This is a genomic window from Pseudomonas oryzihabitans (assembly GCF_032027545.1).
GTDB classification, from domain to species: Bacteria; Pseudomonadota; Gammaproteobacteria; order Pseudomonadales; family Pseudomonadaceae; genus Chryseomonas; species Chryseomonas oryzihabitans_F.
Genome location: NZ_JAVSJB010000007.1, coordinates 224,692 through 280,396, shown reverse-complemented (window position 1 = coordinate 280,396; position 55,705 = coordinate 224,692). Strand labels below are relative to the sequence as shown.

Sequence of the window (55,705 nt, the reverse complement as noted above, 5' to 3'; positions counted from 1 at the left end):
GCCCGGCCAGGGATAGCGTTGCAGCCGCGCCAGATCCATCGCTCGCAGGCGCCGGCCGGGGCGATTCAGGCGTTTGCCGATCTCGCTGATGAAATGCAGCGCCAGGGGCGCTATATCCATCGGCCGTTCCCGCAGTGCGGGTGAATGGATGGGGAAGACATTCAGGCGGAAATACAGGTCTTCGCGAAAGCGTTTGGCCTGGACCTCCTCGCGCAGGTTGCGATTGGTCGCCGCCACGATACGCACATCCACCTTGCGCGTACGCTCTTCGCCGACGCGCTCGAATTGGCCTTCCTGCAGGACGCGCAACAACTTGCTCTGCAGGTCGAGGGGGATCTCGCCGATCTCGTCGAGAAACAGGGTCCCGCCGTCCGCCAACTCGAAGCGCCCGACCCGGTCACGCACCGCCCCGGTGAAGGCCCCGCGGATATGGCCAAAGAATTCGCTCTCGAACAGCTCGGCCGGAATCGCCGCGCAATTGACCCTGATCAGCGGCTGGGCGCTGCGCCGGCTGGCCTGGTGGATGGCCCGGGCGATCAGCTCCTTGCCGGTGCCCGATTCACCATGGATCAGGACGCTGGCGTCGGTAGGCGCGACCACGTCGATCTGCTTGATGATCTTCAGGATCGGCTCGCTTTGCCCGACGAGCTCGCGGTAGCTGTGCTCGATGTGGATCTCTTCCTGGAGATAGGCGTTCTGTTCTTCGAGACGCTGCTTGAGTTGCTGCAACTCCTCCAAGGCATTCGTCAACTGCCGCTCCATGCTGCGACGCTCGGTGATATCCCGGAACACCACCACCGCCCCGACCAGCTTGCTGTCGGAGATCACCGGGGTACTGGTGAATTCCACCGGAAAACAACTGCCGTCCCGCCGCCAGAAAACTTCCTGGCGGCCTTCATGGACCACGCCATCGTGTACGGCGCGATAGATCGGGCACTCCTCGACCGGATAGTGCGAGCCGTCGGCATGGCTGTGGTGATGAATCAGGTGGATGTTCTTGCCGATCATGTCCTCCGGCTCCCAGCCGAGCATGCGCGCGCCCGCCGGATTGACGAAGGTGGCCAGCCCCTCGCAATTGATGCTGTAGATGCCGTCACCGACGGCACTGAGCAACAGCTGGTTGTCGCGCTCGGTCTCCTTGAACAGGTTGAGAATGGTGCGCCATTCGATCAATCCACCCCGCATGGTGCGCTCGGTTTCTGCTTGATCCAGCTGGAAACGCTGCCGCCGTTGCTCGCGCAGCACCAGGATGAGCTGCTGCCGCCCCTTGAGGTGCAGGCTGGTGGCGGTGATTTCCAGCGGCATGCGCTCGCCATTCTTGCAGGTGCAGCTCAGCTCGTCGGTCCAGCCGCGGCCCTTTTCGATCACGGCCTGGCTGAACACGATGAGATCGGCCAGCTGATGGCCGAACAGCTTGCTGACGGGCAGCGTCAGCAGGTTCTGCCGCGGATAACCCAGCAGCTGACACGCCGCGATGTTCAGGTCACCGAAGCGATCCGCATAGGGGTCGAGCAGGACGATGGCATCCGCACAATGCTCGAACACCATGTGGCGGGAGGAATACGCCAGATCGGCCCAGTCAGTGAGGCAATCGGTCTCGATCATCTACGGAATCTCGCAACGATCAGTACGAAAAATCGTAGTTCTACGCCTTTGCGTAGCGATCGAACAGAGGCAGAACACCCCGACAAAAACCGTATCAGATCGGAAACTCAAGCAGAATCAATGACCTGGCATTCTCCAGGAAATATCTATCCAGGCTGGCACGTCCTTCGCTCTTGCCTAGGCAGACCGAGTCGCCACTCCGGCGACCGCCCTCGTGACCCTAGCGGAGAGAACACCCATGCCAACCGTGGACATTGCCCAGTACCAAGATGGTGACTTCCTGGTCAACTACGAAGAGAAGGTCTTCGAAGACGTCAAGGCCGAACCGGGTGAAAAGGCGCTGCTGACCTTCCACACCATTGCCTTCGAAGGCTCCATCGGGCTGGTCAACCTGTTGCAGGCCAAGCGCCTGCTGCGCAAGGGCTTCGAAACCAAGATCCTGCTCTACGGACCAGGCGTGCAGCTCGGCGTACAGCGCGGCTTCCCTACCCTGGGCGCCGAAGCCTTCCCCGGTCACTTGGCCGTCAACAACCAGATCAAGGCCTTCATCGGCGAAGGCGGCGAGGTCTACGCCTGCCGTTTCGCCCTGCAAGCCCTGTACGGCCAGACTGAAAAGGCCCTGATCGAAGGCATTCGTCCGATCAATCCGCTGGACGTGATGGACCTGCGCCTGCTGATGCGCCGTGAAGGCGCGCTGATCATCGACACCTGGACCGCCTGAGGCGTCTGCGGACTCCCCGTCGCGGCGGCCAAAGGCGTCGTCGCGGGGTACCTCTCCTCGACCATCAGGACCTCAGCATGACCATCATCCGCGCCGCCGCCGTGCAGTTCAGTCCTCAGCTCTACTCGCGCCAGGGCACCGTCGACAAACTCTGCCAGCAACTCCTCGAACTCGGTCGCGACGGGGTGCAGTTCGCGGTTTTTCCGGAAACCGTGGTGCCCTATTACCCCTATTTCTCCTTCGTGCAGCCGCCTTTCACCATGGGCAAGCAGCACCTGCAACTGCTGGAGGAATCGGTGACCATTCCCAGCGACGTGACCCAGCAGCTGGCGGAAGCCTGCCGCGAGGCGCAGATCGTCGCCTGTATCGGCGTCAACGAGCGCGACGGTGGCACCCTTTACAACGCGCAATTGTTGTTCGATGCCGATGGCAGTCTGATCCAGCACCGGCGCAAGATTACCCCGACCTACCACGAACGTATGGTCTGGGGCCAAGGCGACGGCTCCGGACTGCGCGCCGTCGACAGTGCCGTGGGCCGCATCGGGGCACTCGCCTGTTGGGAGCACTACAACCCCTTGGCCCGCTATGCGCTGATGGCCGATGGCGAGCAGATCCACGCCGCCATGTTCCCGGGTTCCCTGGTCGGCCCCATCTTCGCCGAGCAGATGGAGGCTACCCTCCGCCACCACGCCTTGGAAAGCGGCTGCTTCGTCGTCAATGCCACCGCCTGGCTGGACGCCGAGCAACAGGCGCGGATCATGGCCGATACCGGCTGCCCGCTCGAACCGATTTCCGGCGGCTGCTTCAGCGCCATCGTCAGTCCCGAAGGCAAGGTGCTGGCGCAGAAGACCGCGGGCGAGGGCCCGATCATCGCCGACCTCGACTTCGCCTTGATCGACAAGCGCAAGCGGATGATGGATTCGGTCGGTCACTACAGCCGGCCCGAGCTGCTGAGCCTGATGATCGACCGGCGTCCCGCCCCCCATGTCCAGGAGCGCACCGGGGTAACCAGCCATGAATAGCCAGGTGATCGCCACCGATCTGCTGGCCGAGCTGCAATGCCACGGCGTGCGCTGGCAGGGTGCCGATGGCCTGGCCCGCAAGGGCGGCGCCGGCCCTTCCGACCACAAGGCACTCAGCCTGGGCGAGCACACGGCCATGGTACCGATGCTCAATACCGCCTCGCTGGACTCCCCCTACAGTGCCGTACCCGACGCCAGCGGCGCCCAGGCCCTGATCTTTCGCCAAGGCCGCGAGATCGGCCGGGTCGAGTTGCCGCGCGTGCCACGGTTCTATGGTTTGAGCACCGACGACGGCATTCCCTATTGGAAAATCGCCACCCTGCACAGCAAGGAGGTGCTGGCGACCACCCTGCTGCAACACTGCATCCGCAAGAACGATGCCGCCAGCGCCTGCCAGTTCTGCGCCATCGATCAGTCGCTCGCCGCCGGCAAGACCATCGCCCGCAAGCGTCCCGCCCAACTGGCGGCGGTGGCCAAGGCCGCGGTTGAGCTGGACGGCGTCAAGCACCTGGTGATGACCACCGGCACGCCGCAGACCCCGGATCGCGGCGCGGCGATCCTCTGCGAATCCGCCGCGGCCGTGAGCGCGGCGGTCGAGCTACCGATCCAGGCGCAATGCGAGCCACCCGACGACGACCGTTGGTTCACCCGCCTCAAGGACAGCGGCGTGGACTCCCTGGGCATGCACCTGGAAGCGGTCACCGACAGCGTCCGGCAGCGCATCATGCCCGGCAAGGCCGAGGTGCCCTTGTCGCGTTACTTCAGCGCCTTCGAAGCGGCGGTCAAGGTGTTCGGCCACGGCCAGGTCAGCACCTACATCCTGGCGGGCCTGGGCGACAGCGAGGACGCCATCGTCGCCATGAGCGAGCGGCTGGCCGCCCTGGGCGTCTACCCCTTCGTGGTGCCCTTCGTGCCCATCGACGGCACGCCGCTGGCAGGACACCCCAAGCCGGACAGCGCCTTCATGCAACGCCTGTATCCACGGGTGGGTGCCAGCCTGCGCCGCCATGGCCTGCACTCCGAGCAGATCAAGGCCGGCTGCGCCAAGTGTGGCGCCTGTTCGGCACTCAAGCGCCACGAATAAGAGGAGACGTCCATGGCCGAACATGCCTTTGCCTTGACCAACGATACCTTCAGCGACTTCCTCGCCGGCGACCTGCTGGTCAAGCCGGCGACCGAGGTCTGGGAGCGCGCCGTCTACTATGCCCTGCGGCGGGCGGTCTTCGCGGACGAGCAGCGCTTGCTGGAACAGGATCGCGACGCTAAAGATTTCGGCGCCATCCCCATCGTCGCCGTGACCCATCACTACGGGATGCCCGAGCAGATCGTCGGCGCCGTGCGCATTTACCAGGAGTCGCCAGGCGTCTGGTATGGCGGTCGCCTGTGCGTGGAACGGGCCTACCGCCGCCACAGCATGATCGGCAAGGCGCTGGTCAACGAGGCGGTCGCACGCGCCCTCGACCTGGGTTGCCAGACCTTCCTGGCCACGGTCCAACAAGCCAATGAAAGCTACTTCCACCAGCTGCACTGGGAAACCCTGGACACCCTGGAACTCCTGGGCCATCCCCATGTGTTGATGCAGGCGCGCCTGGACCGCTATCCCATCCTGCCGCGCCAGGTGGCGCTGGTCCCGCGGCGGAGTCGACGTCATGATGGTTGACCTGTCGGCGCTGCTCGACACCCTGAAGGATAGCGCGGCCATGCACGCCAAGCAGGCGATCCAGCGTCCCGCCCAGGCCCTGGCGCCTGCTGCAATGGACGGTGAAGACGAGGCTCGCTACGCCCTGCCCGGCGACGACACCGCGGCCCTGCGCTGCGGTGATCAGTATCTGTTGCTGGCCATCGAAGGCATGTTGCCGCATTTCGTCGCCCAGGCGCCCTGGTTCGCCGGCTGGTCGGCGGTGATGGCCAATGTCAGCGACATCACCGCCATGGGTGGTCGCGCCGCCGCCGTGGTCAACGCCTACTGGCATCACGACACGGCAGCGGCCGACCAACTGCTCGCCGGCATGCGTGCGGCCTGCCAGGCCTATGGCGTGCGCCTAGCCGGCGGCCATACCAGCCAGGGCCCCGAGCATCCGACCACCCTGGCGGTGGCCATCACCGGTTGGGCCCGTCGCCTGTTGTCGACCCTGCATGTACGCCCCGGCCAGTGCCTGGCCATGGTGGTCGATCTCGACGGCCGCTGGCATGGCGATGCCCCCTACTGGAAGGCCTTCGAAGAGGTCGCGCCGGCCCGCCTGCGCGCCAAGCTCGAGGTCATTCCGCAATTGGCCGAGGCCGGTCTGCTGCAAGCGGCCAAGGACATCAGCAATGCCGGCTTGCTGGGCACGCTGCTGATGCTGCTCGAGCCCACCGGTTGTGGCGCCCAGCTCGATCTGGCCAAGGTTCCACGCCCCGCCGACGCTCCCTTGGAACGCTGGCTGCGCGCCTTCCCGAGCTACGGCTTCCTGCTGACCCTCGCCGACCAGGATCTGGCCGCCGTCACCACCGCCTTCGCCCGGGAAGGCCTGCACTGTGCGGCCATCGGCCGGATCGACGCCAGCGCCCGGCTGACCGTCCAACTGGACCAGCAATGCGCCGAATTCTGGAATCTGCACGACCATTCTTTCACCGGCTTCAGCCAGGCCGAGGAGTTCTGATATGCCCGCCGTGATCATCCGCCTGCGCTGGCCCGATGGCCAGGAAAGCACCGCTTACTCTCCTTCGACCAGCATTGGCCGGCACCTGGAAAGCGGTCGGCGCTACCCCCTGAGCGAATTCCTGCAGCGTGCCGAAAGTGGTCTGCACGCCGCCTCCGAGCGGGTCAAGGAGGTCAAGGGCTTCTACTGCAGCTCCGCCATGGACAGCCTGGGCGAGTTGCGCCGGCAGGCACGCGCCTATACCGACGGCGATGACCTGCAGGTCGAGGTGCTCGAACTCCAGCAACAGGGCCAGACAACCGGCAACCCAGCTGCCTTCGGCGATATCTGAACGAGGAATTGCGCATGACCCATTACAGCGCCATTGTCGTCGGCGGTGGCCAGGCCGGGCTTTCCGCCAGCTACTACCTGCAGCAACAGGATATCGATCATCTGGTGCTGGAAAAGCACTCCCTGGCCCACACCTGGCGCAATCAGCGCTGGGACAATTTCTGCCTGGTGACGCCAAACTGGCAGTGCGCCTTGCCAGGTCATCCCTACGACGGCCCCGATCCCCATGGCTTCATGAAGAAAGCCGAAATCATCGCCTACCTCGAGGCTTTCATCGCCAAGGTCCAGGCGCCGGTGCGCGAGGGTGTCGCGGTCCAGCGCCTGGTGACGCGCCCAGAGGGTGGGTATCGGCTCGACACCAGCGCCGGGGAGTTCAGCGCCGATCAGGTGATCGTCGCCAGTGGCGGTTATCACATTCCGATCATCCCCCGGCTGGCCGAGCGCCTGCCGGCGCCTATCGTCCAGCTGCATTCCGAACAATACCGCAACGCCCAGGCCTTGCCGCCTGGTGCCGTGCTGGTGGTCGGCTCTGGCCAGTCGGGCGCGCAGATCGCCGAAGACCTGCATCTCGCCGGCCGCCAGGTGTACCTCGCTGTCGGTGATGCACCCCGCTGTGCCCGTCACTATCGCGGCAAGGACGTGGTCGACTGGCTGGCCGAGATGGGCTACTACGAGATCGGCGTCGACGCCCACCCGTTGCGCGAGGGCGTGCGCGACAACACCAATCATTACGTCACCGGACGCGATGGCGGACGCGACATCGATCTACGGCGCTTCGCCCTGGAGGGCATGCAGCTCTTCGGGCGTCTGAACGGCCTGGAAGGCGAGGTACTGACGTTCTCCGCGGATCTGGAGGCCAAGCTGGATGCGGCGGATGCCGTCTACAACCGCATCAATGCCAGCATCGACCAGTACATCGCCCAGCAGGGTATCGACGCACCGGCAGGCGGTCCCTACGAGCCCCTGTGGCGTCCCGAAGGTTTGCCCACTACCCTGGACCTGGGTAGTGCCGGCATCACCAGCGTCATCTGGTGCATCGGTTTCCAGCCCGACTTCAGCTGGGTCGACGTACCGGTGTTCAATGGGCGCAGCTACCCGGGCCACACGCGTGGCGTTACCGCGCAACCGGGCCTGTATTTCCTCGGACTGCCCTGGCTGCACACCTGGGGCTCCGGACGCTTCAGCGGCGTGGCCCGCGATGCGGAGTATCTGGTGGCTCAGCTGAGCCGATTACACGCCCTTAGGCAGGGCTCTCGGCGATCCTGACGGCGCCAGGGCGGACATGAATGACGTCCGTCCTGGCAGTTACACCGTCGCGGCGGGGGCGGTCTGTAGTCAAGACCGCCCCCGCCGATTCGCAGAGGCCTGGCGCCCAACGCGGAAGATGCCTGCGACCTCGCCGTCCGCCAGCGGTGATGTCTTGCCACGTCGATTGCCGCCTACGCCCGGCGTCGGCATAGTGAACCGGCTTGTCAGCGGTCGGAGCCGTTATCCTGCCCGACCTCGGCCCCCTGTGCTGCAATCCGGAGCCCTCATGACCCAACGCACCATGCTGCTCACCGGCGCCAGCCGCGGTATCGGCCACGCCACGGTCAAGCTGTTTAGCAACCTCGGGTGGCGCCTGCTCACCGTGTCCCGGCACCCCTTCTCCGAAGAATGCGGCTGGCCGCAAGCGCGTGACGCCCATATCCAGGCCGACCTGGCCGACCTCACCCAGATCGACCGTTTGGTCGCCACCGTTCGCGAACGCTTGCCCAGTGGCAAGCTGCACGCCCTCGTCAACAACGCCGGCATCTCGCCCAAGGGCGCCGACGGCAGCCGGCTGGGCGTGCTCGCCTCCGATGCCGAGACCTGGACCCATGTGCTCAACGTCAACCTGGTCTCCACCGCCCTGCTCGCCCGCGCCCTGCTGCCGGAACTGGAAGCGGCTCAGGGCAGCATCGTCAACGTCACCTCCATCGCCGGCTCGCGGGTCCATCCCTTCGCCGGCGTGGCCTATGCGGCATCCAAGGCAGGCCTGGCCGCTCTCACCCGCGAACTGGCCCACGAATTCGGCCCACGCGGCGTGCGCGCCAATGCCATCGCGCCCGGAGAGATCGCCACCTCCATCCTCTCGCCAGGTACCGACGGCCTGGTGGAAGCCGAAGTCCCCCTCAAACGCCTGGGTACCCCCGACGAAGTCGCCGAGACCATCTACTTCCTCTGCAGCGAACGCTCCTGCTACATCAATGGCGCCGAGATCCATATCAACGGCGGTCAGCACGTCTGACGGGGCGCTTCCACCGCCATAGGACTGAACGCCTGGGATCAGGCCCCTGGTCGCACCCAGCGTCCAGGCCTTCCAAGGGTGATCTCGCGAGGCCGTATTTATCGGCCTAAAATGTTATGTTATAACATATTTTAGCATTCTCCCTTATTCCTACTACCGGAATGCATTTCCTTCCATCGACCCTCAACCGTGATAGCCATGACCGCCCAAGCCGCCTTTCCCAGCAAGAAACTCCCCGTCACCGTGCTCTCCGGCTTTCTCGGCGCCGGCAAGACCACCCTGCTCAACCACATCCTCAACAACCGCGAGGGTCGCCGGGTGGCGGTCATCGTCAACGACATGTCCGAAGTCAATATCGACGCCGCCCTGGTCCGCGACGGTGGCGCCGAGCTGTCGCGCACCGAGGAAAAGCTGGTGGAGATGAGCAACGGCTGCATCTGCTGCACCCTGCGCGAAGACCTGCTGCTGGAAGTGGAACGCCTTGCCCGCGACGGTCGCTTCGATCAACTGGTGATCGAATCCACCGGCATCTCCGAGCCGCTACCCGTGGCCGAGACCTTCACCTTCGCCGGCGAAGATGGCCGCTGCCTGGGCGACGTCGCCCAGCTCGATACCCTGGTCACCGTGGTGGATGCCTTCAACTTCCTGCGCGACTACGCCTCCAGCGACTCCCTGCAATCGCGTGGCGAGTCCCTCGGCGAAGAAGACGAACGCACTGTGGTCGACCTGCTGATCGAGCAAATCGAATTCTGCGACGTCCTGGTGGTGAACAAGCTGGACCTGATCGAACCCGTGGACCGCGACCGCCTGCTGGCCATCCTGCGTAGCCTCAATCCCCGTGCCCGGTTGGAGTTGGCTAGCTTTGGCGCAGTCCCCTTGGAGCGCGTGCTGCAAACCGGCCTGTTCGACTTCGACGAAGCCGCTAAGGCCCCCGGCTGGCTACAGGAATTGCGTGGCGAACACACGCCCGAGACCGAGGAATACGGTATCTCCAGCTTCGTCTACCAGGCGCGCCGCCCCTTCCATCCCGAGCGCTTCTACGCCCTGGTCGAGCAGGAGTGGCCTGGCGTGGTGCGCTCCAAGGGCTATTTCTGGCTGGCCAGCCACCCGGCCCACGCCGGCACCTGGTCCCAGGCTGGCGCCGTCGCCCGTCACGGCGTGGCGGGTCGCTGGTGGGCCGCGGTGCCGCCCGAGCAATGGCCAGACGATGAAGAGACCGTCGCCATCATCAAGGAGAAATGGCACGAAGGCGTGGGCGATGCGCGCCAGGAGCTGGTGCTCATCGGCATGGACATGGACGAAGCCGCCCTGCGCGCCCGCCTGGACGCCTGCCTGCTCACCGACCGCGAACTCGCCGCCGGTCCCAAGGCCTGGGTGAAGCTGCACAACCCCTTCAGCGACTGGCCCCAGGCCTCCGATCCCCACTGAGCCGAGCCCTGCCGATGAACGCCATCCTCCCCGACGTCTCCCTCAGCGAGACCGCCACCCTGCCCGCCGCCCTCGACTGGGTCGGCATGCAGGGCATCGACCTGCCCATCCGCCTCGCCGAGCGCGAGGCCAATGGCCCGTGGCCGGCCAGCGCCGACATCCAGGTCGACCTGCCCTCGGCCACCGCCAAGGGCATCCATATGTCGCGGCTCTACCAGCTGCTGGATCGCCTGGTCGCCCCCCTTACCCCTGAGCGCCTGCGCTCGCTGCTGGCCGACATGATCACCAGCCACCGCAGTTGCGACTCCCGCGCCGCACGCCTGCGCCTCGACTTCGCCCTGCTGGTCCGCCGCCCCGCCCTGGTGACACCCGGGCTCAGCGGCTGGAAACGCTATCCCGTACGTCTCGACGCCAGCCTGATCAACGGCGTCTTCCAGCTCAGCGCCCGAGTCGAGATCACCTACTCGTCCACCTGCCCCTGCTCCGCGTCCCTGTCCCGCCAACTGATCGAACGAGCCTTCCTGGACGACCATGGCCATGACGATTCCTTGAGCCCCGCGACCGTCGCCACCTGGCTGCGCCAGCATGCCTCACTCGCCACTCCCCACAGCCAGCGCAGCCTAGCCCGAGTCAGCATAGACCTCTTGCCAACCGCGCCCACCCTCGATCTACTGCCCCTGATCGACCGTTGCGAGACCGCCCTGAGCACTCCGGTCCAAACCGCCGTCAAACGCGCCGACGAGCAGGCGTTCGCCGCCCTCAACGGCAGCAACCTGATGTTCGTCGAAGACGCCGCCCGCCGCCTGCTGCTGGCCTTGCGCGATAGCTACCGCAACCTGAACATCCACGTCCGCCATCTGGAAAGCCTGCACCCCCACGACGCGGCCGCCTGGGCCGGCACGAAGAAGGGCTAATCCCCACGGACGCTCGACGCAGCCGCTTCACCGATGGCGAAGCGGCGCGCGCTCCACGGCAAAGACATTCAGGAATGGATTCAGGTAGCCCCGCACCACCTCAAGCCCGGTAAAACCCAGCCGATAGCCAGGCGTAGCGCCATTACACCTCTCCGCCGGCAGCGGAACAGGCGTCAACGGCAGCCATTCCTCACCACCAGGCCCCAGGCGGATCGCACGTGTTCACCTTCGCTAAATGGATGTTTTCCCGGCGAACCCTCTGGCTGGGGTTGCTCGGCCTGCTGCTCGCCCTGGATTCGGCTCGCGCCACGGAGCCCGTCGCCACCCCGCCACTGCGAGTCGGCGTCTATGTCACCGCGCCCTTCGTCATGACCGGTCCCTACGGCTACAACGGCCTGGCGGTGGACCTGTGGAACGCGGTCGGGGCCAAGCTCGGGCGCAAGACCGAATTCGTCCGCGCCGCCTCCCTTCCCGAGCTGCTGGGCGCCGCCCGTAGCGGGCGCATCGACATCGCCGTCGCCAACGTCTTCGTCACTGCGGAACGCGCCCAGCAATTGAGCTTCACCCAACCCTGGTTCAACGGCGGCCTGCGTATCCTGGTCAACGAGGAACGTCAGATCGGTCCGCTGAGTCTGCTGCATGACCTGCACAAACTCGGCTATCTCACGAGCTATGCCTGGCTCGGTGCCGGGCTGCTGCTCATCACCTTGCTGCTCACCCTGGTGGAGCGCCGACTCGACAAGGAATTTCCGCCCCAATGGTGGCCGGGCCTGGCGATCAGCTTCTACCACGTCATGGCGGTGACCACGACCGGCAAGACCTCCCACAAGAATCTCTTCGGCAGCCTGGGCACCGTACTCGCCGCGCTCTGGATGGCCTGCAGCGTGGCGGTGATGGCCTACGTGACCTCCACCGTCACCAGCGTCATGACGGTCAACAGCATCACCAGCCGCATCACCGGCTTGGGTGACCTGCCCGGCAAGCGCATCGGTGTCGAGGCCGGCAGCCTCTCCGAGGACCACATCGCCCGCCTCGGCCTCGACTATCGCGCCTTTACCGACCTGGATCAGGCAGTGAGCGCCCTGACCGCGCAGGAGATCGACGCCGTGGTCGACGACGCCGCCACGCTGGAGTACTTCGACCAGCAGCATCCGACCCTCCCCATCCAGGTGGTCGGCAAGATCTTCGAACCGCGCAAATACGCCTTCGCCCTGCCGCTGGACAGCCCCCTCACCCACGACGTGACCGTGGCCCTGCTGTCCCTGGAAGAGGATCAGACCGCGGGCAAGCTGCGCACCCAGTACTTCGGTGCCGACAAGTGAGGCTCCACTGACCGCCTGTCAGCGGACAGCGTCGTCCAGGCAAGCCTCAGGCTTTACTGATGCGTGGCATTGTCTTAAAACCCCTCTAGGACAGATATCCCAGGAGAACCTTTCGATGAAGTCCCCTCTCACTGCTGCAGTCATTACGGTCCTGCTGAGCACCCTGGTCGCCGGCCCGACGCTGGCGGAAAGCCCGACGGAAAAAAGCCTGCGCCAGGACGGTCGCGATGTCCGCAAGGACCTCAATCACGACGGCAAGGAAGCCGACCGCACCGACAACCACCTCGACAAGGAGCGGCACCGCGAGGACAAGAAGCTGGATAAGGAATACAAAAAGGCGCTGTAGTTGATCCTGGCAGCCCGCCCCTCGGGCGTGAGCTCGGCAAAAACCTTCGACCGTAGCCCCCGACGAGCAGCGCAGGATCTGCGCTGCCGAGTCCCAGCCAACGGTCGCCATCTGAAAGTCGGAGTCACCTCGCCGTTAAGCTTGATGATGGCTCTCGCTTTTTCCGCGCATTGATATCCCATAGCTTCACGGCCTGGTCGATGGCTCCCTCGATGACGGCCAACTCGACACCGTCCCGCGCCATCGGCGAGATACCCAACAGAAAGCCTTCGAGCAGCGCCGCCAGCGCATCCACATCGGTATCCTCCGCGAGGTCGCCCCGCGCGACACCCCGCCTGACGCACGACAGCAGGCCCTCGCGAGTTCTGGCACGGGCTTGCCGCAACGGCAGTGGAATGCTGGATTCTTCCTCCGCATAGCAACCCAGGGTTCCGAGCGCGACCAGGCAGCCCTTGGGCAGTTGCTCGTCACACTGCATGCGTGCCGACCGCATGAGTGCCGCCACGATCGCCTCCCTGGGCGCCAGCGCCTCGTCGAAGAGAGGATCGTTCACCCGCCCATGGGTGGCCATGTAGCGCGCGACCACCTCCTTGAACAGCTCCTCCTTCGAACCGAAGGCCGCATAGAAACTGGGCGCGGTGATACCGCCGCCAATGGCCGCCTTCAGCCGACTCAGGGACGTCGCTTCGTAGCCGTATCGCCAGAACAGCAGCATCGCCTCGTCGACGGCCTGAGTACGATCGAATGACCTGGGGCGCCCCAACTGAGCCATGACTGCTCTCCTCGATAACCAGCTTTATATACTAAACGATACAGAAATCATTGACCATGGCGCACATCGCCTGTTTAGATATGTATCGAACAGTATATATCTAAGGAGATCCCGTCGTGACGTCGACCCCCAACCCCGAGCGGCTTCCCGTGGCTGCTTTGCTGGCCCTTGCCATGACCGGCTTCATCTGCATCATGACCGAGACCCTGCCGGCAGGACTGCTTCCTGAGATCGCCCAGGGTCTCGCTGTCTCCCATGCCCTGGCGGGGCAAACGGTGACGGCCTATGCCGCCGGCTCGTTGCTGGCGGCAATACCCCTCACCCTGGCGACCGCACGCTGGCGCCGCCGCCGTGTACTGCTCGCGACCATCCTGGGCTTCCTGCTGTTCAATACCCTCACCGCACTGTCCTCCAGCTATGTGCTGACGCTGATCGCTCGCTTCGCCGCCGGTGCCGCGGCCGGGCTCGCGTGGAGCCTGCTGGCGGGCTACGCCCGTCGCCTGGTGGTACCGCGACTCCAGGGCCGCGCCATGGCCATCGCCATGATCGGCACCCCGGTCGCCCTTTCCCTTGGCGTACCTCTGGGAACCTGGCTAGGCGGTCTGCTTGGCTGGCGCCTGGCCTTCGCCGCCATGTCCGCGCTCACCCTGGGCCTGATCGTCTGGGTGGTGGCTAAGGTGCCCGACTATCCCGGGCAAACCGAAGGCCAGCGGCTACCCCTTCGCCAGGTATTCAACACCCCCGGCATCCGCGCCATCCTGGGCGTGGTATTCACCTGGATGCTGGCCCACAACGTTCTCTACACCTACATCGCACCCTTCGTGGCCCAGGCCGGCCTTGGTGATCGCGTTGACCTGATACTGCTGACCTTCGGCGCGGCGTCCTTGCTGGGTATCTGGATAACCGGTCGTATCGTCGATCACAGCCTGCGCCGGGCCGTCCTGGTGAGCCTGGCTAGCTTCGCCGCGATTTCACTGATCCTGGGGCTAAGTGGCGATTCGGTGACGGTGCAATACCTAGGCATCTTCGTCTGGGGCCTGACGTTCGGTGGTGCCGCGACCCTATTGCAGACCGCCTTGGCCGATACCGCGGGCACGGGCGCCGATGCGGCCTTGGCCATGAACGTGGTGACCTGGAACAGCGCCATCGCCGGCGGCGGAATCCTCGGCGGCGTGCTGCTGGACACCCTCGGCCCGCACGCCCTGATCTGGGCCGTGCTCGCCCTCTGCCTGGCCGCTCTCGCCATCGCCAGCGCTGCCCGTCGCCATGGCTTTCCCGCCGGTACCCGCGCGGCTGGATCGCCCGTCCCGGGCCACTGACCAATCATTTCCCTCGCCGCCGCCCGCCGGGTGCCCACTTGGGCCTCGTCCTCTTCATCGGTGCGACCAATGCCGGCGCAGCCTGAGGCTGCCAGCAAGGCATGGCATGGCGCAGGACTTCGAACCTCGCCGAGTACATCATCCAACGGGCCACCGACACGGACGGTGACCGGCTCCGCCTCCCTATGGACGGCGGCCTTTCGGCCTGACTGCAAGCCTGTGTTAGGCCGTAAGTAACAACTTGCAGTTCAAATTGCGGCTACGCGTCCATATTGAAAATGCTGGAAACCGAACCCATATAAAGGCTAGCTGAAACGCTGCGCGCAGAAACACGAAAGCCCCGACAGGCGGGGCTTTCAGGATGATGCAAGTGGCGGAAGCGCAGAGATTCGAACTCTGGGACCCTTGCGAGTCGGCGGTTTTCAAGACCGCTGCCTTAAACCACTCGGCCACACTTCCGTAAGAGGGGCGCATAGTACCTGATGGCAACACACTGTCAAACAGTCGCAAGCGATCCTTAAGCAACATTTGCTATCTTCGGGGTCGTACGGTACATCACACCGTTAACTGAGCTTTGGAGTCCACCATGAACGAGCGTCAATACGCCTACAACCCTGCCATCGCGCAACCGCGGGACGTCAGCCGTGTATTGCGCAACACCTATGCCCTGCTGGCCATGACCCTGGCGTTCAGCGGCCTGGTCGCCTTCGTCTCGCAGCAGATGCGGCTACCCTACCCCAACATCTTCGTGGTCCTGATCGGCTTCTACGGCCTGTTCTTCCTGACCGTGAAGACGCGGGACAGCGGCTGGGGTCTGGTCAGCACCTTCGCCCTCACCGGCTTCATGGGCTACACCCTGGGCCCGATCCTCAACATGTACCTTGGCCTGCCCAACGGTGGCAGCGTGATCGCCTCCGCCGCGGGCATGACCGCCCTGGCCTTCTTTGGTCTGTCGGCCTACGCCCTGATCAGCCGCAAGGACATGAGCTTCCTTAGCGGCTTCCTGATGGCGGGCTTCTGGATCCTGCTGGGCGCCGTGGTGCTGTCGTTCTTCGTCCAGATCAGCGGTCTGCAACTGGCCATCAGCGCGGGCTTCGTGCTGTTCGCCGCCGCGGCCATCCTGTTCCAGACCAGCGCCATCGTGCACGGTGGTGAAGACAACTACATCATGGCTACCATCACCCTGTACGTCTCGATCTACAATATGTTCATCAGCTTGCTGCAGATCTTCGGATTCGCCAGCAACAACGATTGATCATCAGCGGTAGCCCAAGAGGCCCGCTTCGGCGGGCCTTTTTACATACATGAAATTTGCCATCGTTGTCCTTTCTCCACCCCAGGCGCCCTCGGCGCGGCGGGCCCTGCGCTTCTGCGAGGCGCTACTGGCCGGGGGGCATGAACTCTCGCGCCTCTTCCTCTATCGCGACGGCATCCATAACGCTTCCCATGCCACGGTCAGTGCTCAGGACGAGCTGGACCTTCCCGGACGCTGGCGCGAGCTGATCGAACGTCATCAAATCGATGCCGTGGTCTGTATCGCCGCCGCCCTGAAGCGCGGGTTGCTGGACGAGCACGAGGCACGGCGCTACGAACGTGAGGGTGCGGTGACCGTGCGCGCGCCCTGGCAGCTCTCTGGCCTCGGCCAGTTGCATGAAGCCATTCAGGATGCTGACCGTCTGCTCTGCTTCGGAGGCGATTGAAATGGCCAAGAGTACCCTCGTCATCACCCGGCAGCCGGCGCTTAGCGGCTCAGCTCCGCGCGAAGCCCTGGATATCGTCCTTGCCGGTGGCGCCTTCGAATTGCCCCTGGCCTTGCTGTTCGCCGGTCCAGGCGTGACCCAGTTACTGGCCGCCGACAGCACCGCCCTCGAGCAGAAGGACTTGAGCGCCAACCTATCCGCCTTGCCATTGTTCGGCGTCGAAGCCATCTATGCGGACGCCGCGGCACTGCAGCACCTGGGTATCACGCCAGAGCAACTGCCTGCCTGGGTAACGCCGCTGGCGCCCGATGCCCTGGCCGCGTTGATCCATGACCATGATCAGGTGATTTCCATTTGACCACTCTGCACCTGTTTTCCCGCTCGCCTTTGACGGACCCCGCTGCCCTGGATGGGCTCGCGGTGGTGCGTGGCGAGGATGTCGTCCTGCTCACCGGTGGCGCTGTCGAGGCCCTGCGCCCAGGCAGCTTCGCCGTCAAAGCCTTGGCCCAGTTGCCCAGCACCGTCGCCCTCTATGCCCTGGCGGAAGACGTCCAGGCGCGGCGGCTGCAGCCGGAACATCAGGTAACCCTGATCGACTACCCCTCTTTCGTCGACCTGAGCGTGACCTGCGCCAAGGTCATCAGTTGGACCTGAGCATGCCCTCTCTCGACCTTGACCCCGAAGGCTATCTACGCGACCTCTCCCAATGGAGCCCGGAGGTCGCCCAGCAGCTGGCGCTCAAGGAAGGCATCGAACTGACCGACCGCCATTGGCAGGTACTCCAGGCGCTGCGAGATTTCTATGCCCAATTCCAGCTGTCGCCGGCCAACCGGCCGCTGATCAAGTACATTGCCCAGACGCTGGGCCCGGAACTGGGCACCAGCCTGCAACTCAATCTGCTGTTCAAGGGGGCGCCGGCCAAGCTCGGCGCCAAACTCGCCGGCCTGCCGAAACCGGATAATTGCCTATGACCTTCACCACGCCCGAAGAGCATCCCTTCGCCGTCTATGTCCGGGCCCTGGGCAAAGGCAAGCGCGGCGCTCGGAGTCTGACCGAAGCCGAGGCCGAAGCAGCCATGGGCCTCATCCTCGATGGCCAGGTCGAAGACGTCCAGCTCGGCGCCTTCCTCATGCTGCTCCGGCACAAGGAAGAAAGCGCCGAAGAACTGGCCGGCTTCACCCGCGCCGTGCGCGCGCGCCTGCAGCGCCCGAACTTCACCGTCGATCTCGACTGGCCCTCCTACGCAGGCAAGAAGCGACATCTGCCCTGGTACCTGCTGGCAGTGAAGTGCCTGGCGGGCAGTGGCGTACGTGTCGTCATGCACGGCGGCGGCACTCACACGGCGGGGAGGCTCTACACCGAGCAGTGCCTGGCAGACCTCGGCCTACAGACGGCCAAGGACTGGCAAAGCGTCGGCGCCCTGCTCGACCAAGGCCAGCCGGCCTTCCTGCCGCTCGCCGCCTGGATGCCACCACTGCAGCGGATGATCGATCTCAAGGCCCAGCTCGGCTTGCGCTCGCCGATCCACTCCCTGGTACGGCTGCTCAATCCCAGCGGCGCACACAGCATCCTGCAGAGCATCTTCCACCCGGGCTATCAGGAAGTGCATCGTGAGGCCAGTCGCCTGCTGGGTGACGACAGCATCGTGATCAAGGGTGAAGGTGGCGAGGTCGAGCGCAATCCCGATGTTAGCGCCCATCTGTACGGCACCCGCGGCGGCGAGGCCTGGGACGAGAGCTGGCCGGCGCTGACCGAACGCCGCCAGGTCAAACCGGAGCGCCTTGACCCGGCGCTGTTGACCGCTGCCTGGCGCGGCGAAGCGGAAGATGCCTATGGCCGCCTGGCGGTGATCGCTACCCTGGCCGTCGCCTTGCGCGCCCTAGGGTATGAGCAGGCCACTGCCCAGAGCGAAGCCGAACGACGCTGGGCGGCGCGTGATCGTACGCTTTGATCCTAAGACAGGAACCCCGCACCTCGGTCGGGGTTCCTAAGCCCATCGCAACGAGGATGACGTCATGGGTTTACTGGTCGATGGACAGTGGCAGGACCGTTGGTACGACAATGGCCAGGATGGGCATTTCAAACGCGAAGAGGCACAACGCCGTGACTGGATCGCCCGCCCGGAGCAAGCCATTCCGGAGGGCGCCAAGCGCTTCGAACCGGAGGCCGGTCGCTACCACCTCTATGTCTCTCTGGCCTGTCCCTGGGCTCATCGCACCCTGATCTATCGCAAGCTCAAGGGGCTGGAATCGCTGATCGGCGTCTCGGTGGTGAGCTGGCTGATGCGCGAGGAAGGCTGGACCTTCGATCCGGCGAATGGCTCCAGTGGTGACGACCTCTATCACCTCGACCGCCTCTACCAGCTCTATCAACGCGACCAGGCGGACTACACCGGCCGGGTGACCGTCCCGGTGCTCTGGGATCGCCAGGAAGAGCATATCGTCAGCAATGAATCCGCCGAGATCATCCGTATGTTCAATGGTGCCTTCGATGAGCTGACCGGCAACCGCCTGGATCTCTATCCCGAGGCGTTGCGCACGCGTATCGATGAGTTGAACGAGCGCATCTATCCTACCGTCAACAATGGCGTCTATCGCGCCGGCTTCGCGACCACCCAGGAAGCCTATGAAGAAGCATTCGACGAGGTTTTCGCCACCTTGGACGACCTCGAAAAGCTCTTGCAGACGCAGCGCTATCTCACCGGCGACTGGCTGACCGAAGCCGACTGGCGTCTCTTCACCACCTTGATTCGCTTCGACGCCGTCTACCACGGCCACTTCAAATGCAACCTACGGCGCATTCGCGACTATCCAGCCCTACAGGGCTGGCTGCGGGAACTCCACCAGTGGCCGGGTATCGCCGAGACCGTGGATTTCCAGCACATCAAGCATCACTACTACGGCAGTCATGCCCAGATCAATCCAACCGGCATCGTGCCCAAAGGACCGGCCCTGGAGCTGGACCGGCCCCATGGCCGAGATGCCTTGCATGGCGCCGGGATCAAGGGATCGGCGTGAGAACCTGTTCAAGCCTGCTGCGCGTCGGCCAAACGGCGTTGAAAATAGCTTCGGAGTGCTCGTTTACCCTTCGTAAACGCTGCCTCCTCAGCTATTTGATTCGCTGGCGCTCACCCTACGGGCCAGCCGTTGGCTGTTACTCCCGTCGGTCGTTGCGCCTTAATTGGCTCTAGCTCGCGAGACTTTGACCAGGCTCTGAGGAATCAGGCCGTCGTCCCAGCGCCTTCGAACCAGGCCAGCTTCTCCCGTAGCGCGACCACCTCGCCGACGATCACCAACGTCGGCGCATGCACCTCATGCTGGGCGACCAGCTGCGGGAGATCCTGCAGTGTTCCGGTGAACACCCTCTGGTTGCTCGTGGTGCCCTGCTGCACCAGGGCCGCCGGCGTCGCCGGGTTCTTGCCATGGGCCACGAGCTGCTCACAGATGGTCGGCAGCCCGACCAGGCCCATGTAGAACACCAGGGTCTGCCCTGGAGCGACCAGGTCGGTCCAGGGCAGATCGGCCGAGCCGTCCTTGAGATGGCCGGTGACGAAGCGTACCGACTGGGCATGGTCGCGATGGGTCAGGGGAATGCCAGCATAGGCCGCGCAACCGCTGGCCGCGGTGATACCCGGCACCACCTGGAAGGGAATACCCTCAGCTGCCAGCTCTTCGATTTCTTCGCCACCCCGGCCGAAGATAAAGGGATCGCCGCCCTTGAGGCGCAGGACCCGCTTGCCCTCCTGGGCCAGCTTGACCAGGAGTCGATTGAGGTCTTCCTGGGGTACCGCATGCTCGGCGCGGCGCTTGCCGACGTAGATGCGATCGGCATCGCGCCGGCACATGTCGAGAATGGTCGGGGCCACCAGGCGGTCATAGAGCACCACGTCGGCCTGTTGCATCAGGCGCAGGGCGCGAAAGGTCAGCAGGTCGGGATCGCCGGGACCAGCACCGACCAGATAGACCTCGCCCCGGAAGGCTTCCGTCTCGCTGGCCAGCTTGGCTTCGAGCAACTGCTCGGCCGCCTGGGGTTGACCGGAGAAGACCTTCTCGGCGACCTCCCCTTGGAACACCTCTTCCCAGAAAATGCGCCGCGCCTGCAGATCGGCGAAGCGTGCCTTGACCCGGGCACGGAAGCGCTGGGCCAATTGCGCCAGCTGGCCGTAGGTCGCCGGAATCCAGCTTTCCAGCTTGGCCCGCACCAGGCGCGCCAGCACCGGGGCATCGCCGCCACTGGAAATGGCGATCACCAGCGGCGAGCGATCGACGATGGCGGGGAAGATCACGGTGCACAGCTTAGGCGCATCCACCGCATTGACCGGCAGCCCCAGCGCCTGGGCATCGTGGGAAACCGTTTCGTTGACCTCGTCATCGTCGGTGGCGGCGATCACCAGACAATGCCCGACGAGCAGGTCCGCCGCATAGCGTTGGACCCGGCAACTGCCACCTTTCGCCTCGACGAAGGCGCGCACCTCCGGCTCGATCTCCGGCGCCACCAGGGTGATGCGGGCACCGGCCTCGGCCAGCAGCACGCTCTTGCGCAGGGCGATGTCGCCCCCGCCGATCACCAGCACCGGGCGCCCATCGAGCTTGTGGAAGAGCGGCAGGTAGTCCATCAGCCGATGACCTCGATCCCGCCCATGTAGGGCTTGAGGACTTCAGGTACGCGGATGCTGCCGTCGGCCTGCTGGTAGTTTTCCAGCACGGCCACAAGGGTGCGGCCCACGGCCAGACCGGAACCGTTGAGGGTATGCACCAGCTCGGGCTTGCCCTCGGCGTTACGGTAGCGCGCCTGCATGCGGCGTGCCTGGAAGTCACCGCAGTTGGAGCAGGACGAGATCTCGCGGTACTTGCCCTGGCTCGGCACCCAGACTTCCAGGTCGTAGGTCTTGGTGGCGCCGAAGCCCATGTCGCCGGTGCACAGGGCCAGTACGCGGTAGGGCAGCTCCAGGCGCTGCAGCACGGTCTCGGCGTGGCCGGTCAGTTCTTCCAGAGCCTCGAAGGAGGTGCTCGGCTCGACGATGTGCACCATCTCCACCTTGTCGAACTGGTGCTGGCGGATCATGCCGCGGGTGTCGCGACCCGAGGCACCGGCTTCGCTGCGGAAGCACGGGGTGTGGGCGGTGAACTTCAACGGCAGGCGCTTGGCATCGAGGATCTGGCCGGCCACCAGGTTGGTCAGGGTGACCTCGGCGGTGGGGATCAGGTAGAGATCGCTCTCGCCCTCGCGGCCAATCTTGAACAGGTCTTCCTCGAACTTGGGCAACTGACCGGTGCCCTGCAGGGTCTCGGCCTGTACCAGGTAGGGGGTGTAGGTCTCTTCGTAGCCGTGCTCACCGGTGTGCAGATTCAGCATGAACTGCGCCAGGGCACGATGCAGGCGGGCGATGGGGCCACGCATCACGGCGAAGCGGGCGCCGGAGAAACGCGCGGCGGTTTCGAAATCCAGCCAGCCATGGGCCTCGCCCAGGGCGACGTGGTCCTTGATCTCGAAATCGAAGTCGCGTGGGGTGCCCCAGCGACGGACTTCGACGTTGTCGTCTTCGTCCTTGCCGACCGGCACCGAGGCATCGGGCAGGTTGGGCAGGCCCAGCAGCAGGGCGTCCAGTTCGCCTTGGACGCTGTCGAGCTCGCGCTTGGCTTCTTCCAGTTCGCTACCCATCCGATCGACCTCGGCCAGCAGCGGCGCGATGTCTTCACCGCGCGCCTTGGCCTGGCCAATCCCCTTGGAGCGGGCATTGCGCTCGGCCTGCAGGGTCTCAGTGCGGGTCTGCACCTCCTTGCGACGAGCTTCCAGCGACTCCACCAGACTGACGTCGAGGACGTAGCCGCGGGTCGCCAGACGTGCGGCCACCTCCTGGGTTTGGGTGCGAACCAGTTTCGAATCAAGCATGTCCGTGTCTCTTGCTTAGGAATGGGGGCAGCAGCGCGGGCGAAGGGTCAGGAACGCCGCCGGCGCTGGCGCGGGCTGGACCGGTCGAGATCCGCCAGGTGCTGCAGTTTATCGCGGATCTTCAGCTCCAGCCCACGGGGAACCGGCTCATAGTAGCGGCGCGGCTCGAGATCGTCGGGAAAGTAATCCTCGCCCGCGGCGTAGGCTTCCGGCTCGTCATGGGCGTAGCGGTACTCGTCGCCGTAGCCAAGGTTCTTCATCAGCTTGGTCGGCGCATTGCGCAGGTGCAACGGCACCTCGCGCGAACCGTTCTGGCGCACATCGGCCAGGGCGGCCTTGTAGCCCATATAGACGGCATTGCTCTTGGGCGCGCAGGCCAGGTAGACCAGCGCCTGGGCGATGGCCAGCTCGCCCTCGGGGCTGCCCAGGCGCTCCTGGGCGTCCCAGGCGTCCAGGCACAGGCTCAGGGCGCGGGGATCGGCGTTGCCGATGTCCTCACCGGCCATGCGCACCACGCGCCGGGCGATGTACAGCGGATCGCAGCCACCATCGATCATCCGCGCGAACCAATAGAGCGCACCATCGGGGCTCGACCCCCGGACCGACTTGTGCAGCGCGGATATCTGGTCGTAGAAGGCCTCGCCGCCCTTGTCGAAGCGTCGGCGCTGGTCGCCCAGCAGACTCTGGAACAGCTCCGCATCCAGAACCCCGTTGTCCTCGGCCAGGTCCGCGGCATTCTCCAGCAGGTTGAGCAGGCGCCGGCCATCGCCGTCGGCGGCGGCCAGCAGCAACGTCAGGGCGTCGTCGGGCAGACTCAGATGACGATCGCCCAGGCCCTTGGCGCTGGTCAGGGCGCGCCGTGCCAGACCACCCAGCGCCTCGTCGTCCAGGCTCTTGAGTACATAGACCCGTGCCCGCGACAGCAGCGCATTGTTCAGCTCGAAGGAGGGATTCTCGGTGGTCGCACCGATGAAGATCAGAGTGCCGTCTTCGACATAGGGCAGGAAGGCATCCTGCTGGGACTTGTTGAAGCGATGCACCTCGTCGACGAAGAGGATGGTGCGCCGGCGGTACTGGGCGGCCTGCTGCTTGGCCACTTCCACCGCGTGACGGATCTCCTTGACCCCGGAGAGCACCGCCGACAGCGTCTCGAAGTGGGCATCGGACACCTGGGCCAGCAACCGCGCCAGGGTGGTCTTGCCCACCCCGGGCGGCCCCCAGAAGATCATCGAATGCAGCGCGCCCTGCTCCAGCGCCTCGCGCAGGGGCTTGCCACGGGCCAGCAGGTGTTGCTGGCCCGCGTACTCATCGAGGGTCTCGGGACGCATGCGGGCAGCCAAGGGCTGCCCGACGGGTGCGGCGCTGAAGAGATCCATGGGACGCTATCACTCCTGGATGACGTCGGCTCCCTTGGGCACCTGGAAGGTGAACTGGGACGCGGCCACCGGCTCGTTGAGCTTGACGTTGAAGAAGAGGATGTTGGTGCGCTGCCCGGCGCCATCGATCAACTGCATGTCGTTGATCACGCCGTTGCGGAAGGACAGTCGCAGGCTATCGAACAGGCTGTCCTTGGTCTTGGGCTTGAGCACGAAGTCGACGACGTTGCCGGCGTCCTTGCTGGTGACGTCGAAGCTGCTCTCGATCTTGGAGATGTCACCCGACAGCAGCAGCGCCGGCGTCTGGGTCAGGCGCAGGTCCAGCTTACGGATGGTGACCTGTTCCAGGTCCGGGTCGTACAGCCAGACCTGCTTGCCGTCCGAAACCAGCAGCTGCTCCTGGGGCGCATCGGAGTGCCAGCGGAACAACCCGGGGCGCTTCAGGCTCATGTTGCCCGCGGTTTCCTGCAGGCGGGTGCCCGAGCCATCCAGGGTCAGTTGCGAGAAGCGGGCGGTCAGGGTCTGGGCCTTGTCCAGCAGTTCCGACAGGCGACTCACCGAGGCCTGGTCGGCATGGGCGGAAAAGCTTACGGCAGCCAGGGCCGCCAGGGCGAAGCAACGCAGCTTGTGCATCGAGGTCCTCATGGGATGTCAGTCTCTCACCGGAGCAGGCGCTATGACCTCGCGCGAGCCGTTGGTGTTCATGGGCGATACGACACCGGCCATTTCCATGGTTTCGATCATCCGTGCCGCCCGGTTGTAACCGATCTTGAGCTTGCGCTGGACCGCGGAGATCGAAGCCCGGCGACTCTCGGTCACGAAGCGCACCGCTTCATCATAGAGCGGGTCGTCCTCTTCGCTCTCCCCGCCTTCGCCACCGCCGCCTTCGAAGCCTGCACCGCCGCCCTCGTCCGGGCCGCTGAGGATGTCTTCGATGTAGTCGGGAGCGCCTCGCTCCTTCCAGGCCTCGACGACGCGATGGACCTCTTCGTCGGACACGAAGGCGCCATGGACGCGGATCGGCAGGCCGGTTCCCGGCGGCAGATAGAGCATGTCACCGTGACCGAGCAGCTGTTCGGCACCGCCCTGATCGAGAATGGTCCGGGAGTCGATCTTGCTGGACACCTGGAAGGCCATGCGAGTGGGAATGTTGGCCTTGATCAGGCCGGTGATGACGTCCACCGAGGGCCGCTGGGTCGCCAGGATCAGGTGGATGCCGGCCGCCCGCGCCTTCTGGGCGATCCGTGCGATCAGCTCTTCCACTTTCTTGCCGACGATCATCATCATGTCGGCGAATTCGTCCACCACCACGACGATGGTCGGCAGCGTCTTCAGCAACGGTGCCTCGTCGTCCATGCTCTCGCGGCGATAGAGCGGATCGGTCAGCGGGGTACCGGCTTCCTCGGCGTCCTTCACCTTGCGGTTGAAGCCGGCCAGGTTCCGTACGCCCATGGCCGCCATCAGCTTGTAGCGTCGCTCCATCTCCGCCACGCTCCAGCGCAGGGCGTTGGCGGCTTCCTTCATGTCGGTGACCACCGGACAGAGCAGGTGCGGAATGCCTTCGTAGATCGAGAGTTCCAGCATCTTGGGGTCGATCATGATCAGCCGGGCGTCGTCCGGGCTCGACTTGAACAGGATCGACAGCAACATCGCGTTCACGCCCACCGACTTACCGGAACCGGTAGTACCGGCTACAAGCAGGTGCGGCATCTTGGCCAGGTCGGTGATGACCGGCTTGCCGCCGATATCGTGACCCAGTGCCAGGGTGACCGGCGACTTGGCCGCTGCGTACTCGACGGATTCGAGCACCTCGGAGAAGCGCACGATCTGGCGGTCCTCATTGGGGATCTCGATCCCCACGGTGGTCTTGCCGGGAATGACTTCAACCACCCGTACGCTGAACACCGCGAGCGAACGCGCCAGGTCCTTGGCCAGGTTGGAGATGCGGCTGACCTTGACGCCCGCCGCCGGCTGGATCTCGAAGCGGGTGATGACCGGACCGGGATGGACGCTTTCCACGGTCACCTCGACGCCGAACTCCTTGAGCTTGACCTCCAACAGCCGCGACATGTTCTCGAGGAATTCCGGCGAGTAGCTCTGTTGTTTCTTCTCAGCACGATCCAGGATCGACAGTGGCGGTATGGTCCCTTCCAGATCGGCGTCCACCCGAATCGCCGCGGGTGCCGCGGTAGGCATGGGGGCGCTCTTGCGTGGCGGTGGTGCGGGCATGGCCACGCTGGCCGCGGCGACAGGAGCAGCGGCCACCGGTGCGGGTGCGGCTGTCTCGGCGGTGACACGGCTAGGTGCCGGCATCTCGATGCGTGGCGCGGCGCGTTCCACGCGCGGCGGCGGCGCGATGTCGAGCAGATCGTCCAGGTCCTCGTCGGCGACGGGAACCGGGGTCTCGCGAGTCCTTGGCTTGCGAGCGAGCGGCGACGCGACCGCTTCCTGCTCGTCGAAGGCATCAAGCGCCGGCGCCGCATGGCGGCCACCCGCCAGACGGCTGAAGCCGCCCTGCACCAGGTCCAGCAGGTCAAGCACCACCTTGCCGGTGAAATCCATCACCTTGAACCAGGACAGGTCGGTGAACACCGTCAAGCCGAGCAGGAACAGCGCCAGGAACAGCAGCGTACTGCCCTGGACGTTGAGCGCCGTGACCGACAGCTGGCCGAGACTTTCACCCAGGGCACCGCCAGCGGACGCCGGCAGGCCGGCAGCCGCGTGGAAATGGATGTAGGCCAGTACCGAGCCGGAGATCACCAGCAATACCAGGCCGGTGAGCCGCCAGGAGAACAGCCAGCCGCTCCATTCCCAGGGCAGATGACGCTTGCGGAAGATCTGCCAGGTCTTGACCGCCAGCAACACGGGAAAGACGAAGGCGAAATAGCCCAGCGCCATGAACAGGACGTCGGCCAGCCAGGCGCCGGCACGGCCTGCGGTGTTGTGGACCTGATCGATGCGGCTGGTGTGGGTCCAGCCTGGGTCGGAGGGGTCGTAGCTCAGCAGAGCCATGAGCAGATAGAGGCACAAGGCGGCCAGCGCGATGAGCACCACCTCCTTGAGACGATAATGCAGGTGCTCACGCCAATGGTTGACGTGGCTGGCAGAACTGGATTGCTTCAAGCGCGCTTTTCCCGCACACGGAACGTGTGACCGTGAATCAAAAACAGTGCGCCATTCTAGATCGCCCGGGCCTGGGTTCTACAGTCCCGAGACGAAACATGGCACGATAGCGGACGGCAGTACCGGAACCGCCTTCAGGCACAACATTGGAGCATTCTTTCGTTGTCCTGACAAAGAGTTATGACGATTTCTTGAGCCTGATACGCACTCGTCCCGTCCCTTTCGCTCCACGCATCAGAAGGAGCCCTCCCCTACCATGGTGAAATGGCTGACCCGTGAAAGCCCCGACTTCCCACCGCTGGAGGTGGCCCTGCGCGAACCCAACGGGCTGCTGGCCATCGGTGGCGACCTGAGCGCGGCACGCCTGGTCAAGGCCTATCGGCACGGCTGCTTCCCTTGGTATCAAGCCGGCCAACCTATCCTCTGGTGGTCTCCCGATCCGCGCACGGTGCTTTTCCCACCCGACCTGCATGTCTCCCGCAGCCTGGCGAAGACCCTGCGCAAGACCGAGCTGCGCGTGACCTACGACCAAGCTTTCGACCAGGTCATCGAAGCCTGCGCCGGCCCCCGACGCGATGCAGACGGCACCTGGATCACCGCACCGATGCGCCTGGCCTATCGAGAGTTGCACGCCCAGGGCTGGGCGCACTCCGTGGAAGTCTGGGCGGGCGAGCAACTGGTGGGCGGCCTCTACGGCATCGCCATGGGCAAGCTGTTCTTCGGCGAATCCATGTTCAGCCAGGTGGACAATGCCTCCAAGATAGGTTTCGTCACCCTGGTGAAAGATCTCGCCGCCTGGGGCTTCGTGCTGGTCGACTGCCAGATGCCGACCGCGCATCTGGCCAGCCTGGGTGCCACTAGCCTGTCCCGGGAACGCTTTGCCGAATACCTGGCCAAATACCTGGATCAGGCCAGCACGGCCGCCTGGCCTACCTTTCTCGGGTGACTTACACTCAGGCTAGGCTTATGTAGAGGTTCGACATGACCGAGCTGGCGAGACTCAAGTTCTACGCAACCCAGCCTCACGCTTGCAGTTACCTGCCCAACGAGCAGGCGACCACGCTGTTTCTCGACCCCTCGCAGCCCATGAATGGCCAGATCTACGCCGAGCTTTCCGAGCTGGGCTTCCGACGCAGCGGCGATCACCTCTACCGCCCCCACTGTCAACTCTGCAAGGCCTGTGTCCCCGCGCGCATCCCCGTTGTGCGCTTCCGCCCCAGCCGCAAACAGCACCGCGTCCTCAAGCGCAACCTCGATATCAAGGTCACCCGCTGCGCCCCCGGCTTCACCGAAGAGCGCTACCAGCTCTACGCCCGCTACATCAGCGAGAGGCACGCCGACGGCGACATGTTCCCACCCAGCCGTGGCCAGTTCTCCACCTTCCTGGTCAGCAACCTGCCCTACGCCTTCTTCTACGAGATGCGCGTGGAAGATCGACTGATCGGTATCGCCGTCACCGACGTGCTGCCCAATGGCATGTCGGCGGTCTATACCTTCTACGATCCCAACGAGGAGAAGCGCAGCCTCGGCGTTTTCGGCATCCTCTGGCAGATCGCTGAAACCCGCCGGCTGGGCTTGGACGCCATGTACCTCGGTTACTGGATCAAAGGGTGTCGCAAGATGTCCTACAAAACCGAGTATCGCCCCATCGAGCTGTTCGTCAATCAGCGCTGGGTTGCCCTGGCCTGACGAAATAGCGTTTTTTCTGAATTTCTGTCAGAATATGGGCCTTTTTCGCCCGGACTGCTCTGGGCCAATCTTTGTCACCGAGGGCTTTTCTACATATGTCGAAAGAAGACAGCTTCGAAATGGAAGGTACTGTCGTCGACACCCTGCCCAACACCATGTTTCGCGTGGAGTTGGAAAATGGGCACGTCGTCACCGCGCACATCTCCGGAAAGATGCGTAAGAACTACATCCGCATCCTGACCGGCGACAAGGTTCGCGTGGAGCTGACGCCTTACGATCTCAGCAAAGGGCGGATCACCTACCGCGCCCGCTAAGCGAATCCTTTCATGAAAAAGCCCGGCAGTGCCGGGCTTTTTCATGTCCAGGTATGAAACCTGCCCTTAGGCAGGCTCCGCCGTGGTCTCGAACTCGAACTCCAGCTCGCCATCCACCGCATCGATATGCACGATGCCACCGTGGTCGGCCAGCTCCCCGAACAGGATCTGCTCGGCCAGAGGCCGCTTGATCTTGTCCTGGATGAGTCGCGCCATGGGGCGAGCGCCCATCTGCACGTCGTAGCCGCGTTCTGCCAGCCAACCCCGAGCCGCATCGCTGACCTCCAGCTGCACGCGCTTGTCCTCGAGCTGCGCCTGGAGTTCGGTGAGGAACTTGTCGACGATGCTCTTGATGACTTCGGTGCTGAGGCGGCCGAACTGGATGATGGTATCCAGGCGGTTGCGGAACTCCGGCGTGAAGCTCTTCTTGATCACCTCCATGGCATCGGAGGTATGGTCCTGCAGAGTAAAGCCAATGGAGGCCCGCGATGCCGTTTCCGCACCGGCGTTGGTGGTCAGGATCAGGATAACGTTACGGAAATCGGCCTTGCGCCCGTTGTTGTCCGTCAGGGTACCGTGATCCATGACCTGCAGCAGCAGATTGAACACCTCGGGGTGCGCCTTCTCGATCTCGTCGAGCAGCAGTACGCAGTGCGGCGTCTTGGTGATGGCCTCGGTCAACAGACCACCCTGGTCGAAGCCGACATAGCCGGGGGGAGCACCGATCAGGCGCGACACGGTATGGCGCTCCATGTACTCGGACATGTCGAAGCGCACCAACTCCACGCCCATCGCCTTGGCCAACTGGCGCGCTACCTCGGTCTTGCCGACACCGGTGGGACCGGCGAATAGGAAGGAACCGACCGGCTTGTCCGGCGACTTGAGCCCGGCACGCGACAGCTTGATGGCCGTGGACAGCGACTCGATGGCCAGGTCCTGGCCGAAGACCGTCAGCTTGAGATCGCGCTCCAGATTGCGCAGCAGTTCCTTGTCGGAGCTGTTGACGGTCTTCGGGGGAATCCGCGCGATCTTGGCGACGATGTCTTCCACCTGCTGGACATCGATGCGCTCGGCACGACGATCCTCGGGCTGCAGCCGCTGGTAGGCGCCCGCTTCGTCGATCACGTCGATGGCCTTGTCGGGCATGTGGCGGTCGTTGATGTAGCGGGCTGCCAACTCGGCGGCGGCGCGTAGCGCCTCGTCGGTGTACTCGATGTGGTGGTGCTGCTCGAAGCGCCCCTTGAGGCCCCGCAGGATGCCGTAGGTGTCATCCACCGACGGCTCGACCACGTCGACCTTCTGGAAGCGCCGTGCCAGGGCCCGGTCCTTCTCGAAGATGCCACGGAATTCCTGGAAGGTGGTGGAGCCGATGCAACGGATCTCACCGGACGACAACAACGGCTTGAGCAGGTTGGAGGCGTCCATGACGCCGCCCGAGGCAGCACCGGCCCCGATGATGGTGTGGATCTCGTCGATGAAGAGCACCGCATGGGGGCGTTTCTTCAGCTCGGCGAGCAGCGCCTTGAATCTCTTCTCGAAGTCACCGCGGTACTTGGTGCCAGCCAGCAAGGCACCGAGATCCAGGGAGTAGACCACACTGTCGGCCAGCAGGTCGGGCACCTGGCCATCGACGATGCGCTTGGCCAGGCCTTCGGCAATGGCGGTCTTGCCGACACCTGCCTCGCCCACCAGCAGTGGGTTGTTCTTGCGGCGACGTGCAAGAATTTGGGCGACGCGCTCGACTTCGTTTTCACGCCCGACCAACGGATCGATACGCCCCTGGCGAGCCTGCTCGTTCAGGTTGCTGGCATAGGCTTCGAGTGGATTGTTGGAGGAGCTGGGCTCGGCGCCCTCTTCCTCGGCGGCATCCTGATCCTGCTCGGCCTCCGGAGCTGCACCGGGGACCTTGGAAATGCCATGGGCGATGAAGTTGACGACGTCGATCCGTGCCACGCTCTGCTGCTTGAGCAGGAACACCGCCTGGCTTTCCTGCTCGCTGAAAATGGCGACCAGGACGTTGGCACCCGTGACTTCGCGCTTGCCCGAGCTCTGCACGTGGAAGACGGCGCGTTGCAGGACGCGCTGGAAGCCGAGGGTCGGCTGGGTCTCGCGCTCGTCATCCTGCTGCGGGATGAGTGGGGTGGTGGAATCTATGAATTCCAACAGATCGCGGCGCAGGCGATCGATGTTGGCGCCGCAAGCTCTCAGGACCGTCGCAGCGGCTTCATTGTCCAGCAGCGCCAGCAGGAGGTGCTCAACGGTCATGAATTCATGACGCTTCGTCCTCGCCTCCTTGAAGGCGAGATTCAGGGTGACTTCGAGCTCACGATTCAACATAGCTTCACCTCATAGCCCAAGCAGCACAGTAGCCCAAGCAGCACAGATCAACTTTCGATTTCGATTTCGCACAGCAGCGGGTGGTTGCACTCCCTCGCATATTGATTGACTTGCATGGCCTTGGTTTCAGCTACGTCACGAGTAAATGTTCCGCACACCGCTTTTCCCTGAGTATGCACGGTAAGCATCACCTGGGTAGCCGCTTCGCGGTTCATGCTGAAGTAGCGTTCCAACACCTCGACGACGAACTCCATGGGGGTGTAGTCATCGTTATACATCAGAACGCGATATCTGGCTGGCCGTTTTAATGCAGGTTTTGCCTCCTGCACCGCCAGGCCACCTTGGTCGCCGTCCTGTTGATCGTTGTCGTCCACCGCCAGTCGGATGGGGTCGATTGCACGCATTCTGATCGATTCCGAATTACGGGATGAATAGCAGGAAAAAAAGAGCTTGATCCACGTCTCAGCCCCCCGTTGCCTTGCCTTGACTAAGACTGAAAGGGTGTTACAAACATCCTGTACCCGACGGGGTACCAAGGGTTCCGTCGTAGTGGCGCCTGTGTGGATTCACTGGAACTGTAGTCGAATGATACTCCAGGCTTGGAGTCCTTTGCAGAGGGAGCCGGTATGCTCAGTGGCAAGGTCAAATGGTTCAACAACGCCAAAGGATATGGCTTCATCGTTGCAGAAAACAGTGATGAAGACCTATTCGCTCATTACTCGGCCATTCAGATGGACGGCTACCGCACATTGAAAGCGGGCCAGGCGGTCAATTTCAACATCGTCCAGGGGCCCAAGGGCTTGCATGCCGTCGAGATACGTCCGGCAGAAGTGAGCGTAGCCGCCCCGACACCTACCACCAGCACCGTCGACGTGCACGATACGATCAGTACGGAAGCCTGATCTCACGCCCCTCCGGGGGCGCCATCCCCTCCTCGCTCTTCCCGCCTTCCTTCGCCGTGCCCCAGATCGCGCTCCGGGAACAGCCTGTCCCTGACCAGGTTCTTCAGCGTGCGGGCATCGGGAAATCCACCATCTCTCTTGCGCTCCCAGAGCAGCTCATCGCCACAGGCGATCTCGAACACGCCTCCCGTCCCCGGCAGCAGGGTGACGCCACCCAGGTCGGTGCCGAAGGTGCTCAGCAGTTCCTGGGCCAGCCAGCCGGAACGTAGCAGCCACTGGCACTGGGTGCAGTACTGGATGGTGATGATGGGTTTGGCGTCGATCACGGTGCACCCCTGAAACCTTGGCTCCCTATAATACGCAGCCCTCGATCCCATCCGCCATGTGGTCCGACCTTATGCGCCTGTTGCTGCTGGTAGCCTGTTTTCTCCTGCCTGCCCTGTGCTGGAGTGCCGAACCGCCTAAGGTAGGCCTGGTGCTGTCCGGCGGCGCGGCGCGGGGCCTGGCGCACATTGGCGTGCTCAAGGCCTTGGAAGAGCAAGGCATCCAGGTCGACGCCATCGCGGGCACCAGCATGGGCGCGGTGATCGGCGGACTCTATGCCGCCGGCTACAGCGCAGAGGAACTGGAGCGCATCGCCCTGGAGATGGACTGGGCACAGGTGCTGTCGGACCAGCCGCCGCGCAAGGACGTGCCGTTCCGGCGCAAGCAGGATGACCGCGATTTCCTGGTCAAGCAGAAGCTCAGCTTCCGCGACGACGGCACCCTGGGCCTGCCCATCGGGGTGATCCAGGGACAGAACCTGGGGATGACACTGGAGAAGCTGTTCGTCCATACCAGCGATACCCGGGATTTCAATCAGTTGGCCATCCCCTTCCGCGCCGTGGCGACGGACATCACCACCGGTGAGAAGGTGGTCTTCGACCATGGCCATCTGCCGCGTGCCATTCGCGCCAGCATGTCGATCCCGGCGGTGTTCGCCCCGGTGGAAATCGACGGCCGCCTGCTGGTGGATGGCGGCATGGTCGACAACATTCCCATCGATGTGGCGCGCGCCATGGGCGCGCAACGTGTCGTGGTGGTCGACATCGGTACGCCCCTGCTCAAGCGCAAGGATTTGACGACGGTACTGGACGTGCTCAACCAGTCCACCACGCTGATGACCCGCAACAATTCCGAGGCCCAGCTGGCTACCCTGGGCAAGGGCGACCTGCTCATCCAGCCACCACTGGCCAGCTATACCAGCGCCGACTTCTCGGAGGTGCGGGCGCTGATCGATGCGGGCTATCGTGCCACCATGGCCATGGCCGGCGAATTGGCCGCCCTGCGCCGGGGGCCGCGGGACGGGCGTGCCTCGGCGGTGGCGGCGTCCCGCCTGCCCGACAATCGCACGCCGATCATCGACGCCATTCGCATCGAGAACGACTCCAAGGTGGAGGATGAAGTGATCCGCCACTACATCCGGCAGCGCCTGGGCGAACCCCTGAACGTAGACCGCCTGCAAGACGACATGAGCACCCTCTACGGCCTGGACTACTTCGACCAGGTGGAGTATCGGGTGCGCCGCGACGGTCCGGGCGACAACGTGCTGGTGATCTACGCCCGAGGCAAGCGCAGCGGCACGGACTTCCTGCGACTCGGCCTCAATCTATCCGATGACCTGCGCGGCGACAGTACCTTCAACTTCGGCGCCAGCTATCGCATCAACGGCCTGAACCGCCTGGGCGGCGAATGGCTGACGCGGATGCAAATCGGCGATCATCAGGAACTCTACAGCGAGTTCTATCAGCCCCTCGACGTGGGCTCACGCTACTTCATCGCCCCCTACATCGGCGGCGAGGCGCGCAACATCGAGCAACTGGAAGGCAATGACCCCATCGCGGAGTACCGGCGGGAGCGCTATGGCTTCGGCCTGAATCTGGGCCGGCAGCTCGGCAACAAGGGTGAGGTGCGACTGGGCATCGGCCATGACTGGGGCAGCACCAAGGTTCATGTCGGGCCGCGGGACACACCGGAGGAAACCTTCACCGAGGGCTTCTACGAGCTGCGCTATTCCTTCGACGACCTCGACGACGTGAACTTCCCCCGCGAAGGCCAGGACCTGGCGCTGACGCTCAAGCAGTTCGACCCCACCCTGGGCTCGGACTCCCGCTATCGCCAGCTGGACCTGCACCTGAACAAGGTCGTCAGCTACGGCTACGACACCTTCGTCCTCGGCGGCGGCCTGGGTCGTACCCTCTCCACCGACAACGACACCAACGTGGTGACCAGTAGCTTCCTGCTGGGCGGTGCCTGGCAGCTTTCCGGCTATAGGCAGGACGCGCTCTCGGGGCAGAACTACGGCCTGGCGCGCCTGATCTACTACCACCAGCTCACCCAGCGCTCACTGTTCCCGCTGGACACACCGGTCTACCTGGGCGGCAGTCTGGAACAGGGACGGATCTGGAACAGAGACGACGACTATGACAGCGGCAACATCAGCGCCGCCAGTCTGTTCCTGGGCCTGGACACCCCATTGGGACCGCTCAAGTTCACCTATGGCCTGAGCGACCAGGGCCAGCACGCCTTCTACATCAACCTGGGTAACAGCTTCTGAACTCGATCTACTGATCCGCAGACACGAGCGCCCCCCTGGGACACAAGCAGTGCGCGCCAGGGGCCAAGGCCGTTCGAGTGCGCCTGGCTGGGACGAGGTTTGGCGAGGCTATCAGGCGAGGCGCGACAGCAGGATCTCGGCGCGTTCGCGCTGGCTATCGGTTCCCTCGCTGACGATTTCCTGCAGCAGCGAGGCCGCCTGGTGGACGTTGCCCTGGTCGAGGCAGACTTCCGCTTCGGCGAAGCGACGAGCGATGTCGTCGTCCATGAAGTGCTCGTCGAGACTCAGGTCAAGCTCGAAGACCGCCGGCAATTCGCCCAAGCCATCGGGGAAGTCGTCCTGTACCACCACCTCGGCGGTGCCGACCGGCTTCCAGCCGGAATCGGCATCCAGCTCTTCGGTGAGGGCAATGGCTTCGTCCAGGCTGAGATCGGCCAGGTCCAGGTCGTAGTGCTCCTCGCTCACCGGTGCCGGATGCGCTGGCTCCTGGAACTGCAACTCGGCGGACCACTCGCTGGCCGGAGCATCGAAGTCGGGTAGTTCCAGGTCTTCGTCCTCCAGCTCCTCCACCGGCGAGGCAGAGATTCCAGGAAACTGGGCGTGGAGGACGGCGAGACTGGCCGCTGCCCCACCGAGGGCGAGGAATCGCTGTTCGTGCTGGTTGAACGCCTGGGCCTCGCCCAGGGTGGCGAGCACGCGCAGCAGCAGCAGACGCAGGTCCTGGCGGCGATCGTCTTCGCCGAGACCGCTTTCCAGCACCTCCCGCGCCTGACCGTAGCGGCCGTAGGCGATGTAGATCTCCGCGCGCCCGGCATGGTCGTCGACCGGTGCCGTAGTCGCGGCAGCGACGGCCTTCGGTCGCAGGGAGTCGGCCTGGGTCGCCATCAGCACCGGCGCAGGAAGCGGCTCGGCAGGTTGGACGTCCTCCTCCTCAGCGACCGCCACGACCTCAGCGGTGCGCCGACGTCGCCACCAGAGCACGCCAGCCAGCGCCAGAATGGCCGCGGAACCGACCAGCACCAGGGAGCGCAGGGAAAACAGCCCCTCGTCTTCGGCAGCACTCGCCGCAGGCCCGGTTGAGGCCACCTGGTTCGGCGGCGCCGCGGACGCGACGGGCGCGGTGGCTGGGACCGCCGGCACCAAGGCTACCGAACGCGCCTGCTTCAGTTGCTGTTGCAGACCATCGCGCTCCTGCTGCAGCTGGGCGATGAGTGCTTCCTTCTGCTCCAGCAGGGTGTCGTAGCGCGACTGCAGCTGGTTGAGCTGGCCTTCCAGGTCCCCTACCTGGCGTCCCAGGTCCTGGGTGACGAGCAGCGGCTTGGCATCTTCGCCGGTTACCGCAGGCGGTGGCGCGGCCGCAGCAGTGCTGGGCGCGCTGGAGGCCGCCGGGGCGGGTACCGCGGGCGGCGGTGATGCAGGCGGGGGCGCACTCGCGGTTGGCGCGGCCGGCAGCGCCGGCGTCGCCACAGGCGCGGGAGCGGGTCTGGGGGCGGGCTTGGTCGCAACGGGTTGCTCGACCACGGGCTCGCTGACGCCAGCCGGTAGTCGCAGGGCCTGGCCAGCCTTGAGTCGCCGTGGATCGTTGTTGGAAAAGGAGGCGGGGTTGAGGGCGAACAGATCGGCCATCAGTTGCTCGGCCGAACGGTTGGCCATGGGCCCCAGCCGCTTGGCGATGCTCCAGAGGGTGTCCTTGGGACGCGTCTGATAGATGCCCGCACCGGCAGTGAGGCCGGGCGTGGGCGCGAGCCCGGATGGCTGGGTCGCGGCCGGCGCCCTGGGCGGCGTCGGCTTGGCGGGTGCCGCCGTGGTGCGGGTCGGCGCAACGGCGCGGGCCGGTGCGGTGCTGGCCACGCTGGTGGGCACGCCCCCACTGCGCGGCGGATCGACCAGCAGGGTGAATTCGCGCAACTGCTTGCCGCCGGGTTGCTCCAGCTGAACGATGAAGCCCAGGTAGGGTTCGACCAACGAGCGCCGCGAGGTGACCTCGATGTAGCTGCCGGCCGCGGTACGCAGGTGGGGGGTGAAGACCAGGTCGTCCATGAACTGGGTACGATCGACGCCGGCCCGGGCGAAGGCATCGTTGGGCGCCAGATGGATATGGAAGTCCCCGGGCTCGGCATCGCCGATGTTGACCAGCTCGATCCGTGCGCGCAGGGGTTCGTTGAGCGAAGACTGCAGGGTGATACCACCGAGGCCGAGCGCCAGCGCCGCTTGAGGAGTAGTGGTCAGCATCGCGGCCGACAGGATGAACAAGGCAAGGGGACGGCGTTTCGCGACCATGGATACCGCTGCGTCAGGTATTCGAAGAAACCGGTGTTTTAGCGCGGTGGCTCACAAAAAGCGCCCCCGCTACGCTGGAACGTAGCATCGATACCGACAGACGGCAAACCGCCGGTCGCGAACGAAAATTGACGTCCCGGCAGGGTAGCGCGTCAGGCTCGGTGCCAGACGCCCTGACCCGCGCCGGCGGATGGGATAGGCGGTAGCGCGGAGAGTCGGCGTGCTGCCGAACGGTGGTCAGCCGCGCTCCAGGTTGGCGAGCACGCGTTGGTGTACCTGCTGGCAAATGGCGATCTCCTCGTCGTCCAGGCCGCTGAGCAATTCCTTGCGCAGGGCTTCGGCGATGGTTTCGATCTTCTCGATCAGCGGACCGGCTTCCTGGGTCAGCATGATGCGTTTGGCGCGACGGTCTTCGGTGACTGCCAGCCGCTTCACCAGGCCCTGCTTCTCGAGACCATCCAGCAGGCGGGCCAGGGTCGGCCCCTCGATGCTGATGCTCTGGGCGAGTTCGCGCTGGGTGGGCTGGACGCCTTTCATCCGTGCCAGGTTCAGCAACACCTGCCAGCGCGCCTGGGACAGTCCCAGGTGGCTCAGGCGGCGATCGAGCTCTGCCCGCCAAGCACGGGAGACATGAAAAATCTGGCGGCCGAACAGGTGTGGATCGGTAGTCATTCAGGCTAAACCTTGTGCTTGGATTTTCTCATTATTCTGGTTGTAGGCACGCGGGGGCAACCGCTGCGCCTCGCTAGTCGGCCAATTCCGCCTGCAGGGCGGCCCGCACGCAGTAGAGCGCGCCCACGGCGACCCGCCCGTCGAAACGACTGGCGATCTGCGCCACTGGCGGCAATTCGCCGTCGTCCTCGAGGAAGACGTCCTGGATCTCGGCCAGCAGCTCCTCGGGCAGGTCCAGCGCCTGCTCCAGGGCGATCTGCTGCTGGGCGATGGCTTCGGCCAATAGCGCATAGACATTCTTTTCCGAGCAATTGAGCTGGCGCGCGGCCTGTTCCGGCGTCATGCCGGCACGGACCAGGGTCAGGACCTCGTGGCGGACGTCGGCCACTGGGGCCGGCGCGGCCGTGCCGCCGGTCAGGGCGTCGAGGAAGGCTTGACCGTAGCGTTCGAGCTTGCGCGCCCCGACGCCGCTGACCCGGCTCATCTCATCGAGGGAACGCGGCTGGCTACGCAGCATCTCCAGCAAGGTGGCATCGGGAAAGATGACATAGGGCGGGACCGAATGCTCTTCGGCCAGCTTGCGCCGGAGAGTACGCAACACCTCCCATTGCTCGCGCTCGTCGGCGCGTACCAACTGGCTGGCGGCGCTGGCGGAAGACCCGCTGCTCGCGCCCCGGCCGCGCTGGGGTTTGGGATCCCGGCGCAATTCGATGCTGACCTCGCCACGCAGCAGCGGGCGGCAGCTCTCGGTCAGGCGCAGGCCGCCGAAGCCGTCGACGTCCACCTCGGCCAGGCCACGGGCGACCAGTTGGCGGAACAGGGTGCGCCATTCATCTTCGCCACGCGCCTTGCCCAGGCCGAACACTGCCAGGCGCTGGTGGCCAAGGCTGACGATCTTCTCAGTCTCGCGACCGAGCAGGATGTCGACCAGGTGCCCCACCCCGTAGCGCTGACCGCTGCGGTAGATGGCCGACAGCGCCTGGCGCGCGGGTTCGGTAGCATCCCAGGTTTCGACGGTATCGACGCAGTTGTCGCAATGGCCGCAGGGCTGCGGCAGGTGTTCATCGAAATAGGCCAGCAGGACCTGGCGACGGCAACGGGTTTCCTCGCAGAGCGCCAGCATGGCTTCGAGCTTGTGGCGCTCGATGCGCTTGTGACGCTCGTCGCCCTCGGAGTTCTGCATCATCTGCCGCAGCAGCAGCACGTCCTGCAGGCCGTAGGCCATCCAGGCATCGGCCGGCAGGCCGTCACGACCGGAACGACCGGTTTCCTGGTAGTAGGCCTCCAGGCTCTTGGGCAGGTCGAGGTGGGCGACGAAGCGGACGTTGGGCTTGTCGATGCCCATGCCGAAGGCGATGGTGGCCACCATGATCAGCCCTTCCTCGTTGAGGAAGCGCTTCTGGTTGGCAGCGCGCACGTCGTTGGGCAGGCCGGCGTGATAGGGCAAGGCCGGGAAGCCCTGATTGCTGAGTTGCTCGGCCACCTCCTCCACCTTCTTGCGCGACATGCAGTAGACGATGCCGGCATCGCCGCGGCGCTCGGCGAGAAAGGCCAGCAGCTGCTTGCGCGGCGTTTCCTTGGGCACGATGCGGTAGAAGATGTTGGGACGATCGAAGCTGGAGAGAAAACGCTCGGCCTGCTCCAGGTGCAGCCGGGTGGCCATCTCCTCCCGGGTGCGGGAATCGGCGGTGGCAGTGAGCGCCAGGCGCGGCACGCCGGGGAAGTGCTCGGCCAACTGACCCAGCTGCATGTATTCCGGGCGGAAGTCATGCCCCCACTGGGACACGCAATGGGCCTCGTCGATGGCGAACAGCGCGATCGGCAGGCGCTTGAGGAAGTCCAGCATGCGGGGCTGGACCAGGCGTTCCGGCGCGAGATAGAGCAGCTTGATTTCGCCGCGCTCCAGCTGCGCGGCTACGGACCGCTGCTGTTCGCCGGTCATGGTGGAGTTGAGCGCGGTAGCTGACACCCCTAGTTCCAGAAGGGTAGCGACCTGGTCGTCCATCAGGGCGATCAGCGGCGACACCACCACGGCCACGCCGGGTCGTAGCAAGGCTGGCACCTGGTAGCAGAGGGACTTGCCGCCGCCGGTAGGCATCAGCACCAGCGCATCGCCACCGTTCGCCACGCGCTCGATGATCCGGGCCTGGTTGCCCCGGAAGGCATCGTAGCCGAAAACGTCTTTTAGGATGCGCAGCGCGGGTTCTGACATGAAACCTCCTCGAATCGAAGGGGCATTATACGGATGCCGGGCTCGCTGCGGCTGGCCTTTTCCGTCGGCCGACCAGGTGCCGACGCGTTCGACGTCACCCTGGCGCTCGTCTACAATTCCCGCCGTTCCGCCCTTTCGAATCCTTTCCGAGGTAAGTAGCCGATGTCCTTCGCCGAACAATTGACCCGTCTGCGCGATTTCCTCGATGCAGACGATCTGCACGAAGAAGCGCTCGACTACGTAGCCGCCCACGGCTACCTGACCGCCCTGTCCATCTGCCCGGAAGAGGTACCCGAGCGCGAGTGGATCGATGCCCTCTTCGCCGAGCCGCCGCAGTACCGCGATGCCGCCCAGCAGGAAGACATCGAGCAGGCCCTGGTACAGCTCAAGGCTCATATCCTGCGCATCCTCGGCAGCGATGAAGAACTCGACCTGCCCTGCGACCTGGACCTCGGCCCCGAGCCGGACGACTCCGAGCTCCGCGGCTGGTGCATCGGTTTCATGGAAGGCGTGTTCCTCCGCGAGGCCGTGTGGTTCGAAGACGCGGAAGACGAAGTCAGCGAGCTGCTGCTGCCGATCATGGTCGGCTCGGGTCTGTTCGACGAACAACCCGAATTCGCCGAGATCGCCCAGGACCGTCGCCTGGTCGCCGACATGATGGTGCAGATCCCGGAGCTGCTGACCCAGCTGTTCCTGCTCTGTCATTCCCCGGAAGAGAAGCCGGCGCTGCTCAAGCCGCGTCACTGAGCGATGGAAGGAGCCACCTCCAGACCCCGCCAGAAGAAGGGCTGGGTTCGCTACCTGCTGCTGGGCGTCGGCTGGCTGAGCGTGGCCCTGGGCATCATCGGCGCCTTCTTGCCGCTGCTGCCCACCACGCCCTTCCTGCTGCTGGCCGCGGCCTGCTTCATGCGCAGCTCGGAGCGCTTCTATCTGTGGTTGATCAACCACCGCTGGCTGGGGCCCTGGGTCAAGCCCTACCTGGAGGGTGAAGGCATACCGCTCAAGGGCAAGGTCTACGCCATCGTCGCCATGTGGATCAGCGTGGGCTTTTCCTGCTGGCTGGTGCCCTATGTCTGGGCGCGGGTGGCGGCCTTCACCAGTTGTGCCGCTGTCACCGTCTATTTGCTCAGGCAGAAAACGCGGCGCTGAGACCGATCAAGCATAGAAAAGGGGCGATCATCGATGATCGCCCCTTTTCTTTACCAGCCAGGAAAAAACCTAGGCGGCTTCCGCCATGGGAGCGGGCGGCGGCTGGTCGGGGATGGTGGGTTCGCCCGGTTCGCCGGGCTGGATGGGCGCAGGATCGGGCTGGTCAGGTTCACCACCGGCACGGGGCGTGGCGAAGACCGAAAGGGTTGCGAATTCAAGGTCCTGGCGGACGGGAGAGCTGGGCATGGCGAGACTCCTCTGCGGGCTACCCTAGGTAGAGTGGCGAGACCGTCGGTGAATTCCCTAGGCGCCCCGCTCTGGCGCGCCGTGATTGCGTGCAAAGGTTTCCGCGCCCATGGCGGCTATCTGGCCTTCGATGAGGGCCTCGAAGGGAGCCAACAGCGCCTCGAAGCGCGCCGGGGCGTCCAGGATGTTCAACGCCGCCACCACCGCCTCGATCGTCGACACGGCATCCGCCGCAGGTGCCTTGCGGACGCGATAGCGCGACGGCGGCCCAGGCGGCAGTGTCACCCTCGGCAGTGTCGCCAGAGCGGGATTGGCGTGCAGCAGCCGCCGCGCCTTGCGCCAGGTGCCGTCAGGCACAACCAGCAGCTGCGGCAAGTCTGGGGCTGTGATGGCTGGCCGCCGGTCGAGCCGGATCGCCGCCGGCCCCGGGAACAACAGGCGAGCCTCCTGGCCTTCCAGCCAGAGCGGCAGTTCCGGGAACTCCTCGCCGATCTCCAGCCGGGCGTTGACCAGCCCCAGCGCGGCCAGCCGTGCGGTATTGAGCGGGTGGCGCCGCTCACTGGGATGCTGCAGCAACAGCACCCGGGTGCTGCTGTGCAAACGGGGGATCAGTGCACAGAGGCACAGCGGCACGGGGCGCTGGCAACGGGCGCAGGCGGGACGGGACATCGGCACTTCCGCGGCGAGAGACGGCGGCGATCATACCGGATCGCCGCCGTCCGCCCGGAGAATCAGCGATTGAAGCGTGCGGTGAGGTCGTGCAGGTAGTCGGCCATGCCCTCGAGTTCGCGGCTGAGCTCCGAACCGCGCAGGGCCTGGGCCGAGCTGTGGTCGGACAGTTCGGCGATGCGGCTGATCTGCCGGTTGATGTCTTCCGAGACGTGGCTCTGTTCTTCCACGGCGGTGGCCATCTGCTGGCTCATGGCGGTGATGCGGCCGACCGATTCGCTGATGCCTTCCAGGGACTCGCGCACGGCGGCGGAGTGGCGCTCGCTCTGGCGCGAGGTCTCTTCGCCGCGGCTGGCGGTGGCGACGGCGCGGTCGGCGTTGGCCTGCAGGTTGGCGATGATCTGGTGGATCTGCTCGGTGGATTCCCGGGTGCGGGACGCCAGGGAACGGACCTCGTCGGCCACTACGGCGAACCCGCGCCCGGCCTCCCCGGCCCGCGCGGCCTCGATGGCGGCGTTGAGCGCCAGCAGGTTGGTCTGCTCGGCAATGGCGGTGATGACGTCGGCGACGCTGCCGATGCTCTGGGTCGAGTTGGCCAGTTCGCCCACGGCCTGGCCGATATCGCTGACGGCGGTACCCAGTTCGCGCATGGAGTTGAGGCTTTCCTCGGCCTTGTCCCGGCCGGAGAGCACCAGGCTCTCGGCATCGGAGGCCGCCTGGGCGGTTTGCTGGACGTTCTGCGAGACCTCGTGGATGGTGGAGGTCATCTGGGTGATGGCGGCAGCGGACTGGTCGGTCTCGTGGCGCTGCTGTTCCAGCAACTGGGCTTCGGACTGCGCCAGTTGAGAGGATTCACGGGCCTTCAGGCGCACGCTGTCGCCGACGTCGGCCAGCCGGGTCAAGGCGGTCTGCAGCCGCGCGGCTTCGCTGTGCAGAGCCAGATCCAGACGGGCCGGAGCGCCGCACTGGTCGCTGTAGGTCGGCGCGACCACGGCGCTGGAGAACATCTTGGGATGATCGGCGAGAAGGCGCTCGATGCTGGCCCGCTGGCGATACAGCTGGTGGGCGCTGATGCCCAGCAGGGCGGCGACGATGACTACCGCCTGGGTGGTATCGTCCAGCAGGAAGTGTCCGCCCAGGATGACGCCGGTAGCCGCCACGGTCGACCAGCAGGCGGAGATCGCACTGCCGAGGCGTTGGGTCAGGGGTACGGGAGTCTTGCCGGCGTTGATGCGGGCATAGAGCACGCCGGCGCGCCGCACTTCATCAGCGCTGGGCAGCGAGCGGACGGATTCGTAGCCGATCACCCGGCCATGTTCGAGGATGGGCGTCACATAGGCGCTGACCCAGTAGAAGTCGCCGTTCTTGCAGCGATTCTTGACGATGCCCATCCACGGCTTGCCGTCCTTGAGGGTGGCCCACATGTGGCCGAACACTGGCGGCGGCATGTCGGGATGGCGCACCAGATTGTGCGGACTGCCGATCAACTCCTCCCGGGTGTAGCCACTGATGGCGACGAACGCCTCGTTGCAGTAGGTGATGTTGCCCTGCAAGTCGGTGGTGGAGATGAGTCGCTCTTCTTCCTTGAAGGTTCGGCCTTGCTGGGTGACCGGCAAATTCGTGCGCATCGCGGGGTGCCTTATTTGTCTGGTTATCTACTCCGTGCGGATGGGCCGTTTCAATGGGGGCTCAGTGTCTGCACAGGTGATGACGTCTACCGCTTGGTTATCGTCAGACTACCTATCGGCGTCCTGCATCTGGGCTTTAAGAATTCGCTGAAAACTCTGGATGAGCGGCTCCTTTCCCCTGCCCCGGCGGGTGATCAGCGAGAACGGCGCCTGGTAGCCGAAGGTGGCGGGCTGTAGTGCCTTGAGGCGTCCCTGGTCGACCCAGGCGTGGACGTAGTGCTCCGGCAGGTAGCCGATGTAAGCGCCGGAGAGGATGAGCACCAGTTGGGCTTCCATGCTTTCCACGGTAGCGGCGCTTTCCTTGAAGCCGTGGCGGGCGAGTTCGGCCTGGCTCCAGTAGCCGCGGCGCACCATGCGCTGGCGGGTGATGATCTCGGCGGGCACGCGCCGTTCCAGGAACAGCGGATGCCGATCGCTGCAGTAGAGCCAGTGCTGCTCGCGATACAGCGGCTGGTAGACCACGCCATTCATGCGCGCGGAGAAGGCGCCCACTGCCAGGTCCAGGCGTCCTTCCAGCACGCCCAGCTGCAGCTCGTAGGGGCTGGTCACCGCCAGGTGCAGGTGCACGCCGGGATAGTCGTGGGTGTAGCTACCGATCACATCGGCCAGTGGCAGCGCCGGCTCGCTGGAAAGGGAGTCGAGCACGCCCAGGTTGAGGGTACCGCTGAGCTCGCCCCGAAGGGTGGTGGCGTAGCGCTCGAAGCCTTCGATCTCGCCGAGGATACGCAAGGTTTCCTGGTGGAAGAGCTCGCCCTTGCTGGTGAGGGCGAAGCCACCCCGGCCGCGATGGCAGAGGGTGACGCCGAGCTGCCCTTCCAACTGGCTCATGTAGGTGCTGATGGCCGAGGTGGAGAGATTCAGTTCCTGCTGGGCCGCGGCGAAGCCCTGGTGGCGCACCACGCAGGCGAACAGCTTGAGCAGGCGAATATCGTGGAGGGCGTTGGCCATGGCGGACTCCCGGCAGGTACGGCCCGGCAGTCTAGCCATTGGTTCAGAAATTTCTGAAGTGATTTTTTGCCCTTGGCGATTCTTCGCCTGCCGCGGGCTTTGCACAATCGGGCCATCAGAACCAAGAGGATGTCCCGTGGAAAAGATCCTGCACCAGCCGCTGGGCGGCAACGAGATGCCCCGCTTCGGGGGCATCGCCAGCATGCTGCGCCTGCCTCACCTGGCCTCGCCGGCCGGCCTGGACGCTGCCTTCATCGGCATCCCGCTGGACATCGGCACCTCGTTGCGCTCGGGAACGCGCTTCGGCCCGCGGCAGATCCGCAGCGAGTCGGTGATGATCCGTCCGTACAACATGGCCACGGGCGCGGCACCCTTCGATTCGCTGAGCGTCGCCGACCTGGGCGATGTGGCGATCAACACCTTCAATCTGCTGGATACGGTGCGCCTGATCGAGGAGCATTACGACCGGGTGCTGGAGCATGGTGTCATTCCCCTCACCCTGGGTGGCGATCACACCCTGACCCTGCCCATCCTGCGTGCGCTGAAGAAGAAGTACGGCAAGGTCGGCCTGGTGCACGTGGATGCCCACGCCGACGTCAACGAGCACATGTTCGGCGAGAAGATCGCCCATGGCACCACCTTCCGCCGTGCCGTGGAGGAAGATCTGCTGGACTGCGACCGGGTGGTGCAGATCGGCCTGCGTGCCCAGGGCTACGCCGCCGACGACTTCGACTGGTGCCGCCAGCAGGGCTTCCGTGTGGTGCAGGCCGAGGAATGCTGGCACCACTCCCTGGCGCCGCTGATGGCCGAGGTGCGCGAACGGGTCGGGGGCGGGCCGGTGTATCTGTCCTACGACATCGACAGCATCGACCCGGCCTGGGCGCCGGGCACCGGCACCCCGGAGATCGGCGGCCTGACCACCATCCAGGCGCTGGAGATCATCCGCGGCTGCCGCGGCCTCGACCTGGTGGGCTGCGACCTGGTAGAGGTCTCGCCGCCCTACGACACCTCCGGCAACACCGCCCTGCTCGGTGCCAACCTGCTCTACGAGATGCTCTGCGTGCTGCCTCGGGTGGCCTACCGCTGAGCTGCAACAAGTGCGGCGACCCGCCACGAAGTTCGCCCACCCGCTGTCTCTTCCCTGCCGAACACCCCGACGGGCTACCTGGTCCGTCGACAACAAGAGCGCGGGCCTGTCCCGCGTATAACCGTGTCGAGGCGTCATCCATGGATCATCATGACGGCATCACCCGTATCGAAACCTTTGGCGTAGAGCAGATCCCCGCTCACGAACGCCATGCTACCCCCTTCGACCTGTTCCGCCTGATCTTCGGCGGTGCGAACACCTTCGCCACCGCCGTACTGGGCAGCTTTCCGATCCTGTTCGGGCTGTCGTTCCAGGCCGGGGTGCTGGCCATCGTCGCCGGGGTGTTGTGCGGTGCCCTGATCCTGGCGCCCATGGGCTTGTTCGGTGCTCTCAACGGTACCAACAACGCCGTCTCCTCCGGTGCCCATTTCGGCGTGCACGGTCGCATCGTCGGCTCCTTTCTCTCCTTGCTCACCGCCATCGCCTTCTTCTCGCTGTCGGTATGGAGTTCCGGCGATGCCCTGGTGGGCGGTGCCCAGCGCCTGGTCGGGTTGCCGGAGAACGCCCTGAGCCTGGGCCTGGCCTATGGCCTGTTCGCCGTGCTGGTGCTGACGGTCTGTCTCTATGGCTTCCGCTTCATGCTGTGGGTCAACAAGATCGCCGTGGTCAGCGCCAGCCTGCTGTTCCTGCTGGGCATCCCGGCCTTCGCCGGAGGCTTCGACGCCGGCTACGCCGGCAGCCTGCACCTGGGCCAGCCGGGCTTCTGGGCAGCCTTCGTCGGCGCCGCCCTGGTGGCCATGAGCAATCCGGTGTCCTTCGGCGCCTTCCTCGGCGACTGGTCACGCTATATCCCCCGGCAGACGCCACGCCTGCGCATCCTGCTGGCGGTGATCACCGCCCAGGCCGCCACCCTGATCCCCTTCCTGTTCGGCCTGGCCACCGCCTCCCTGGTGGCGGTGCGCGCACCGGACTACATCGCCCAGAACAACTACGTCGGTGGCCTGCTGGCCATCGCGCCCACCTGGTACTTCCTGCCGGTGTGCCTGCTGGCGGTGATCGGCGGCCTTTCCACCGGGACCACGGCGCTCTATGGCACCGGCCTGGATCTCTCCAGCGTACTGCCGCGGCTGCTGACCCGGGTGCGGGCGACCCTGCTGATCGGCCTGGCGGCCATCGCCTTCATCTTCATCGGGCGCTTCGCCTTCAACCTGGTGCAGAGCGTCTCCACCTTCGCCGTACTGATCGTGACCTGCACCACGCCCTGGATGGTGATCATGATTCTCGGGCTGCTGGTGCGCCGCGGCTTCTACTGCCCGGACGACCTCCAGGTGTTCACCCGCGGCGAGCGTGGTGGGCGCTACTGGTTCCACCATGGCTGGAACTGGCGCGGTATGGGCGCCTGGATTCCCAGCGCCCTGCTCGGCCTGGCCTTCGTCAACCTGCCCGGCCAGTTCGTCGGGCCGCTGGGGGAACTGGCCGGCGGCATCGATCTGAGCCTGCCCCTGAGCCTGGGCAGCGCCGCCCTGCTCTATCTGGCGCTGCTGCTGGCGTTCCCCGAGCCAGCTGCCGTCTATGGCCCGGCTGGTCCTCGGCGGCCTCGGCAGGCGGCTAGCCAAACGCTGGAAGGCGCCGGCGTCGCCTGATCCACATCGAAGGAGAACGAACCCATGACCACCTGTGGCGAATACCTGGTCCGCCAACTGGCCGCCTGGGGCGTGGATACCGTCTTCGGCATCCCCGGCGTCCATACCGTAGAGCTCTACCGGGGCCTGCCTGGTAGCGGCATACGCCACGTCACCCCACGCCACGAACAGGGCGCCGGCTTCATGGCCGACGGCTACGCCCGCGCCAGCGGTCGCCCGGGGGTATGCTTCGTCATCAGCGGACCGGGACTGACCAACAGCCTCACCGCCATGGCCCAGGCCTATGCCGATTCGGTGCCCATGCTGGTGATCTCCAGCGTCAACGAACGTACCCGCCTCGGCCACGGGGCCGGCTATCTCCATGAATTGCCCAACCAGCGCAACCTGACCGCCGGGGTGACCGCCTTCAGCCACACCCTGCTGGACGTGGACAGCCTGCCTGCGGTGCTGGCCCGGGCCTTCGCGGTGTTCGAGGGCGAACGGCCTCGGCCGGTCCATCTGGAATTGCCGCTGGACATCATCACCGCGTCGGCCGAGCACCTGGAGGTGCTGCCCAAGCCCACCCTGGCGCGACCGGAACCGGCCGCCACCCTGCTCGACCGCGCCGCCGGGCGCCTGCGAAGCGCCGAGCGCCCCTTGTTACTGATCGGCGGCGGCTGCCAGCGGGCGGCTACCGAAGTACGCGCCCTGGCTGCGGCACTGGACGCCCCCACCGCCACCACCATCAATGCCAAGGGCCTGCTGCCGCCCGGCCACCCTCTGGCGCTGGGCAGCAACCAGGCGCTGCCGCCGGTGCGCGCGCTGGCGCGCGAGGCGGACGTCATCCTGGCGGTAGGTACGGAACTGGGCGAGACCGACTATGACGTGGTCTTCGACGGCGGCTTCCGCCTGACTGGCGACCTGATCCGCATCGACCTGGACCCGCGCATGCTGGTGGCCAACCACCAGCCCTGGCTGGGCCTGGTGGGCGATGCCCAGGCAGCGCTACGCGGTCTGCTCGCACGCCTGCCGGCCCGTGAACTCGACCCGGCAAGCCCTGGCGCCCGGCGCACCGCGCAGGCCCAGGCGGCCCTGGCCGCCGAACTGGTCGGCTGGACGCACTTTCGCGCGCTGTTCGACCGCGTGCGAAGCGCCCTGCCCGATGCCCGCTACGTGGGCGACTCTACCCAGACCGTCTACGCCGGCAACCATCTGGTGGAGCTGGACGGGCCACGCCGCTGGTTCAATGCTTCCACCGGCTACGGCACCCTGGGTTATGGCCTGCCGGCTGCCCTGGGCGCCCGGCTGGCCGAACCGACGAGGCCGGTGGTCTGTCTGGTGGGCGACGGCGGGCTGCTGTTCACCCTGAGCGAGCTGGCGAGCGCCGTGGAGGCGCGGATCGGCGTCGTCATTCTGCTGTGGAACAACCACGGCTATGGCGAGATCCGCCGCTACATGGAGCGCCGGGACATCACCCCGCTAGGTGTCGATCTGGTCACCCCGGACTTCCTCGCCCTGGCGCGGGCCTTCGGCTGCGTCGCCGAGCGCGCCCGCGATCTGGATCATCTGCAGGCGCTGCTCGCCAGGGCGCCGGACGACCGGCCGCTGCTGATCGAGATCCGCGAGGAACCGCCCTTCGCCCCGGCCTGACGGACCTGGCCTAGCTGACCGGACTGCGAGTCCGCTGTACCTGCTGGACCTGGCTCAGGATCAGGCCACTGGAGGGGCGCATCGGCATTCGCCAGGTCGATGCGCAGGTCCTGGGTCGGCACCTGGTAGGCTAGAATCGAAGGCCGGCAACCGCGGCAGGATGGACATCGGCGGTCTCCAGAAGGGATGGAAGACCTGCCGGTGGACTGCCGGCAAGCGGCGCCGGTGCCACCGCTGCGCTGGGTTTTTCCCGGGGCGACACCGCACCCGCTGCGCTCGAACGCGGCTCGGCTCCGGCCGGTCCATCCAGGCTAGGTCGCTGCAGCGGCCAGCTGCCTTTTCACCGGTGCGGCTCCTGCCGTTGAACGTCATCCGCTGAGAGCGTAGGTACCTTTCGTATAGAGCCTAGGCGGCGATCACCGGCTCCAGCGCCTCCAACCAGCAGACCACGGCCACCGCACCGCCGTCGGGAATGCCCAGCACCCGGTTGCCCAGGTAGCTGGCACGCCCTTGGGCCGGGATCATGTCGGCGGTGGACTCGGCGCCCTTCCGGGCGGCAGCGAGCGCGGTGGCGAGCGCCTGCGCGGGTGGTGACCCGGCGTGCGCGGCCGCGTGCAAGGCATCCGCGGCAGGTCTCAGCGCATCGAGCATGGTGCGCTGTCCCGGCTGGGCACCGCCCAGTTCGGCGAGGGCCTGGACGCCCTGATCGAAGGCCTCGGCCCACTGGGCCAGGGTGGGACGTTCCACGCCGTCCAGCACCTGAGCGGCGCGCACCAGGGCGCAGGCATAGAAAGGCCCGGAGCTGCCGCCGATGGCCCGACGCAGGGCCTGGCCCATGGCCGCGAGGGCCGTGGCCGGGGTGTACCAGGTCGTGGCCGGCAGGGCCTTGATGGCCTCGGCACCGCGGGCCAGGCTGGTACCCAGGTCGCCATCGCCCGCACGGCTATCCAGTTCGGTCAGGCGTGCTTCGTTGGCCAGTAGACTGGCGACCACCGCCTCTGCTGCTTCACGCAGGTGCTCCGCTAGGGGACCGGGCGTAGTGATCGCCGCCTCGCTCGTCGCCTGAGGGGCGGGCAACAGGCAGGGCTTTGCCGGCAATCGACCGTCGCCTGGCCAGGCCCGGGCCTGGGTCGGGGCGTCCAGTAGCGTCAGGCGCGCCTCGTCCACCGGCAACAAGGACAGCGAACAGCCGGGCATGTCCAGGGCACTGAGAAAGGTACCGGTCCAGGCCCGCTCCACCACGAATCCGCGCCGGCGCAGGTCGAGCAGCGCCGCCCTTGCCACCAGGGCGAGCTCCAGGGGTGGCGTCGCACCCAGTCCATTGACCAGCAACGCCAGGCGCGTGCCAGTGGGATAGCCGCCGTCGTCGATCAGGGTATCCAGCAGCCGCGCCACGGTGGCATCGGCGCCCAGCCAGGGGCCACGCTCGACGCCCTGCTCGCCGTGAATGCCCAGGCCCCATTCCACCTCGTCGTCCGCCAGCTCGAAGCCTGGATGCCCTACCGCCGGCACGGTGCAGGCGCCGAGCGCCACACCCATGCTGCGCAGTTCGGCACCTGCCACCCGGGCGAAACTGGCTACCTCACCCAGGGACAGGCCCGCAGCCGCCGCAGCGCCCGCGAGCTTGTGGATCAGCACCGTGCCGGCGATGCCACGGCGCTTCTCGGGAGCCACGGTATGGCGCAGGGCGGCGTCATCGGCCACCAGCACCGTCTCCACGGGAATGCCTTCGCTGCGAGCCAGCTCGGCGGCGAGGCCGAAGTTGAGGCGATCGCCAGTGTAGTTCTTCACGACCAGCAGTGCCCCGGCAGGACCTGCGACAGCACGGATTGCCGCCAGCACGGCGTCCACGCTGGGGGAGGTAAAGACATCCCCGGCCACCGCGGCAGTCAGCATGCCTTCGCCGACATAGCCGGCATGGGCTGGTTCATGACCACTGCCTCCGCCAGAGATCACCGCCACCGGACGCTCCGCGGCCGTCGCCAGCGGATGTCGCAAGACGACCTGTTCGTCGGCCAGCAAGGCCAGGGCGGGATCGAGGCTCACCAGACCTTCGAGCAATTCACGCACCACCGCGGTGGGGCTGTTGATCAGCTTCTTCATCGGGCACTCCTGAGGGCGAGGGTTCTGCAGTATGGCACGGGGTCCCGGACCTGCCCGTCGACCGCTGGGGCAACGCCACCCAGAGCGCGACGGCCTTCCGCCGGACCGTCACGGCAGGCTATCGTCAGCGCGTGGAAGCTTTTCGTGACTGGGATGTCTCACGCTGATCGTTCGCCGCGCCGCCGTGCGCGCTGCCCCTGTCGAGGTTCACATGCCGATCAAGATCGTTCCGCGCTCCACCTGTCGTGCGTCGGAGATCACCCCCGAAGCCGTCTATCTCTCTCGTCGCCAGTTGCTCGGTGCCAGCGGCGCCCTGCTCGCCGGCACCGCCCTGCCCGGCTGGGCGCTGGCGGCGGCCTCCACCTATGGCGACGTCGAGGCCGCGAAGGGTCCGGACTGGTTCGAGCGCAAGCTGCCGGATACCCGCTGGCAGGCGGCCACGGTCAAGGGCGAGGACATCACCCCCTTCAAGGACGCCACCCACTACAACAACTTCTACGAATTCGGCCCGGACAAGAGCGACCCCGCCGCCCACGCCGCCCAGTTGCCCACCCAGCCCTGGAGCGTGGTGGTCGATGGCGAGGTCGGTAAGCCCGGCACCTATGGCCTGGAAGATCTGTTCGGCCCCGACACCCTGGAAGAGCGCATCTACCGCATGAGGTGCGTGGAGGCCTGGTCGATGGTCATCCCCTGGCTCGGCTTCCCGCTGGCCAGCCTGCTCAAGCGCGTCGAACCCACCGGCAAGGCGCGCTACGTGAGATTCGAGACGCTCAAGGACCCGAAGCACATGCCCGGCATGAACTCCAGCTTCGCCTTGCTGGACTGGCCCTATGTGGAGGGCCTGCGCCTGGATGAAGCCATGCATCCGCTGACGCTGATGACGGTGGGCATGTATGGCCGGGTACTGCCCAACCAGAACGGTGCGCCGCTGCGGCTGATCGTGCCCTGGAAGTACGGCTTCAAAGGCATCAAGTCCATCGTCCGCATCAGCCTGGTGGAAGAGCAGCCACGCACCACCTGGCAGGGCATGGCGCCCAACGAATACGGCTTCTATGCCAACGTCAATCCAGAAGTGGATCACCCACGCTGGAGCCAGGCCCGCGAGCGCCGCCTACCGAGCGGCCTGTTCAGCCCCAACGTACGGCCGACGCTGATGTTCAATGGCTACGGCGAGGAAGTGGCCTCGCTCTACGCCGGCATGGACCTGCGGAGAAACTACTGATGGGATTGTTGCTCTGGCGCGGCGCGGTGTTCGTCGCTGCGCTCTGCCCACCGCTGTGGTGGCTGTACCAGGCCTGGATCTTCGCCCTCGGCCCGGACCCGGGCAAGGCGCTGGTGGACAAGCTCGGCACCGGCGCCCTGGTGCTGCTCCTGCTGACGCTGAGCCTCACGCCACTGTCGCGCCTCACTCGCTGGAGACTCTGGCCGGTGATCCGTCGCCAGCTCGGGCTCTGGACCTTCACCTACGCCCTGCTGCATTTCCTCGGCTACCTGGCCTTCGTGCTGGGTTTCGACCTGTCGCAACTGGGCGTGGAATTGCAGCGCCGGCCCTACATCATCGTCGGCGCCGCGGCCCTGCTGATCATGCTGGCGCTGGCCGTCACCTCCAACAGACCGGCCATGCGGCGGCTGGGCAAACGCTGGAAGGAGCTGCATCGGCTGGCCTACCTGGTGCTGGGCCTGGGCCTGCTGCACTACCTCTGGATCGTGCGCTCGGATCTGGAGGAATGGGCGATCTATGCCACTATCGGTGCTGCGCTGCTGGCCTTCCGGGTGGTGGACGGCTGGCGCCGTCGGCAGCGGAGTCACAGGGCGACTACCCCGGCGCCTTGATCGACATGCCGCGAGGCAGGGAGTGACGATCTACTGCACTCACAGGGGTGGTATTACCGGGACGGAGCCCAAGCTGCCATGAGCGGGACGTTGAATCCTATCGGGGTGGTATTATCGAGGACCGAACTCCATCGGAGTCCGGTCCTCGCAGTCACCGGACCCGCCTAGCGCTGCGCGGCCTGGCGCAGACCTTTCAAGGTATTGAGCGGCGCATCCACCACGAAGCTGTTGGCCAACCAGGATGGCACGCTGCCACCCGGCTCGCTCTGGGCCTCGTAGGTCACTTCCGAGCCACCATTCCTCGGCACCACGCGCCACTGGCCCTGGAAGCTCGCTACCCGCACATAGCCGTCGGCGGCGGGGCGGTAGTCCGGCTGGCCTTCGAGGACACGGGTGAAGCCACCATCGGGAGTCTTCTGCTCGGTCACGTGCAGCACCACGTCGCGGGCGGTCACCGGCCAGGGCATGTCGATGCGCATATAGGTCCAGGCCTGGTTGTCCTGGCGCTTGAGCACCTGCAGCGACTGGCAGCGGAAGATCCACTTGCACGAGCCCACCGGATCGTCCTGCAGCTTGGCGATGACGGCGGGATCGACCTTGATCTGGACCACGCCGCGATAGGCCTTGTACTTGGAGCCGGGTACGGCACGGGTGTAGACCTGGATGCCGTCTTCCTGCTTGGCGAGCTGCCAGTCCTCGGCCTGGGCCAGGCCGGTGGCTGCGAGCAGGGTCAGGGCGAGGATGGAGCGAAGCGGCTTGAGCATGGGACGTCCCTTGTTGTTGTGGTTGTCGGAGAGCGTTAGCGGCAATCGGAATCAGGCGGCGGTTTCACCCTCGAGGCGCAAGAGGATGGCCATGGCTTCGGCGCTGCTGGTACCGCAGAAGGCCAGCTCGGCCAGGAAGTCACCGCAGACGGCAGGGCGCAGCGACGAGCCGAAGAGGTCGCAACTGTTGGTAGCGTCCAGATGGGCACAGCGCACGCCGGACGGCTTGCCCTGGGGCATGCGCGGCAGTGGTGAGGAGATCGACGGCGCGATGCAACAGGCGCCACAACCCGGACGGCACTCCATGGGTGAAACTCGCGGGAAAGAGGACTAGAGCTTAAGAGCAAGGCGGGGGTCTCACAAGCGAATCGTGACCAGATGTCACTATCGGGTCATGAAGGTAACGTCCGCTCGTACGCTGCTACGCAACGCCGAGCGTTTTCCACCGTCATATCTGCGATGAACGAGGCGGCCGGCCGAGGACGTGACGATGAAGCATTGGTTGGTGCTGGACCTGGAAGCGACCACCGACGAAGGCGGCTGGCCGATAGAGCTGATGGAAATCATCGAGATCGGCGCGGTGATGGTGGACGCCGAGGGCCAGGAGCTGGATCGCTACCAGAGCTTCGTCCAGCCGCGCCGCCTGCCGCTGCTCACGCCCTTCTGCCGCGAACTCACCCACATCAGCCAAGCGGACGTCGATGCCGCCGAGCACCTGGAAGACACCTGGATTTTCTTCGAAACCTGGCTGAGCGCCTACGAAACCACCCTGGCCGGCTGGTGCAGCTGGGGTGACTTCGACCGCCGGCTGCTGGAACGGGCCTGGCGCGAGCACGACCTGCACACCCATCTGGCACGCGTCCCGCACCGCAACCTCCGGCAGACCTTCGCCAAGGCGCGCGGCCTGACCAAGCCGCTGGGGCTCACCGCCGCTCTGGAGTCGGCAGGACTGGCCTTCACCGGGGTGCTGCACCGCGCCGAGACCGATGCCCGCAACACCGCCAAGCTGCTGCCGGCGAGCCTGGCGGCCTTCGCGCGCCAGGCATGACGAACCGGTGACAGCGGGGGACGGCCTTGGGCATACTCGCAGACGGTTCTAACCGCTCTCGCACAAGGAAATCCGATGTTCAAGGTCAACGAATACTTCGACGGCACCGTCAAATCCATCGCCTTCAGCCTCAAGTCCAAACCCGCCACCCTGGGCGTGATGGCACCCGGCGAATACGAGTTTGGCACCAGCCAGCTGGAAGTCATGCATGTGGTAGCCGGCGCCCTGACCGTCAAGCTGCCGGGCAGCGAGAGCTGGGAAACCTTCGCCGCGGGCAGCCAGTTCACCGTGCCGGCCAACGCCAAGTTCCAGCTCAAGGTCGCGGAAGATACCGCCTACCTCTGCGAATACCACTGAGTCCGCGCTTCCCGTCGTTCGGCCGGCTGGCGGGAGTCCGCTGGCCCGCCTGAACGCTTCCTCTTCGCCTCGGTCCTAAACGACGACCCCGCTGTCGGAGCCGTCGCCATGTCGCCAGTCGCACCCCAGGGCACTCGCCAGCCGAGCCATGCCCGTCCCTTCGAGTACCAGCCCCGGAATCTCCCGACGCATGGGATAGCCCTTGCGCAGGGCGTCGAACGCCTGGGCACGCGCCAGGGCCGGCAGGCCGAGGGTCGCGCGTAGCGCCGCATCGTCGTCGCGCGGATCGTAGACCGCCCGGCAGACGCGCTTGAGGGCGGTCGCCTCCGGTACCTCCTTGCCGAAAACCAAGCGCTCCAGTTGTTGTGGCGGCAGCAATTCAGCCAGGGTAAGCCGCGGCGTCATGCCGGCCCAGGCACAGAACGCCTGGTAGATCTGCGCCGTCCCACGCCATTTGCCTTCCAAACTGTGCCCGGCGATATGGGGCGTCGCGATCTGGCACAGCGTGGCCAGCTCGGGATCGATACCCGGTTCGCCCTCCCAGACATCCAGCGCCACCGCCAGCTCGGCGCCGCTCTCCAGATGAGCGCGCAGGGCGGCGTTGTCGACCACCTCGCCCCGGCAGGCATTGAGCAGCCAGGTACCTGGACGCAGGCTGGCCAGGCGCGCGGCGTCGAACAGGTGCAGGGTGCGGTGGTCGCCGTCTCGGATCAAGGGGGTGTGCAGGCAGAGCACGTCGCAGCATTCGATCAGCTCGT

The 55,705-nt window shown here is 65.5% G+C and carries 55 protein-coding genes and 1 tRNA gene (2 of these 56 running past the window's edge); 34 read left to right on the top strand and 22 right to left on the bottom strand.

Annotated features, from left to right (window positions below; all coding sequences use genetic code 11):
* Window positions 1–1,605 carry the 5' portion of a sigma 54-interacting transcriptional regulator gene (locus RND78_RS14820; RefSeq protein ID WP_312729792.1) on the bottom strand. 306 nt of this gene lie to the left of the window's left edge, so the window shows 1,605 of its 1,911 coding nt (coding positions 1–1,605); the start codon lies at window positions 1,603–1,605; the stop codon falls past the left edge of the window.
* Between the two features lie 238 nt (window positions 1,606–1,843).
* Here RND78_RS14820 and RND78_RS14815 point away from each other — a divergent pair, with 238 nt between their 5' ends.
* The 12 genes from RND78_RS14815 to RND78_RS14760 all read left to right on the top strand — a co-directional run bounded on the left by RND78_RS14815 (window position 1,844) and on the right by RND78_RS14760 (window position 12,599).
* Window positions 1,844–2,326 carry an MSMEG_0572/Sll0783 family nitrogen starvation response protein gene (locus RND78_RS14815; protein ID WP_295460550.1) on the top strand — a complete coding sequence of 161 codons (483 nt, stop codon included), beginning with the start codon at window positions 1,844–1,846 and terminating at the stop codon, window positions 2,324–2,326.
* Between the two features lie 77 nt (window positions 2,327–2,403).
* Window positions 2,404–3,348 (top strand): Nit6803 family nitrilase, encoded by a 945-nt coding sequence (locus tag RND78_RS14810; protein WP_312729789.1) that lies wholly within the window; start codon window positions 2,404–2,406, stop codon window positions 3,346–3,348.
* The gene (locus tag RND78_RS14805) at window positions 3,341–4,432 is read left to right on the top strand and encodes an MSMEG_0568 family radical SAM protein (RefSeq protein WP_409457051.1); all 1,092 of its coding nucleotides are present in this window, start codon (window positions 3,341–3,343) and stop codon (window positions 4,430–4,432) included. Before RND78_RS14810 ends, RND78_RS14805 begins: the two co-directional genes overlap by 8 nt.
* A 12-nt stretch (window positions 4,433–4,444) precedes the next feature.
* Window positions 4,445–5,008, top strand: a complete 564-nt coding sequence (locus RND78_RS14800) for an MSMEG_0567/Sll0786 family nitrogen starvation N-acetyltransferase (protein WP_312729787.1) — start codon at window positions 4,445–4,447, stop codon at window positions 5,006–5,008.
* A complete protein-coding gene (locus RND78_RS14795; RefSeq protein ID WP_312729785.1) occupies window positions 4,998–5,990 on the top strand; it encodes a sll0787 family AIR synthase-like protein in 993 nt (330 codons plus the stop codon). Before RND78_RS14800 ends, RND78_RS14795 begins: the two co-directional genes overlap by 11 nt.
* A gap of 1 nt (window position 5,991) precedes the next feature.
* The gene (locus RND78_RS14790; protein ID WP_312729783.1) at window positions 5,992–6,321 is read left to right on the top strand and encodes an MSMEG_0570 family nitrogen starvation response protein; all 330 of its coding nucleotides are present in this window, start codon (window positions 5,992–5,994) and stop codon (window positions 6,319–6,321) included.
* 14 nt (window positions 6,322–6,335) lie between these two features.
* Entirely contained in the window at window positions 6,336–7,586 is a 1,251-nt protein-coding gene (locus RND78_RS14785) for an MSMEG_0569 family flavin-dependent oxidoreductase (protein ID WP_312729782.1), read from the top strand.
* Between the two features lie 268 nt (window positions 7,587–7,854).
* Window positions 7,855–8,589, top strand: a complete 735-nt coding sequence (locus RND78_RS14780; protein WP_059232518.1) for an SDR family NAD(P)-dependent oxidoreductase — start codon at window positions 7,855–7,857, stop codon at window positions 8,587–8,589.
* A gap of 198 nt (window positions 8,590–8,787) precedes the next feature.
* Entirely contained in the window at window positions 8,788–10,017 is a 1,230-nt protein-coding gene (gene zigA, locus RND78_RS14775) for a zinc metallochaperone GTPase ZigA (RefSeq protein ID WP_312729781.1), read from the top strand.
* Window positions 10,018–10,031: 14 nt separating this feature from the next.
* Complete coding sequence (gene folE2, locus RND78_RS14770) at window positions 10,032–10,931, top strand: GTP cyclohydrolase FolE2 (RefSeq protein WP_312729779.1); 900 nt, start codon at window positions 10,032–10,034, stop codon at window positions 10,929–10,931.
* Window positions 10,932–11,149: 218 nt separating this feature from the next.
* Entirely contained in the window at window positions 11,150–12,253 is a 1,104-nt protein-coding gene (locus RND78_RS14765) for a transporter substrate-binding domain-containing protein (RefSeq protein WP_312729778.1), read from the top strand.
* A 115-nt stretch (window positions 12,254–12,368) separates the two neighbouring features.
* Window positions 12,369–12,599 (top strand): hypothetical protein, encoded by a 231-nt coding sequence (locus RND78_RS14760; protein ID WP_312729777.1) that lies wholly within the window; start codon window positions 12,369–12,371, stop codon window positions 12,597–12,599.
* Window positions 12,600–12,723: 124 nt separating this feature from the next.
* Here RND78_RS14760 and RND78_RS14755 read toward each other — a convergent pair whose 3' ends face one another.
* Window positions 12,724–13,371 (bottom strand): TetR/AcrR family transcriptional regulator, encoded by a 648-nt coding sequence (locus tag RND78_RS14755; protein WP_312729775.1) that lies wholly within the window; start codon window positions 13,369–13,371, stop codon window positions 12,724–12,726.
* Window positions 13,372–13,544: 173 nt separating this feature from the next.
* Between RND78_RS14755 and RND78_RS14750 the strand changes: the two genes are divergently transcribed.
* Window positions 13,545–14,690 (top strand): MFS transporter, encoded by a 1,146-nt coding sequence (locus RND78_RS14750; protein ID WP_312729842.1) that lies wholly within the window; start codon window positions 13,545–13,547, stop codon window positions 14,688–14,690.
* A 371-nt stretch (window positions 14,691–15,061) separates the two neighbouring features.
* Here the strand turns inward: RND78_RS14750 and RND78_RS14745 are convergent.
* Window positions 15,062–15,149: transfer RNA gene (locus RND78_RS14745), tRNA-Ser, on the bottom strand.
* Window positions 15,150–15,276: 127 nt separating this feature from the next.
* On the opposite strand from RND78_RS14745, the gene RND78_RS14740 reads away from it, so the two are divergent.
* The 7 genes from RND78_RS14740 to RND78_RS14710 all read left to right on the top strand — a co-directional run bounded on the left by RND78_RS14740 (window position 15,277) and on the right by RND78_RS14710 (window position 19,407).
* Window positions 15,277–15,945 carry a Bax inhibitor-1/YccA family protein gene (locus tag RND78_RS14740; protein ID WP_007162313.1) on the top strand — a complete coding sequence of 223 codons (669 nt, stop codon included), beginning with the start codon at window positions 15,277–15,279 and terminating at the stop codon, window positions 15,943–15,945.
* 49 nt (window positions 15,946–15,994) lie between these two features.
* Entirely contained in the window at window positions 15,995–16,390 is a 396-nt protein-coding gene (gene tusD, locus RND78_RS14735; RefSeq protein ID WP_312729773.1) for a sulfurtransferase complex subunit TusD, read from the top strand.
* A gap of 1 nt (window position 16,391) precedes the next feature.
* Complete coding sequence (gene tusC / locus RND78_RS14730; protein ID WP_312729772.1) at window positions 16,392–16,748, top strand: sulfurtransferase complex subunit TusC; 357 nt, start codon at window positions 16,392–16,394, stop codon at window positions 16,746–16,748.
* Window positions 16,745–17,044: a sulfurtransferase complex subunit TusB gene (gene tusB, locus RND78_RS14725; protein WP_312729771.1), complete on the top strand. Its 300-nt coding sequence runs from the start codon at window positions 16,745–16,747 to the stop codon at window positions 17,042–17,044. The genes tusC and tusB overlap by 4 nt, the downstream gene beginning before the upstream one ends.
* Before the next feature lie 2 nt (window positions 17,045–17,046).
* On the top strand, window positions 17,047–17,361 hold the full coding sequence (locus tag RND78_RS14720) for a TusE/DsrC/DsvC family sulfur relay protein (RefSeq protein WP_312729769.1): 315 nt from the start codon (window positions 17,047–17,049) through the stop codon (window positions 17,359–17,361).
* Window positions 17,358–18,341 (top strand): glycosyl transferase family protein, encoded by a 984-nt coding sequence (locus RND78_RS14715; RefSeq protein ID WP_312729768.1) that lies wholly within the window; start codon window positions 17,358–17,360, stop codon window positions 18,339–18,341. The genes RND78_RS14720 and RND78_RS14715 overlap by 4 nt, the downstream gene beginning before the upstream one ends.
* 64 nt (window positions 18,342–18,405) lie before the next feature.
* Window positions 18,406–19,407 carry a glutathione S-transferase family protein gene (locus RND78_RS14710; protein WP_312729766.1) on the top strand — a complete coding sequence of 334 codons (1,002 nt, stop codon included), beginning with the start codon at window positions 18,406–18,408 and terminating at the stop codon, window positions 19,405–19,407.
* Between the two features lie 203 nt (window positions 19,408–19,610).
* Here the strand turns inward: RND78_RS14710 and cysG are convergent, their stop codons facing one another.
* Genes cysG through RND78_RS14685 form a run of 5 tightly spaced genes read right to left on the bottom strand, consistent with a single transcriptional unit; the run spans window position 19,611 to window position 26,781 of the window.
* A complete protein-coding gene (cysG, locus tag RND78_RS14705) occupies window positions 19,611–21,005 on the bottom strand; it encodes a siroheme synthase CysG (RefSeq protein WP_312729765.1) in 1,395 nt (464 codons plus the stop codon).
* Window positions 21,005–22,282, bottom strand: coding sequence for a serine--tRNA ligase (serS, locus tag RND78_RS14700; RefSeq protein ID WP_312729764.1), 1,278 nt, complete (start codon window positions 22,280–22,282; stop codon window positions 21,005–21,007). Before serS ends, cysG begins: the two co-directional genes overlap by 1 nt.
* Before the next feature lie 47 nt (window positions 22,283–22,329).
* On the bottom strand, window positions 22,330–23,658 hold the full coding sequence (locus tag RND78_RS14695) for a replication-associated recombination protein A (protein ID WP_312729763.1): 1,329 nt from the start codon (window positions 23,656–23,658) through the stop codon (window positions 22,330–22,332).
* A gap of 9 nt (window positions 23,659–23,667) precedes the next feature.
* A complete protein-coding gene (lolA, locus tag RND78_RS14690; RefSeq protein WP_312729762.1) occupies window positions 23,668–24,291 on the bottom strand; it encodes an outer membrane lipoprotein chaperone LolA in 624 nt (207 codons plus the stop codon).
* An 18-nt stretch (window positions 24,292–24,309) separates the two neighbouring features.
* Complete coding sequence (locus RND78_RS14685) at window positions 24,310–26,781, bottom strand: DNA translocase FtsK 4TM domain-containing protein (protein ID WP_312729761.1); 2,472 nt, start codon at window positions 26,779–26,781, stop codon at window positions 24,310–24,312.
* Window positions 26,782–27,037: 256 nt separating this feature from the next.
* Between RND78_RS14685 and aat the strand changes: the two genes are divergently transcribed.
* From aat to infA, 3 genes are all read left to right on the top strand, one after another.
* Window positions 27,038–27,727 (top strand): leucyl/phenylalanyl-tRNA--protein transferase, encoded by a 690-nt coding sequence (gene aat, locus RND78_RS14680; protein WP_312729759.1) that lies wholly within the window; start codon window positions 27,038–27,040, stop codon window positions 27,725–27,727.
* Between the two features lie 35 nt (window positions 27,728–27,762).
* On the top strand, window positions 27,763–28,470 hold the full coding sequence (locus RND78_RS14675) for an arginyltransferase (RefSeq protein ID WP_312729757.1): 708 nt from the start codon (window positions 27,763–27,765) through the stop codon (window positions 28,468–28,470).
* A 95-nt stretch (window positions 28,471–28,565) separates the two neighbouring features.
* Window positions 28,566–28,784, top strand: a complete 219-nt coding sequence (infA, locus tag RND78_RS14670) for a translation initiation factor IF-1 (protein ID WP_002553999.1) — start codon at window positions 28,566–28,568, stop codon at window positions 28,782–28,784.
* A 66-nt stretch (window positions 28,785–28,850) separates the two neighbouring features.
* On the opposite strand, the gene clpA is transcribed toward infA, so the two are convergent.
* The gene (gene clpA / locus RND78_RS14665; RefSeq protein WP_312729755.1) at window positions 28,851–31,121 is read right to left on the bottom strand and encodes an ATP-dependent Clp protease ATP-binding subunit ClpA; all 2,271 of its coding nucleotides are present in this window, start codon (window positions 31,119–31,121) and stop codon (window positions 28,851–28,853) included.
* Between the two features lie 47 nt (window positions 31,122–31,168).
* Window positions 31,169–31,525 (bottom strand): ATP-dependent Clp protease adapter ClpS, encoded by a 357-nt coding sequence (gene clpS / locus RND78_RS14660; protein ID WP_312729753.1) that lies wholly within the window; start codon window positions 31,523–31,525, stop codon window positions 31,169–31,171.
* Window positions 31,526–31,747: 222 nt separating this feature from the next.
* On the opposite strand from clpS, the gene cspD reads away from it, so the two are divergent.
* Entirely contained in the window at window positions 31,748–32,023 is a 276-nt protein-coding gene (cspD, locus tag RND78_RS14655) for a cold shock domain-containing protein CspD (protein WP_312729751.1), read from the top strand.
* A gap of 2 nt (window positions 32,024–32,025) precedes the next feature.
* On the opposite strand, the gene RND78_RS14650 is transcribed toward cspD, so the two are convergent.
* Window positions 32,026–32,349, bottom strand: a complete 324-nt coding sequence (locus RND78_RS14650) for a SelT/SelW/SelH family protein (protein ID WP_312729749.1) — start codon at window positions 32,347–32,349, stop codon at window positions 32,026–32,028.
* Between the two features lie 71 nt (window positions 32,350–32,420).
* Between RND78_RS14650 and RND78_RS14645 the strand changes: the two genes are divergently transcribed.
* The gene (locus RND78_RS14645) at window positions 32,421–34,619 is read left to right on the top strand and encodes a patatin-like phospholipase family protein (RefSeq protein ID WP_312729839.1); all 2,199 of its coding nucleotides are present in this window, start codon (window positions 32,421–32,423) and stop codon (window positions 34,617–34,619) included.
* A 111-nt stretch (window positions 34,620–34,730) separates the two neighbouring features.
* Here the strand turns inward: RND78_RS14645 and RND78_RS14640 are convergent, their stop codons facing one another.
* The 3 genes from RND78_RS14640 to recQ form a co-directional block, all read right to left on the bottom strand.
* Window positions 34,731–36,899: a LysM peptidoglycan-binding domain-containing protein gene (locus tag RND78_RS14640; RefSeq protein WP_312729747.1), complete on the bottom strand. Its 2,169-nt coding sequence runs from the start codon at window positions 36,897–36,899 to the stop codon at window positions 34,731–34,733.
* Window positions 36,900–37,136: 237 nt separating this feature from the next.
* On the bottom strand, window positions 37,137–37,571 hold the full coding sequence (locus RND78_RS14635) for a MarR family transcriptional regulator (protein ID WP_017641756.1): 435 nt from the start codon (window positions 37,569–37,571) through the stop codon (window positions 37,137–37,139).
* Window positions 37,572–37,644: 73 nt separating this feature from the next.
* On the bottom strand, window positions 37,645–39,783 hold the full coding sequence (recQ, locus tag RND78_RS14630) for a DNA helicase RecQ (protein ID WP_312729742.1): 2,139 nt from the start codon (window positions 39,781–39,783) through the stop codon (window positions 37,645–37,647).
* Between the two features lie 162 nt (window positions 39,784–39,945).
* Here recQ and RND78_RS14625 point away from each other — a divergent pair, with 162 nt between their 5' ends.
* Both RND78_RS14625 and RND78_RS14620 read left to right on the top strand, forming a co-directional pair.
* Window positions 39,946–40,530, top strand: coding sequence for a YecA family protein (locus RND78_RS14625; RefSeq protein ID WP_312729740.1), 585 nt, complete (start codon window positions 39,946–39,948; stop codon window positions 40,528–40,530).
* A 3-nt stretch (window positions 40,531–40,533) separates the two neighbouring features.
* Window positions 40,534–40,932, top strand: a complete 399-nt coding sequence (locus RND78_RS14620; RefSeq protein ID WP_312729738.1) for a YbaN family protein — start codon at window positions 40,534–40,536, stop codon at window positions 40,930–40,932.
* A 69-nt stretch (window positions 40,933–41,001) separates the two neighbouring features.
* Here the strand turns inward: RND78_RS14620 and RND78_RS14615 are convergent, their stop codons facing one another.
* From RND78_RS14615 to RND78_RS14600, 4 genes are all read right to left on the bottom strand, one after another.
* Window positions 41,002–41,178, bottom strand: coding sequence for a hypothetical protein (locus tag RND78_RS14615; RefSeq protein WP_312729734.1), 177 nt, complete (start codon window positions 41,176–41,178; stop codon window positions 41,002–41,004).
* 57 nt (window positions 41,179–41,235) lie between these two features.
* The gene (locus RND78_RS14610; RefSeq protein ID WP_312729732.1) at window positions 41,236–41,847 is read right to left on the bottom strand and encodes a tRNA-uridine aminocarboxypropyltransferase; all 612 of its coding nucleotides are present in this window, start codon (window positions 41,845–41,847) and stop codon (window positions 41,236–41,238) included.
* A gap of 62 nt (window positions 41,848–41,909) precedes the next feature.
* Window positions 41,910–43,475: a PAS domain-containing methyl-accepting chemotaxis protein gene (locus RND78_RS14605; protein WP_312729730.1), complete on the bottom strand. Its 1,566-nt coding sequence runs from the start codon at window positions 43,473–43,475 to the stop codon at window positions 41,910–41,912.
* A 108-nt stretch (window positions 43,476–43,583) separates the two neighbouring features.
* A complete protein-coding gene (locus RND78_RS14600; protein ID WP_059232487.1) occupies window positions 43,584–44,483 on the bottom strand; it encodes a LysR family transcriptional regulator in 900 nt (299 codons plus the stop codon).
* A 136-nt stretch (window positions 44,484–44,619) separates the two neighbouring features.
* Between RND78_RS14600 and speB the strand changes: the two genes are divergently transcribed.
* The 3 genes from speB to RND78_RS14585 all read left to right on the top strand — a co-directional run bounded on the left by speB (window position 44,620) and on the right by RND78_RS14585 (window position 48,842).
* Window positions 44,620–45,570, top strand: a complete 951-nt coding sequence (speB, locus tag RND78_RS14595; RefSeq protein ID WP_312729726.1) for an agmatinase — start codon at window positions 44,620–44,622, stop codon at window positions 45,568–45,570.
* A 140-nt stretch (window positions 45,571–45,710) separates the two neighbouring features.
* Window positions 45,711–47,213, top strand: a complete 1,503-nt coding sequence (locus RND78_RS14590) for a cytosine permease (protein ID WP_312729725.1) — start codon at window positions 45,711–45,713, stop codon at window positions 47,211–47,213.
* A gap of 24 nt (window positions 47,214–47,237) precedes the next feature.
* Window positions 47,238–48,842: a 5-guanidino-2-oxopentanoate decarboxylase gene (locus tag RND78_RS14585; protein ID WP_312729723.1), complete on the top strand. Its 1,605-nt coding sequence runs from the start codon at window positions 47,238–47,240 to the stop codon at window positions 48,840–48,842.
* A gap of 405 nt (window positions 48,843–49,247) precedes the next feature.
* Here the strand turns inward: RND78_RS14585 and RND78_RS14580 are convergent, their stop codons facing one another.
* Window positions 49,248–50,945: a dihydroxyacetone kinase family protein gene (locus RND78_RS14580; RefSeq protein WP_312729722.1), complete on the bottom strand. Its 1,698-nt coding sequence runs from the start codon at window positions 50,943–50,945 to the stop codon at window positions 49,248–49,250.
* A 211-nt stretch (window positions 50,946–51,156) separates the two neighbouring features.
* Here RND78_RS14580 and msrP point away from each other — a divergent pair, with 211 nt between their 5' ends.
* Window positions 51,157–52,167 (top strand): protein-methionine-sulfoxide reductase catalytic subunit MsrP, encoded by a 1,011-nt coding sequence (msrP, locus tag RND78_RS14575; RefSeq protein ID WP_312729721.1) that lies wholly within the window; start codon window positions 51,157–51,159, stop codon window positions 52,165–52,167.
* Window positions 52,167–52,778: a protein-methionine-sulfoxide reductase heme-binding subunit MsrQ gene (gene msrQ / locus RND78_RS14570; protein WP_312729720.1), complete on the top strand. Its 612-nt coding sequence runs from the start codon at window positions 52,167–52,169 to the stop codon at window positions 52,776–52,778. The genes msrP and msrQ overlap by 1 nt, the downstream gene beginning before the upstream one ends.
* 164 nt (window positions 52,779–52,942) lie before the next feature.
* On the opposite strand, the gene RND78_RS14565 is transcribed toward msrQ, so the two are convergent.
* Both RND78_RS14565 and RND78_RS14560 read right to left on the bottom strand, forming a co-directional pair.
* The gene (locus RND78_RS14565; RefSeq protein WP_312729719.1) at window positions 52,943–53,542 is read right to left on the bottom strand and encodes an START domain-containing protein; all 600 of its coding nucleotides are present in this window, start codon (window positions 53,540–53,542) and stop codon (window positions 52,943–52,945) included.
* Between the two features lie 51 nt (window positions 53,543–53,593).
* Window positions 53,594–53,848 (bottom strand): YkgJ family cysteine cluster protein, encoded by a 255-nt coding sequence (locus RND78_RS14560; protein WP_312729718.1) that lies wholly within the window; start codon window positions 53,846–53,848, stop codon window positions 53,594–53,596.
* Window positions 53,849–54,032: 184 nt separating this feature from the next.
* On the opposite strand from RND78_RS14560, the gene RND78_RS14555 reads away from it, so the two are divergent.
* The gene (locus RND78_RS14555; protein ID WP_312729716.1) at window positions 54,033–54,590 is read left to right on the top strand and encodes an exonuclease domain-containing protein; all 558 of its coding nucleotides are present in this window, start codon (window positions 54,033–54,035) and stop codon (window positions 54,588–54,590) included.
* A 75-nt stretch (window positions 54,591–54,665) separates the two neighbouring features.
* Window positions 54,666–54,947 (top strand): pyrimidine/purine nucleoside phosphorylase, encoded by a 282-nt coding sequence (locus tag RND78_RS14550; protein WP_295460390.1) that lies wholly within the window; start codon window positions 54,666–54,668, stop codon window positions 54,945–54,947.
* Window positions 54,948–55,022: 75 nt separating this feature from the next.
* Here RND78_RS14550 and pdxB read toward each other — a convergent pair whose 3' ends face one another.
* On the bottom strand, window positions 55,023–55,705 hold the 3' portion of the coding sequence (gene pdxB, locus RND78_RS14545) for a 4-phosphoerythronate dehydrogenase PdxB (protein WP_312729709.1). 481 nt of this gene lie beyond the right edge of the window; only the last 683 of its 1,164 coding nucleotides appear in the window; its start codon lies off the right edge, out of view; its stop codon occupies window positions 55,023–55,025.

Bases quoted from the DNA above. Each gene is read 5' to 3' on its own strand.
- RND78_RS14695 (WP_312729763.1), bottom strand. From the start codon at position 23,658: ATGGATCTCTTCAGCGCCGCACCCGTCGGGCAGCCCTTGGCTGCCCGC.
- RND78_RS14800 (WP_312729787.1), top strand. From the start codon at position 4,445: ATGGCCGAACATGCCTTTGCCTTGACCAACGATACCTTCAGCGACTTC.
- RND78_RS14710 (WP_312729766.1), top strand. From the start codon at position 18,406: ATGGGTTTACTGGTCGATGGACAGTGGCAGGACCGTTGGTACGACAAT.
- RND78_RS14605 (WP_312729730.1), bottom strand. From the start codon at position 43,475: ATGCGCACGAATTTGCCGGTCACCCAGCAAGGCCGAACCTTCAAGGAA.
- RND78_RS14790 (WP_312729783.1), top strand. From the start codon at position 5,992: ATGCCCGCCGTGATCATCCGCCTGCGCTGGCCCGATGGCCAGGAAAGC.
- RND78_RS14600 (WP_059232487.1), bottom strand. From the start codon at position 44,483: ATGGCCAACGCCCTCCACGATATTCGCCTGCTCAAGCTGTTCGCCTGC.
- RND78_RS14795 (WP_312729785.1), top strand. From the start codon at position 4,998: ATGATGGTTGACCTGTCGGCGCTGCTCGACACCCTGAAGGATAGCGCG.
- RND78_RS14760 (WP_312729777.1), top strand. From the start codon at position 12,369: ATGAAGTCCCCTCTCACTGCTGCAGTCATTACGGTCCTGCTGAGCACC.
- infA (WP_002553999.1), top strand. From the start codon at position 28,566: ATGTCGAAAGAAGACAGCTTCGAAATGGAAGGTACTGTCGTCGACACC.
- RND78_RS14755 (WP_312729775.1), bottom strand. From the start codon at position 13,371: ATGGCTCAGTTGGGGCGCCCCAGGTCATTCGATCGTACTCAGGCCGTC.
- RND78_RS14805 (WP_409457051.1), top strand. From the start codon at position 3,341: ATGAATAGCCAGGTGATCGCCACCGATCTGCTGGCCGAGCTGCAATGC.
- RND78_RS14555 (WP_312729716.1), top strand. From the start codon at position 54,033: ATGAAGCATTGGTTGGTGCTGGACCTGGAAGCGACCACCGACGAAGGC.
- RND78_RS14645 (WP_312729839.1), top strand. From the start codon at position 32,421: ATGCGCCTGTTGCTGCTGGTAGCCTGTTTTCTCCTGCCTGCCCTGTGC.
- clpS (WP_312729753.1), bottom strand. From the start codon at position 31,525: ATGCGTGCAATCGACCCCATCCGACTGGCGGTGGACGACAACGATCAA.
- RND78_RS14740 (WP_007162313.1), top strand. From the start codon at position 15,277: ATGAACGAGCGTCAATACGCCTACAACCCTGCCATCGCGCAACCGCGG.
- RND78_RS14550 (WP_295460390.1), top strand. From the start codon at position 54,666: ATGTTCAAGGTCAACGAATACTTCGACGGCACCGTCAAATCCATCGCC.
- RND78_RS14565 (WP_312729719.1), bottom strand. From the start codon at position 53,542: ATGCTCAAGCCGCTTCGCTCCATCCTCGCCCTGACCCTGCTCGCAGCC.
- tusC (WP_312729772.1), top strand. From the start codon at position 16,392: ATGGCCAAGAGTACCCTCGTCATCACCCGGCAGCCGGCGCTTAGCGGC.
- msrP (WP_312729721.1), top strand. From the start codon at position 51,157: ATGCCGATCAAGATCGTTCCGCGCTCCACCTGTCGTGCGTCGGAGATC.
- RND78_RS14640 (WP_312729747.1), bottom strand. From the start codon at position 36,899: ATGGTCGCGAAACGCCGTCCCCTTGCCTTGTTCATCCTGTCGGCCGCG.
- serS (WP_312729764.1), bottom strand. From the start codon at position 22,282: ATGCTTGATTCGAAACTGGTTCGCACCCAAACCCAGGAGGTGGCCGCA.
- RND78_RS14810 (WP_312729789.1), top strand. From the start codon at position 2,404: ATGACCATCATCCGCGCCGCCGCCGTGCAGTTCAGTCCTCAGCTCTAC.
- RND78_RS14590 (WP_312729725.1), top strand. From the start codon at position 45,711: ATGGATCATCATGACGGCATCACCCGTATCGAAACCTTTGGCGTAGAG.
- RND78_RS14750 (WP_312729842.1), top strand. From the start codon at position 13,545: ATGACCGGCTTCATCTGCATCATGACCGAGACCCTGCCGGCAGGACTG.
- zigA (WP_312729781.1), top strand. From the start codon at position 8,788: ATGACCGCCCAAGCCGCCTTTCCCAGCAAGAAACTCCCCGTCACCGTG.
- RND78_RS14715 (WP_312729768.1), top strand. From the start codon at position 17,358: ATGACCTTCACCACGCCCGAAGAGCATCCCTTCGCCGTCTATGTCCGG.
- cysG (WP_312729765.1), bottom strand. From the start codon at position 21,005: ATGGACTACCTGCCGCTCTTCCACAAGCTCGATGGGCGCCCGGTGCTG.
- RND78_RS14675 (WP_312729757.1), top strand. From the start codon at position 27,763: ATGACCGAGCTGGCGAGACTCAAGTTCTACGCAACCCAGCCTCACGCT.
- msrQ (WP_312729720.1), top strand. From the start codon at position 52,167: ATGGGATTGTTGCTCTGGCGCGGCGCGGTGTTCGTCGCTGCGCTCTGC.
- RND78_RS14585 (WP_312729723.1), top strand. From the start codon at position 47,238: ATGACCACCTGTGGCGAATACCTGGTCCGCCAACTGGCCGCCTGGGGC.
- RND78_RS14560 (WP_312729718.1), bottom strand. From the start codon at position 53,848: ATGGAGTGCCGTCCGGGTTGTGGCGCCTGTTGCATCGCGCCGTCGATC.
- lolA (WP_312729762.1), bottom strand. From the start codon at position 24,291: ATGCACAAGCTGCGTTGCTTCGCCCTGGCGGCCCTGGCTGCCGTAAGC.
- RND78_RS14785 (WP_312729782.1), top strand. From the start codon at position 6,336: ATGACCCATTACAGCGCCATTGTCGTCGGCGGTGGCCAGGCCGGGCTT.
- RND78_RS14615 (WP_312729734.1), bottom strand. From the start codon at position 41,178: ATGCCCAGCTCTCCCGTCCGCCAGGACCTTGAATTCGCAACCCTTTCG.
- tusD (WP_312729773.1), top strand. From the start codon at position 15,995: ATGAAATTTGCCATCGTTGTCCTTTCTCCACCCCAGGCGCCCTCGGCG.
- RND78_RS14780 (WP_059232518.1), top strand. From the start codon at position 7,855: ATGACCCAACGCACCATGCTGCTCACCGGCGCCAGCCGCGGTATCGGC.
- RND78_RS14815 (WP_295460550.1), top strand. From the start codon at position 1,844: ATGCCAACCGTGGACATTGCCCAGTACCAAGATGGTGACTTCCTGGTC.
- RND78_RS14625 (WP_312729740.1), top strand. From the start codon at position 39,946: ATGTCCTTCGCCGAACAATTGACCCGTCTGCGCGATTTCCTCGATGCA.
- RND78_RS14620 (WP_312729738.1), top strand. From the start codon at position 40,534: ATGGAAGGAGCCACCTCCAGACCCCGCCAGAAGAAGGGCTGGGTTCGC.
- recQ (WP_312729742.1), bottom strand. From the start codon at position 39,783: ATGTCAGAACCCGCGCTGCGCATCCTAAAAGACGTTTTCGGCTACGAT.
- RND78_RS14720 (WP_312729769.1), top strand. From the start codon at position 17,047: ATGCCCTCTCTCGACCTTGACCCCGAAGGCTATCTACGCGACCTCTCC.
- aat (WP_312729759.1), top strand. From the start codon at position 27,038: ATGGTGAAATGGCTGACCCGTGAAAGCCCCGACTTCCCACCGCTGGAG.
- cspD (WP_312729751.1), top strand. From the start codon at position 31,748: ATGCTCAGTGGCAAGGTCAAATGGTTCAACAACGCCAAAGGATATGGC.
- folE2 (WP_312729779.1), top strand. From the start codon at position 10,032: ATGAACGCCATCCTCCCCGACGTCTCCCTCAGCGAGACCGCCACCCTG.
- RND78_RS14635 (WP_017641756.1), bottom strand. From the start codon at position 37,571: ATGACTACCGATCCACACCTGTTCGGCCGCCAGATTTTTCATGTCTCC.
- RND78_RS14610 (WP_312729732.1), bottom strand. From the start codon at position 41,847: ATGTCCCGTCCCGCCTGCGCCCGTTGCCAGCGCCCCGTGCCGCTGTGC.
- RND78_RS14580 (WP_312729722.1), bottom strand. From the start codon at position 50,945: ATGAAGAAGCTGATCAACAGCCCCACCGCGGTGGTGCGTGAATTGCTC.
- clpA (WP_312729755.1), bottom strand. From the start codon at position 31,121: ATGTTGAATCGTGAGCTCGAAGTCACCCTGAATCTCGCCTTCAAGGAG.